This is a genomic window from Actinotalea endophytica, assembly GCF_025717005.1.
Taxonomy (GTDB): domain Bacteria; phylum Actinomycetota; class Actinomycetes; order Actinomycetales; family Cellulomonadaceae; genus Actinotalea.
Window position 1 is genome coordinate 344,550 of sequence record NZ_JAOVZU010000004.1, and the last position, 46,104, is coordinate 390,653.

Sequence of the window (46,104 nt, forward strand, 5' to 3'; positions counted from 1 at the left end):
GCAGGCGTGAACCTGGTCACGCTCGGCGTGTTCTCGTGGGGACACCTCGAGGTCGCGGACGGCGAGTGGGAGCTCGGCTGGCTGGACCGCGTGCTCGACCGGTTGCACGAGAACGAGATCATGGTCGACCTCGCGACCCCGAGCGCCGCACCGCCGATCTGGCTGCACCGGGCGCACCCCGAGATCCTGCCGGTGTCGCGGACCGGCGTGCGGTACGCGCAGGGCGGCCGGCTCGGCTGGTGCCCGAGCAGCCCGGTGTTCCGCCGCTACGCGGTCCGGATGGCATCGGTGCTCGCGGCACGCTACGGCGACCACCCGGCCGTGCGGATGTGGCACGTCGGCAACGAGTTCGGCGGTGGCAACCGGCACTGCTACTGCGACGTCTCGGCCGCCCACTTCCGTTCGTGGCTCACCGACCGCTACGGCGACGTCACCACGCTCAATGCGGCCTGGGGCACCGCGTTCTGGGGTCACCGGTACGGGTCGATCGACGAGGTGCTCCCCCCGCGGGACAGCGAGTCCGCCGCGAACCCGTCCCTCCTGCTGGACTTCGACAGGTTCTCCTCCGACGCCCTGCTCGCCGACTACCAGGCCGAGCGGGACGCGGTGCGCGAGCACGTCCGCGACCGGCCCGTGACCACGAACTTCATGGTGCAGGAGGGGCCCGGGGTCGTCGACCACGCAGCGTGGTCCGAGCATGTCGACATCCGCGCCAACGACCACTACCTGATCGCCGACGACCCGCTGCCCGAGGAGGAGTGGGCGTTCGGCGCCGACCGGATGCGCGGTCTCGACCCGAGCCGGCCGTGGCTGCTCATGGAGCACTCGACGAGCGCCGTGAACTGGCAGCCGCGCAACCGCTCGAAGGCGCCCGGTGAGCTGATGCGCCACTCCCTGACGCACGTCGCCCGCGGGGCCGACGGCGCCCTGTTCTTCCAGTGGCGCCAGTCGGTGCAGGGCGCCGAGCAGTTCCACTCCGCGATGCTGCCGCACGCCGGCACGCGCACGAAGGTCTGGCAGGAGGTGGTCGAGCTCGGGCAGGCGATGCGCGCGCTCGGTGAGGTCGCCGGCTCCACGGTCGCACCCGCACCCGTCGCGTTGCTCTACGACGACGTCGCGGGGTGGGCCTGGCAGCGTGGCCAGAAGCCGCACCACGACCTGTCCGCCGCGCACGCGGCCCGCGACCTGCACCGGGCCCTGTGGCGCCGCGGGGTGACGTGCGACATCGTGCCTCCGCACGCCGACCTCAGCGGCCGTGCCGTGGTGCTCGTGCCCGCGCTGTACCTGACCGACGACGCGACGGCGGCGGCGGTCGCGTCGGCGGCGGCCTCGGGAGCCCGGGTCCTGGTCACGTATCTCTCGGGCACGGTCGACCCGGACGACCGCGTCCGCACCGGCGGGTACGCCGGAGCGTTCGCCGCGCTGTGCGGCGTCTACGTCGAGGAGTTCTTCGTCCTGCAGCACCACGAGACGGTCGCCGTGCGCACGGCCGACGGCCACGCGGGAACCGCGCGCGACTGGACCGAGCGCGTGCACGCCGACGACGCCACGGTGCTCGGCACGTATGCCGAGGGGCACCTGGCGGGCCTCCCGGCGTGGACGCGCCGCGCGGTGGGCGCGGGTGCCGCGTGGTACCTGTCGGCCCGGCTGGCCGAGTCGACCCTGACCCGTGTCGTCGACGACGTGCTGGCCGACGCGGGGCTGACCGCGCCGGCGCAGGCGGCCCCGGGGATCGAGGTCGTCCGCCGGGTCGGCGAGGGTCGCTCGTGGATGTTCCTGATCAACCACACCGACCGGGACGTGCCGGTCGCCGCGACCGGCCACGAGCTGCTCACCCGGCAGGACGTGGCCGGGTCGCTGACGATCCCGGCCGGCGCGGTCCGGGCCGTCCGGGAGGCGGACCGCGCCGGTTGAGCCGGGTCAGACCGGGCGGTGTGCGAGCCGGTCCGCCACCCTCACGACAGGACGCCGCGCAACCACTCGACCTGGCGCTCCCAGTGGAACCACTGGCCACCCTCGTGCCCGTTGTGCGGGTAGACCGCGATCTCGGCCGGCGGTCGGACAGCGGCCCGCTCACCCCACGCGTGGTAGGCCGCGAACACGGTCGACGGGAGCACCTTGCCGTCCATCAGGGCCACCGAGAACAGCGCCGGGACCTGGGCCCTGCGCCCGAGCGCAGCGGCGTCGAAGCCGCTCAGCGTCGCCAGGACGGCGTCGGCCCGGCCGCGGTGGACCGCGAGGTAGCTCGTGATCTCGGTGAACGGAGCTTCCGGGGTCATCTCGACCGATCGGCGGAAGTCGCACAGGAAGGGCACGTCGGGCAGGCACGCGCGCACCGCCGGCCCGGTGAGCCCGGCCACCGCGATCGCGATGCCGCCGCCCTGGCTGCCCCCCGTCACGGCGACGCGCTCCGCGTCGACGAAGGGGAGGTCGCGGACTGCGTCGACCAGGCGCACGCCGTCGGTGTACAGGCGCCGGAAGTAGTAGGTCTCGCGGCTCTCGATGCCGCGGGTCATGAATCCGGGGAAGGACGGACCGGACCCGTGCGGGTCGGGGGTGTCGCCGCCGCCGCCCCATCCACTGCCCTGGCCGCGGTTGTCCATGAAGACGTGCACGAAGCCGGCCGCCGCCCAGAGCATGCGCTCGCCGGGCCGCCCGCGACCCCCGTTGTACCCGTTGTACTCGATCACGGTCGGCAGCGGTTCGTCGGTGCGTGGGCGGGTGACCCACGCCCGGACCGGCTCGCCCCCGAAGCCCGGGAAGGTGAGGTCGAGCACCTCGAGGGCCGTGATCGGGGTCGGCGCCGCCTCGAGGACGATGTCGCCCCCGGCGTCCCGGGCCTGCGCCAGCGTGCTCGCCCAGAAGTCGTCCAGGTCGGACGGCTCGGGCAGGTCGGGCCGGTAGCGGCGCAGCTCCTCGAGGGGCATGTCGGTCAACGGCACGGCGATCCCTGCTTCCCTGTTGACAGTTTGTTGCATAGCGCTACAAACTCTACAAGGCTGCTGGCACTGGCCACTAGCGACACAGGCGTCGAAGGGACTGATCTCGTGGCAGCAAGGACCACCACCCCTCTGGGATGGCGACGGACAACGGCCGCGGTCGCCGCCGCGGCGAGCATCGCCGCACTCGCGGCCTGCGGCTCGACCGGCGACAACACCGCATCCGGCGAGTCCGGTGGTGCGGCCGACGCGGGCTCCGACCCCACCACCGTCGAGTTCTGGGGCTGGGTTCCCGGCCTGGAGGACCTCGTCGCGCAGTGGAACGACGAGAACCCGGACATCCAGGTCAACTTCCACCGGATGACCGGTGACGACGGCCAGAAGGTCGAGGCCGCGGTCGACGCGGGCGCCGGCCCCGACCTCGTCCAGCTCAGCACCCACTCGCTGCCCGACTACGTCATCCAGAAGCGCGTGCAGGACATCACCGAGTACGTCTCGGGCGACGAGGCGAACTACACCCCCGCGGCATGGGCCTCGGTCACGTTCGACGGCCACGTGTACGGCGTCCCGCAGGGCATCGGGCCCACCGGGATGATGTACCGGCAGGACATCCTCGACCAGTACGGCATCCCGGTCCCGACCACCTGGGACGAGTACCTGCAGGCGGCCCGCGACCTGCACGCGGCCAACCCCGACGTCTACATCGCGAACCTCTCCCCCGGTGAGATCGGCCAGTGGATGCAGGAGGTCCAGCAGGCCGAGGGCAGCTGGTACGGCATCGACGGAGACTCCTGGACGGTGGGCGTGAACGACGCGGCGAGCAAGCAGGTCGCCGAGCGCTGGCAGACGCTCCTCGACGAGGGGCTCGTCACGACCGAGCTGATGTGGACCCCGGAGTACTGGTCGCTGGTGAACGCCGGCACCATCGCGACGATCAGCTACGCGGCCTGGTTCCCGAACGCGCTGGTCGAGAACGCCGCCGACACCTCCGGACTGTGGCGGGTCGCCCCGATGCCCACACCGGCCGGGTCGGACAACCAGGGCGACTCGGGTGGCGCGGCGGTGGTCGTGCTGGCCGGCGCCGAGCAGCCCGCCGCGGCTGCGGCGTTCGCGTCCTGGCTGAACGGCTCCGACGAGACCCAGGAGGCGCTGATCGTGGACGGCGGTCTCTTCCCGTCGACGATCAACGGCCTGGCGAACCCCGCCCTGATGGAGGCGAGCGACTTCTTCGGTGGGCAGGTCATCAACGAGGTGTTCGCCGAGTCCGCCGCCAAGACCCCGGCCACGTGGGTGGACGGCCCGGACTACGGCACGGCCCAGACCGCGGTGCTCGACGAGTTCGCCAAGGTCGTCGCGGGTTCGGAGACCTTCGTCGAGGCGCTGGACAACGCCCAGGCAGCGGTCGTGGCCGACCTCGAGGCGCGCGGCCTGTCCGTGAGCGAATGAGCACCATGCCGACGGGCCGGACGGTGCAGGCGTCGCGCGAGCGAGACCGACCTGCACCGTCCGACCAGGCCCCCGCCCTCCCCCGCCGCCGCCGGGTCGGCGGGGGAGGCGCCGCCCCCTACCTCTTCGTCCTGCCGTTCGTCGTGCTGTTCGTCGTCTTCATGGTCGCGCCGATCGTCATCGCGATCGTGAACAGCACGTTCTCGAGCCAGTCGTCCGGGCTCGGCTTCGGCGGCGCGAGCACGGTCTTCGTGGGGGTGCAGAACTACCTGCGGGCGTTCGGTGACCGCGACTTCCTGGCGAGCTTCGGCCGCGTGCTGCTGTACGGCGTGGTCCAGGTGCCGCTCATGATGGTCATCGCAGCCACCCTCGCGCTGCTGTTCGACTCGGCCCTGGTGCGCGCCAAGCGTGCCTTCCAGTTCGCGGTCTTCCTGCCGTACGCGGTCCCCGGCGTGATCGCCGCACTGCTGTGGGGCTTCTTCTACCAACCCTCGGTGAGCCCGCTCGTGCAGGGCCTGCAGTCGCTCGGCATCGATGCGGACCTGCTCGCGCCGGGGACGATCCTCTGGTCGGTCGCGAACGTCGGCATCTGGTCCTACGCGGGGATCAACATGATCATCCTGTTCTCCGCACTGCAGGCCGTGCCGAGCGAGGTGTTCGAGGCCGCCCGGCTGGACGGCGCAGGCGACCTGCGGATCGCCCTGAGCATCAAGCTGCCGATGATCGCCCCGGCGGTGCTCCTCACCACGCTGTCGACCGTGATCGGCACCCTGCAGCTGTTCAACGAGCCGCAGGTGCTGCAGTCCATCACCCCGAACATCTCCAGCGACTGGACGCCCAACATGGCCGTGTACGCGGCGTCGACCCTGGGGCGGGACGCTCACCTCGGGTCGGCGATGGCCGTGATCCTCGGCGTCGTCACGCTCGCGGTGTCGCTGCTGCTGGTCCGCGCGACCAACGTCCGAGAAGGAGGGAACGGCCGATGAGCGTCGTGGACCAGGTGCGCGAGGCCTCGGCGCCGAGCAGCGGCACCCGCCGCCGCACCGTCGGCTCGGGCGTCGACCAGGTGAGCCTCGGCTGGACGATCGCCGCGACGGCCGGCGTGGTCGTCGCGTCGATCTACTTCCTCGCCCCCGTGGTCTGGCTCGCGATCGCCAGCACGAAGTCGGGTTCGCAGCTGTTCACGACCCCCGGCTTCGCGCTGGCCGACTGGAACCTGTGGACCAACCTCGAGAACCTCTCCGCCTACGACGGCGGGATCTTCTGGCGATGGGCGATGAACTCGGTCATCTACTCGGTGGTCGGGTCGATCCTGACCACCCTGGTGTGCGCGGTGACCGGGTACGCGCTCGCGGTCTACCGGTTCCGCGGCCGGAAGGTGCTCATCGCGGTGGTGCTCGCCAGCATGCTCGTGCCGACCACCGTGCTGGCCCAGCCCACGTACGTGCTGCTGGTCAACCTCGGCCTGAACAACACGTACTGGGGCGTGCTGCTCCCGACCCTCACCTACCCGTTCGGGGTGCTGCTCGCCTGGATCTTCGCCCAGGACGCCGTGCCGCTCGAGCTCGTCGAGGCCGCCCGACTGGACGGCGCCGGCGAGGTGCGGATCTTCGCGACGCTCGGTCTGCGCCTGATGAGCAGCGGCCTGGTGACGATCCTGCTGTTCGCCTTCCTGGGCAGCTGGAACAACTACATGCTGCCGCTGCTGGTCCTCACCGACGCCGAACTGATGCCGCTCACGGTGGGCCTCACCGGATGGAACCAGGCGTCGATCACGATCCCGTCCCTGCAGATCCTCACCGTGGTCGGGTCGCTCCTGTCGATCGTCCCGATCGCTATCGTCTTCCTCACCCTCCAGCGCTTCTGGAGGTCCGGCCTGACCGCAGGCGGCCTGCGCGGGTGAGGGCGATCGGTTGAGCACACTCGAGTACGACGGCGCCGCCGAGGAGTGGCTGCAGGCCCTTCCGCTGGGCAACGGCCGCCTCGGCGCGATGTGCTGGGGTGGCTCGCCGGCCCGCTTCGACCTCAACCACGAGGGCGTCTGGTCGGGGTCACCGCGCAGCGAGCGCCGTGGATCCGTGGTGAGCGCCGAACGAGCCCACGACCTGCTGGGCCGGGCGCGCCGGGCCGTCCTCGACCACCGACCGGCCGACGCGGTCGCGCCGCTCCAGGCCATGCAGTCCCGGTGGTCGCAGGCGTTCCTGCCGCTCGCCACGCTCTGGGTCGAGGACGACGGGCCGGACGTCGGCAGCCGGAGCCTCGACCTCGCGACCGGGCTGCACACCTGGGTGGCGAGCACGTCGCGGCACACGACCGCGGTACTCGACACAGCGGTGCTCGACACAGCGGTGCTCGACACAGCGGTGCTCGACACAGCAGCGTTCGACACAGCAGTGCTCGCCACCGGTGAGCACGATCACGGCGTGCTGGACGGCGGCGTGCTCGTCCACCGGGTGTGGGGCCCGGCCCGCGCACCCCGGCTCCACCTGGTGAGCCCACTGGTCGAGCTCGCCCGCCACGACGAGGCCGACGGCACGACGCTCGTGCTACGGGCGCCGAGCGACGTGGCCCCCGGCCACGAGCCGGAGGCGCCGGCCACGGAGCTCGGCGAGGACGCCGTCGTGGCCGCCGTCGTGGTGCGCCGGCGGCCGCTGCCCGACGGGTACGTCGTCGTGCTCGCGGCCGAGACCACGTTCGCCGGCCCGGGGCGCCCGCTCGGCTCCGCGGACGACGCGCGGCGACGCGCCGCCCGGCGCGCCGCGGCAGCCCTGCGCGCCGACCCCGACGACCTGCTCCGCGAGCACGCGTCCCGGCACGCCGACGCGCTCGGCCGCAGCGGGATCGAGATCGGCCCACCGGTCGAGGGCACCGTCCCGGCACGCCTCGACCGCGCCCGGTCGGACGGACGCGGCGTGCCGACCGCCGACCCCGGTCTGGTCGCACTCCTCGTCCAGCACGCGCGCTACCTGCTGTGGTCCTCGTCGAGGGACTGCCTGCTCCCCGCGACCCTCCAGGGCCTGTGGAACGACGACCTCAGACCGCCGTGGAGCTCGGCGTACACGCTGAACATCAACCTCGAGATGGCGTACTGGCCCGCCGAGGTGCTCGGGCTGCCGACGACTCTCGCGCCGCTCGTCGAGCTGGTCCGCGCCCTCGCGGAGCACGGCCGCGACACCGCCCGGCGGCTCTACGACGCGCCCGGCTGGGTGGCGCACCACAACTCCGACGCGTGGGCGATGACCACGCCGGTCGGTGCCGGTCACGGTGATCCGAGCTGGGCGTTCTGGCCGTTCGGTGGCGTGTGGCTGCTGCGCGCGCTCGTGGAGCACGTGCGCTTCGGGTCGGCCGACGAGGACTTCGTCCCGACCGTCCTGTGGCCGTTGCTGAGCGGTGCGGCGGAGTTCGTGCTCGCCTGGCTCGTGCCGCTGCCCGACGGAACCCTCGGCACCGTCCCGTCGACGTCGCCGGAGAACACCTACCGCGCGCCCGACGGCTCGGAGCAGTCCCTCACGGTGTCCTCCGCGCTCGATCTCGCCCTGACCAGGGACGTCCTCGGCTGGGTGGTCGAGCTCGGCGCCGACGACCCGATCACGGAACGAGCGCGCGCAGCGCTCACCCGGCTCCCGGCCCCGGGTCCGACCTCGGACGGTCGGATCCGCGAATGGCTCGAGGACGTCACCGAGGCCGACCCGCACCATCGCCACGTGAGCCACCTCTACCCGCTCTACCCCGGCGACACCGAGGTCGACGAGGACGCCGCGACGCGCACGCTCGAGGCACGCGGTGACGACTCGACCGGCTGGTCGCTCGCCTGGAAGATCGCGCTGTGGGCACGGCTGCACCGTCCGGACCGGGTCGATGCCCTGCTCGATCTCGTCTTCCGCGACGCGACGGCACTCGCGGGGCAGCACGCCGGCGGCCTGTACCCGAACCTCTTCGCGGCACACCCCCCGTTCCAGGTCGACGGCAACCTCGGGGTGGCCGCAGCGCTCGCGGAGTGCCTCGTGCAGAGCCACCGGGGTGAGATCGAGCTGTTGCCGGCGCTGCCGACGGCCCTGCGGGAGCGCGGGCGTGCCTGGGGCCTCGTGGCCCGACCGGGCATCGAGGTGGACCTCGAGTGGGTCGACGGCAGGCCCGCCTCGGTGTCCTTGCGGCCACGCCCCGGCGTCACCGGGCCGGTCAGGGTCCGGTTCGGCGGGACGACGGTCGTCGTGCGGCCCGACGCCGAGCTCCGGGGCCCAGGCCTGACCGTGACGGGACGCTGATCCCGGCTCCGGGTTCGGCGGCGCCGTCGTGCCACGCGCAGCACCTCGCGGGTCGGGCTCGAGGTCAGGTCAGCGAGCCCAGAGCGGCGCGCAGCACCTCGCGTTCGTGCCACACGGGCAGGCGGAGGTGGTCGCGGTAGCCGCCGTAGGTGGAGAACCCCGGCCCCGCGACGAGCTTGATCCCGGCCCGCTTGGCCCGTTCGACCAGCGCCACGGCGTCGCCGCCGATGTCCACCCACAGGCCCGAGCCGCCGGCGATCGGCTCCCAGGTCCAGTCCGGCACCATCTCGCGGAGCGTGGCCGTGGTGCCCGCGAGCGCCTCGGTGAGCAGCGCCCGTCGCTGCGTCCGGGCGACCTCCGTCCGGGCGATCAGGTCGACCGCGAGCACCTGGTCCACCACCGAGGTGGCCAGGTCCACCGGCTTGCGCAGCTCGACCAGGCCGTGGATCCGGTCCGCGCTGGCCCTGATCCAGCCGATCCGGATCCCGCCCCAGAACAGCTTCGAGGCGCTGCCGATCGTGACGAGCAGCTCGGGGTCGACCAGGCGGGCCAGCGTCGGCGCCGCACTCCGGCCGGCGAGCGTCAGGTCGGAGGAGCACGCGTCCTCGATCGTCATCAGGCCGACGTCGTTGATCACCTCGGCCAGCCCGCGGCGCGCGGCCGAGGTCATCGTCCCGCCGGTGGGGTTGTGGATCGAGGTCTGGCAGTAGAGCAGCTCGGGCCCGTGGGTCGCGGCGCGGCGTACCCGGTCGGGGTCGAGGCCCCCGTCGACCATCGGCATCCCCTCGACGCGAGCGCCGGCGCCCCGCAGGGCCTCGAGCGCGCCACGGTACGTCGGCTCCTCGGTGAGCACCAGGTCGCCCGGACCGGCGAGACCGGTGATCGCGAGCCAGGTGGCCTCCTGGGCGCCGGAGGTCACCAGGATCTGGTCGGCCGACGTCGGCGTCCCGTCGGCGGTGAACCGATCGGCGATCGCCTGCCGCAACGCCGGAAGCCCGGCCGGGAAGTACCCGTCGGTGAGGAGGTAGCTGCCCATCCGATCGGTGATCGGGCGGGCCAGCACGTCGTACGTCACCGGCGACGCCGGCAGCGCCCCGGTCGACAGGTCGATCACGCCCGTCGGTGTGTCGGTGAACGAGAAGAACCGCCCGCTCAGCTCCCGGTGCAGCCAGTGATGGGCCGACCTCACCCGTGAGCCGGAGCCGCGGTCGGTGGCCAGGTAGCCCTCGGCGGTCAGCGCCTCGTACGCGGCCGTCACGGTCCCCCGCGAGACGGTGAGCGCCTCGGCGAGGGTGCGCTGCGCGGGCAGCCCGGCACCGGGCGGGATCAGTCCGGCCCGGATCAGCTCGACCAGCGACCCCGACAGGTCACGGGCGAGCGTGCCGTCACCGGTGGCCCACTGCCCCAGGAGTCGGCTCAGCTCGCTCGCCGCGATCGTCGGGGCCGCCACGGCCCCACCTTCGCAGCAACGCCGGGCGAGGAGAAGGGCCACCCTGGCCGGATTGGCCCAGACGCGTCCCGGCGCACGTTCCTAGGGTCGGGGCATCGGGCCCCGATCCGGGGTCCGGCATCGACCGGACAAGGGTGAGGTCAATGGCGACCGTGGTTCTCCTGGGCACACTGGACACCAAGGGGACGGAGTACGGCTGGCTCAAGGAGCGGCTCGTCGAGGACGGCGTCGACGTGCTCGCCGTGGACGTCGGCTCCTTCTCCACGAGCCCGATGGCGGACGTGACCTCCGACGAGGTCATCGCGGCCGCCGGTGCCGACGCCGCGGGCCTGCGCGAGCGCCGCGACCGCGGCGAGATGATGGCCGTGATGGGCGCCGGCGCCGCCGTGGTCGTGCACCGGCTGCTCGACGAGGGTCGGCTGCACGGCCTGCTCGCGGTGGGCGGGTCGGGGGGCTCCTCGGTCGCCGCGCCGGCCATGCAGGCGCTGCCGATCGGCGTGCCGAAGGTGCTCGTGTCCACGATGGCCAGCGGTGACGTGAAGCCGTACGTCGGCGAGGTCGACGCGACGCTGATGTACTCGGTGGTCGACGTCGCGGGCATCAACTCCGTGTCCGCCGTGGTGCTGGGCAACGCCGCAGCCGCGGCCGCCGGGATGGCCAAGGCCTACCAGGACCGGGCCGCCGCTGCCGACGAGGCCGAGCACAAGCCCCTGATCGGCCTGACGATGTTCGGCGTCACGACCCCGGCCGCCAACGAGGCCCGCGAGCGGCTGACCGACCTCGGCTACGAGGTCCTGGTGTTCCACGCCACCGGCACCGGCGGGCGCGCGATGGAGAAGCTCGTGGCCTCCGGGATGCTCGCCGGCGTGTGCGACCTCACCACCACGGAGCTGTGCGACGACCTGGTGGGCGGCGTGCTGTCCGCCGGCCCGGACCGGCTGGAGATCGCCGGGACGCTCGGGCTGCCGCAGGTGGTCAGCCTCGGCGCGCTCGACATGGTCAACTTCGGCCCGCGGGACACCGTGCCGCCGCAGTTCGAGAGCCGGAACCTGTTCGTGCACAACCCCACGGTCACCCTGATGCGCACCACGACCGAGGAGATGGCCGAGCTCGGGCGCCGGATCGCGCGCAAGCTGGCCGCCGCGACCGGCCCGACGGAGCTGTTCGTCCCGCTGCGCGGGGTGAGCGCGATCGACGTCGACGGCGCGCCGTTCCGCGACGCCGACGCGGACGAGGCCCTGTTCGCGGCGCTCCGTGACGGCCTGGCCGGCACCGCCGTCGTGGTGCACGAGCTCGACCAGGCGATCAACGACCCCGGCTTCGGCACGAGCATGGCCGACGCCCTCGACCACCACATCCGCAGTGTGAAGGAGAGCTGAGATGAGCAGGCAAGAGATCCTCGCGCGGTTCCGCGCCCAGGTGGCGGCAGGCAAGCCGATCATCGGCGGCGGGGCCGGCACCGGGATCACGGCGAAGTCCGCGGAGGCCGGAGGCATCGACCTGCTGGTCATCTACAACTCGGGCCGGTTCCGGATGGCCGGGCGCGGGTCGCTGTCCGGCCTGCTCGCCTACGGCGACGCGAACGCGATCGTGATGGAGATGGCCAACGAGGTGCTGCCGGTGGTCAAGCACACCCCTGTGGTCGCCGGCGTGAACGGCACCGACCCGTTCCGGGTGATGCCGGTGTTCCTGCAGCAGGTGAAGGCCGCCGGGTTCGCGGGCGTGCAGAACTTCCCGACCGTCGGTCTCATCGACGGTGTCTTCCGGGCGAACCTCGAGGAGACCGGGATGGGCTTCGGCCTCGAGATCGACATGATCCGGATGGCCCACGAGATGGACCTGCTGACCACGCCGTACGCGTTCGACCCCGAGCAGGGCGCCGAGCTGGCCGCGGCCGGCGCGGACATCCTGGTCCCGCACATGGGCCTGACCACGGCGGGCACCATCGGCGCCCACACGGCGCTGACCCTCGAGCAGGCTGCGGCCAAGGTCCAGGAGATCGCCGACGCGGCGAAGAAGGTCAACCCCGACATCCTGTGCCTGTGCCACGGCGGCCCGATCGCCGAGCCGCCCGACGCCCAGTACATCCTCGACCACACCGAGGGCATCGTCGGGTTCTACGGCGCGTCCTCGATCGAGCGGCTGCCCACCGAGGTCGGCATCCGCAAGCAGACCGAGGACTTCAAGGCCATCACGTTCTGACCGACCGGCGCTGCTGACCGGCCGCCCGTCCCGGGCGACGGTCTCACGGCACGCGGGGGCCTGGCTTCGGACCGCCCCCGCGTGCCGCACCCCACCGAGCCGTACCGCGCCCCACCGAGCCCCGAGAGGCCGCGCGCCTCACCGGGCCGCCCAGCCCTGCCCGCGCGACGACAGGTCGCCCGGGGTCGATCCGCCCCGCTCCGAGGAAGGCACGTCCATGTCCGACACCTCCGTCAAGCCCGACGCCGTGCAGATGAAGGAGACCATCCCGCTCTGGATCGCGATCACGATCACCGTCCTGCTGTCCGTGCCGTTCACGCTCTGGCTCGGCGAGTGGAACATGGCCGTCTGGGTCTCGTTCATCGTCTGGGCGGAGTACTTCGCCCTGGGCGCGAAGCCGTCGGCGGCGAAGACGATCCTGCCGGCGTTCGGCTACTCCGCCCTGCTCACCGGCCTGTCCCTGGCGCTGATCCCCTACCTGGACTTCCTGCCGAGCATCCACACCCCCGGTGACCTCGCGGTCATGGTCGCCCTCGTGATCGGGGTCGGCTTCATGGTCTACTCGATGCGCTGGGCGAAGGTCTTCCAGGACGGCTCGCTGCCGTTCTTCAACGGCATCTCGATGGTGCTCGCCGTCTACTTCACCGGCAGCTACCCGCCGATCGTCGACGGCGCCGCAGCCGCCGTCTGGGCTGCCGTGTGGGTCGTCGTTCTCGGCGCGTTCGGCGTGCTGCTCGCGCTGTTCAACCTCTGGATCACGTTCCCGCGCGCGGTCCCGGCGGACTGACGCACGCGGGCCCGGGCCGCGCCGTCGGCGTGGCCCGGGCCGGTCCGTCCGCGCGTCACACCGTGGTGTCGACCAGCTCCGGGTTCCGGATCCCCGCCGGGGCGGTGTCCGACAGCGGCCGTGCCTGGATGAACAGCGCGAGCACCGCCCCGGCGAGCACGATCGGCACCGCGTACAGGTAGATCGGCGGCAGCGCGCCGGCGAAGGCGTCGGCGATCGCCGACTGCACCGGCGCGGGCAGGCCGGCGAGCACCTCGGGCGTGAGCGAGCTGACCCCGCCGCCCGCGCCGACGGACTGCCCGCCGAGCGGCCCCTCGGCCACCTGGGTGGTGAGCCGGTTGACGAAGATCGAACCGAACACCGCGATGCCGAGCGAGGCGCCGATCTGCCGGAAGTAGTTCTGCGCCGACGTCGCCGCGCCCATCACGGCGTGCGGGACGCTGTTCTGCACGATCAGCGTGAGGTTCTGCATCGCGCCACCGACACCCATGCCGAGCACGAGCATCGCGAGGGCCAGCATCCAGTACGGCGTGCCGACCCCGATCCGGGACAGGAGCGCGAGGCCGGCCGCGGCCACCACCGCGCCGACCACCGGGTAGATGCGGTAGCGGCCGGTGCTGGTGATCAGCCGCCCGGTGATGATCGAGGTGGTCAGCATGCCGACGACCATCGGGATCATCATCAGGCCGGACATCGTCGCGTTCACCTGCTCGACCATCTGCAGGTAGGTGGGCAGGTAGGCGACGGTGGCGAACATACCGATGCCGATCGTCACGCCGGCCGCGGCCGGGAAGACGAAGTTGCGTTCGCGGAACAGCGCCAGCGGGATGATCGGGTGCTCGGCACGGCGCTCGACCTGAACGAAGGCATAGCCCGTCACGACGATCAGGGCGGCGAGCGCGAGGATCTGCGGGCTCGCCCAGTCGTAGGTCGTGCCGGCCCAGCTGGTGAGCAGCACGGCGGCGGAGGAGAACAGGGCGAGCAGGGTCGTGCCCGCGTAGTCCAGCCGCGGGCGGGCGCCGGTCGGCTTGTGCAGGTGCAGGGTCACCAGCACCGTGGCGAACGCGGCGAGGCCGAGCGGCAGGTTGATGTAGAACACCCAGCGCCAGCCGATGTTGTCGGTCAGGTACCCGCCGATCAGCGGCCCGGCGATCGAGGCGAGGCCGAAGACGCTGCCCATCAGGCCGGCGTACCGACCTCGCTGCCGCGGCGGGATGATGTCGCCGACGATGGCCTGGGCGCCGATCATCAGCCCGCCGCCGCCGATGCCCTGCAGGGCGCGGAACGCGATCAGCTCGCCCATCGACTGCGCGGCACCCGACAGGGCCGAGCCGACCAGGAACACCGCGATCGCGAACAGGAAGATCGGCTTGCGGCCGAACAGGTCGCCGATCTTGCCGTAGATGGGCAGGCCGATCGTGCTCGCCAGCAGGTAGGCGGTGACGACCCAGGACAGGTGCTCGAGCCCGTTGAGCTCGCCGACGATGGTCGGCAGCGCGGTCGCGACGATGGTCTGGTCCAGCGCGGCGAGCAGCATCGCGAGCATGAGACCGACGAAGGTCCAGGCGAACTGCCGCTTGTTGCGGGCGACGTCCTCGGGGTCGGGGAACGCGCCCGGGCCCTGGTTGGGCTGACTCATGGATGGGACTCCTCCGGGGGCGGCAACCCGCCTCATCGATTACTTGACTGAGTCTACTATTGACTGAGTGAGGTAATCTACCCGAGTGATGACCGACGAGCGCGCCACAGTGGTGTCCCGACGGCTGGCGCGGACGCTCATCCTGGTGGGCGAGCAGATCAAGGCGTCGTTCGCCGAGTCCGTGGAGTCCCTCGGGATGCCCGTCCCCCTCGCTCGCACCCTGCTGGCGCTCGGCGCGCCGGAACCGATGCGTGACCTCGCGGACCACCTCTCGTGCGATCCGTCGCACATCACCGGGATCGCCGACCGGCTCGAGGAGCGTGGCCTGGCCCGCCGGGTGGCCGGTCAGGACCGCCGGGTCAAGCTGCTCGAGATCACCGACGAGGGCAGGGCCATGCGCGACCGGATCATCGCGGTCGCGACCGCCGGCTCGCCGACCACCCGGCTCGACCCGAAGGACCGGGAGCTGCTGCTCTCGCTGCTCGAACGACTGCTGGACGACGGGGCCGACGAGAGCGCGCGGCCCGTCGAGGTGAGCGCAGGGCGCTGAGCCCGTCGAGGTGAGCGCTGGGCGCTCGGCCGGCGCCGTCGTCGGCTGCCGGTGACTCGCGACGCGCTCTCCGCGACCCCTGGAGGGAGCTCGGCGGCCCGGCCCGCGGCGCCGGCGCGGCCACGCCCCCGCCGCGTGAACCGAGTGTTGTCCCGCTGGTCACGGCGACTCCACGGGCCATTCTCGATCGACCTATAGACAACGGGTGTCCACGAGTTGGAGAGACCCGTTCGCTCGCTCCTCCCGGTGTGTCGACGGGTGTCCCCGAGACGACCAGAGGAGTCGTTGATCATGGTTGGTGGCACCGAACGAGTCGAGCTCGACTCGATGCACGACCTCACTGCCGCTCCCCCACGACCGATGCGACGCGTCGGGACCGTGGCCGCCCTGGCCGCGGCGGGGACCCTGGCGGTCGCGGCCGCCGTCTCGACGATCATGCTCGCCGCGGCCTCGTCCGCCGCGACCGACACCCACGCGCACACCGCCGCCGAGAACGCGGTGGCCATCACGCCTCAGGCCGCCGACGGCGCTCGGGCGCAGGACGTCACCGGCCCCGGCGGCGCGGCCCCGGCCGCCGACCTCGGCTCCCGCTTCACTCTCGCGGTCCTGCCGGACACGCAGTTCTACTCGCGCTACGACGCGGACTTCCAGGGCACGTACTCCGACAACCCGTTCGACGTGCAGACGCGGTTCATCGCCGACCACGCCGACGAGCTGAACATCGCGTTCGTCACACACCTCGGCGACGTCGTCGACCAGGAGCGCCACCCCGAGCAGTGGCAGGCGGCGGACCGCGCGATGTCGATCCTCGAGGCCGCGAACGTGCCGTACTCCATCGCACCCGGCAACCACGACGTGCTGGAGCCCGACGAGGCCGTGGTCGACACCGACTACGACCTGACCGCCGAACCCTTCCTGCAGACCTTCGGCCCGACGCGGGCCGCAGCCGAGAACGCCTCGACCTACCGGGGCAGCGACCCGACCGGCCTGAGCCAGTACCACGTCTTCTCCGCGGAGGGTCAGCAGTTCCTGGTCCTCGCCCTGACCTGGCGGGCGTCGGACGCCACGATCGCCTGGGCGAACGACGTGATCGCCGCGCACCCGACCCTCCCGGTGATCCTGACCACGCACCAGCTGATCGACATCCGCGCCGAGGGCTCCGACTCCCTCGAGACCGACTACGGCCTCAAGCTCTGGGACGAGCTGATCGCGCCGAACGACCAGGTCTTCCTCACCCTCAACGGGCACTTCCACGGCACGGCCAACCAGACCAAGCTCAACGAGGCCGGGCACCCGGTCACCCAGGTCGTCATCGACTGGCAGCTCGCGGACGACGGCGGCGACGGCTACCTGGGCCTGTACGAGTTCGACCTGGGCGAGGACCGCATCCGGGTGCAGACCCCGTCGCCCTGGGTCGCGTGGAAGCAGGCCGAGGGCCTGACCGGCGCCGGACCGGCCTTCCTGACCGGCGCCGACGAGGACTTCACGATCCCGCTCGACTTCGCGGACCGGTTCGCCGGCTTCGACCCCGACTGGGCCGGCCGCACCGTGAGCCCGACCGAACCGGATCTCTACCTCGCGGCGAAGGACGTCGTGGCCGAGATGGCCGGTGCGCAGCTGCGCGAGGGCGGCCGGCTCGTCGTGGTCGGGAGCGCGGTGCGGGAGGGCGCGACGTCGACCGTGTGAGGCCGTCGGGACCTGGGGGCGCCGGTCCACGGAGGCTAACGTGGACAGTGCAGGGAGGGGGCGCCGCGCGCCGCACGAGGTGGCTCGGGGCCGCCGCACCGGGCATGCTCGCCGTCGTCGAGTCGCTGAGCGGGAGGACCAGGCACCACGTCTGGCGCTTCCTGGCCGTCCTCGTCGGCCTGGTGTGCGTGGTCGTCGCCTACATCGCCGGCATGGCGGTCATGACCGTGGTGGCGATGGGCGGAGTCCTGGCGATCGCGTCCGGCGATCCGCTGCCGGACGAGCCTCCCGACCTCGAGACGATCGCGGTGCTCCTGGGCTGCCTCCTGGTCTTCTTCCTGATGTGGCGGCTCGGGGTGCGGCTGCTCCGCGGCCACCGGCACCTGGTGCTCTACCTGCGCAAGTTCGGGTTCACGGGTGCGTCGGCCGCGATGAGCACGGCGATCGGCTCGGGTCTGGGCCGTCGCTGGCGGCTCGTCACGCTCGACGACCACGACACCGCACCCCTGGGGGTCGGCGGCGGACGCCGGTGGCTGATCGGGCTGGTCTGGCTCGCGCTCGTCGTGCTGACGGGCTGGGCGGTGATCGGCGCGGTGCGGTGGCTCTCGAGCGGTCCGGCGGACGAAGCGATGCAGTCAGCGATGGAGTCGGCGTACGACCAGGTGATCGCGGAGGGAGGCGACGAGCTCACGGCCACCTTGTCCATGATCATCGTCGGGCCGGTCGTGGCGCTGATGGTCGGCTTCCTGATCCTGTTCTTCGGTGTGTTCTTCTTCAGCCTCCTCATCTCCGTGGCCGCCACGGGCGGAGCGATGCTCACGATGGTGATCCGGTCGGCGGGCAGCGCGGAGCACGCCAAGGCCCTCGTGATCACCCGGGAGGCCGAGGTCCATCGGACCTGCACCCGGCTGAGGCGACGTACCCGGCGCGTGCTGGCACCCCGGATCACCATCGCGAGGGTCGCCGACCGGCTGTGGCAGCTCACGGTGCTGCAGCTGGCCGCCGTGTGCGACGCCGTGATCGTCGACGTGTCCTACCCCACCGACAACCTGGTGTGGGAGATCAGCTCGATGCTCCGGGCACGCACGCGGGTTCTCCCGGTCGGACGGTACGACCGGCTCAGGGCAGTCGCCGCCGACCCCTCCCCTGCTGCGGTGGAGGTCCGCAGGCTGCTCGGCGACCGCGAGGTCGTCGGCTACGACCCCGCTCGGCTCGACGATTTCAGCGACGGCCTGCGGCACTCGTTCCGGGTGCTCGCGGACCGGCGCCGGAGCCCCCGGTGAGGAGGCACACCCCTCCCCCTCGGCCCGCCGAGCGCCCGGACCGGATGGGACCGCGCCCGCTCGCACGGCGGGCGCCTCACGACGGCTCGGCGACCTCCCACGCGAGGTCGCCGGCGCCGTCCCGCGCCAGGTCCCGCCACGCGGTCACGGCCAGGCGCTCGAGGACGGCGACCCACGCGTCGACCGCGCGCCGGGAGAAGCCGGCCTCGGGCACCTCGTACTCGAAGCCGTGGTAGCCACCGGGCTCGAAGACCACCTCGACCGGGACACCGGCAGCCGCCAGCCGGGTCGCGAAGCGCCAGGCGTCGAGCCGCAACGGGTCGGAGGACGTCGTGAACGCATAGGTCCGCGGCAGACCGGTGAGGTCGTCGCTGCGAGCCGGGGCGAAGGACGCGTCGGGCACGGCGTCACCGAGGTAGGCCGCCCAGAACTCGTCCATCACGGCCCGGGTCAGAGGTCCGGCGTCCTCGTCCGTGCCGCGATCGTCGAGCGCCGGGCAGACCAGGAACTGCGCCGCGGGCAGCGGTCCCCCGGCGTCCCGCAAGCGCAGCGACAGGCCGACGGCCAGGTTCGCGCCCGCGCTCGCGCCCCCGACCAGCACCGGCAGGTCCGCCTGCGCCACCAGGGCGAGGTGGACCGCCTCGGCGTCCTCGAGCGCGGCCGGGAACGGGTGCTCCGGCGCCAAGCGGTAGTCCACGGCCACCACGTCGATGCCGGCCTCGGCGGCGAACCGGGCGAGCATCGCGTCGTCGCCCCTGGCCTCGCCGTAGACCCACCCGCCGCCGTGCAGCCAGACGAGAGTGGCCCGCGGCGAGGTTCGTGCGGCGTAGCGCCGGCACACCACGCCCGCGTACTCCTGCGACGTCACCTCGACCGGTAGCGGCGCGGAGCGCTCGTCGTGCCACGTCCGCCGGCGCCGGCGCTCCACCTCGACCGCGGGCTCGTCCGGTGCCGGTTCGACCGTGAACGGTCGAGCGAGGTACCGAGCGAGCTCGGGGTCCAGCGGCACCGGAACCAGCCCCCCGACGGCATGATCGACCGTCACCGTTCCGCCATCCTGGCGCGGAGCCGGTCGAAGGAGACCGCGAGGATGAGCAACGCACCGGTGGCGACCTGCTGCCACGAGGAGTCGATCCGCATCAGGGTCAGGCCGTTGCCGAGCACCGCCACGATGAGCAGGCCCACGACCGTCCCCCCGACCGAACCCACGCCGCCGGACAGGCTCGTGCCGCCCAGGATCACCGCGGTGATGGCGGCCAGCTCGAGCCCCACCCCGGTGGTGCCCGAGGTCGCACCGAGCTGGGACGCGGAGGTCAGCCCGGCCATCGCCATGCACAACCCGGAGATGAGGAAGGCGACGAACACGTTGCGCCGGGTGGGCAGGCCGACCAGCCGCGCGGCGTCGGGGTTCGCGCCGATCGCGTAGATGCTGCGCCCGTAGATCGTGTTCTGCAGCAGCAGGCCCACGCCGACGAGGACGACCACCACCACGATCACCGGCAGCGGCACGTTCGCCACGGGCCGGATCAGCGCCCAGTCGAACCCGGACACCCCGATGCTCTGCCCCTCGCCGACCGAGATCGTCAGGCCGCGGAAGATCGCCAGCGTGCCCAGCGTGGTGATCAGTGCGTTCACGCCGACCACCGTCACGATCAGCCCGTTGAGCAGCCCGACGCCGAGACCGGCGAGCACCGCCAGGGGCACCGCGAGCGCGGTGCCGATGGTCGGCTGGGTGAGCGCGAAGACCAGCCCGACCCAGGCCACGCCGGAGCCGACCGACAGGTCGACCTGGCCGCTGATCAGCAGGATCGTGGCCCCTGCGGCGACGGTGCCGGTCACGGCGAGCGCCGAGAAGATGTTGACGAAGTTGTCCCAGCTGAAGAAGTACGGCGAGCTCAGCGAGAAGACCAGGACCTCCAGGCCGAGGAACACGACGAGGGCTGCGACGTCGGGGATCCGCAGCCGCCGCTTGGTCGTGGGCGTCGCGGCCGTGGCGGCCGGAGCACCGGAACGGGTCGCGGTGTACTCAGACATGGATGGCGCCTCCTGCGGCCTCGGTCAGAGCGCTGACCGTGATGTCGTGGTGCGGGATGGTGGCCGCGACCCTGCCGCGGACCATGACGATGGCGGTGTCGGCCACCGCGACGATGTCCTCGTAGTCGGAGCTGGCGACGACGAGCGTGGTGCCCTGCGCCGCGAGCTCGCGCAGCACCGCGTAGATCTCCTCGCGGGCGCCGACGTCGACGCCACGGGTGGGCTCGCTGAGCACGAGGATCCGCGAGCCTGCCTCCAGCCAGCGGCCGAGCAGCACCTTCTGCTGGTTGCCGCCGGACAGCGTGCCGAGGAGCTGGGTGGCGTCGCCGGTGGAGCGCACGTGCAGCTCGTCGTGCCAGCGGCGGTAGGCGTTCGTCTCGACCGCGCGGGTGATCCAGCCGCGCCACCTGGCCAGCCGGCGCCAGCTCGGTGCGGCGAGGTTCTCCGCGACCGAACGCAGCACGAACGCGGCCTGCCGCGCGCGATCGGGCGGGAGGAACCCGATCCCGTGGCCGATCGCATCCTGCGGGTCCCGGAGCCGGGCCGGCGTTCCGTCGAGCGCCAGCGAGCCGGCCTCCAGGTGCCGGATCGCGAACAGCGCCTCGGCGACCTCGGCGACGCCGGAACCGACCTTGCCGTACAGCCCGAGGATCTCCCCGCGCCGGGCGGCCAGGTTCACCCCGCCGAAGCCGGGCGCGGACGCGTCGGTGAGCTCGAGCACGACGGGCGCGTCGGCCAGAGACCGCTGCGCACCGCGGGTGCGCTCGACCGAGTGCCCGACCATCGAGGCGACGACCTCGGCGGCCGACGTCCGGGCGACGTCGGTCACCAGGGCGACCTTGCCGTCCCGCAGCACGCACACCCGGTCCGCGATCGCGAACACCTCGTCCAGGCGGTGGGTGATGTAGAGCACCGCGACACCGCGCGTCGTCAGCGACTCGATCACCCCGTACAGCCGCTTGGCCTCGGCGTCGGAGAGCGAGGCGGTCGGTTCGTCGAAGATCACCAGTCGGCTCTCGCCGCGCAGTGCCCGGGCGACCTCGACGATCTGCCGCTCCCCGAGCCGCAGCGAGTCCTGCCGGGCGTCCAGGTCGAGCTCGGTGCCGAGCGCCTGCAAAGCCTCGCTGGCCTCGCGACGCATCGCCGACCGGTCGACCCGCATGCCGCGTTGCGGCCAGGCGCCGAGCACGACGTTCTCGGCGACGGACAGCGTCGGGGCGTCGCTGATCTCCTGGGAGATCAGCCGGATGCCGCGGCGCCGCGCCTGGGCCACCGAGTAGCTGTCGACCACGGTGCCGTCGATCGCGATCTCGCCGCCGTCGCAGTGATGATCCCCGGCGATGATCCGCACCAGGGTCGACTTGCCCGCGCCGTTCTCCCCCAGCAGGGCGGTCACCGTGCCGGGGGCCAGGTCGAGGTCCACGCCGTGCAGGACCTCGACCTGGCCGAACGACTTCCGCAGGCCACGGGCGCGCAGGAAGGTGTCGTTCGTCACGAGCAGCTGTACTCCGGGTAGTAGTCGGTCAGCGTGTCCTTGGTGATGAACTCGTGCGGCACCAGGATCTGGTCCGGCACGTCCTCACCGTTGATCAGGTCGATCACGGCGGGCAGGACGAGCTGGGCGTACTTCTCGGGGAAGTAGGCGGCGCTGCCGATCCAGTGGTCGAAGGTGAGGATCGCGCAGTTGTCGGGGTCGAGGTTCTGCACGCCGATGTAGAGGTCCTCGGTGCGGTCCTGGGCCCGCGCGGCGGCGAGCGCGCCGAGGATGACGTCCTCGTTGATGCCGACGACCACGATCTTGTCCGCACCCGGCAGCGAGGTCAGGGTGTCGGTGAACAGACGCTGCGCGACGTCGGTCTGACCGCCCGCGCCGGTGTCCAGGATGATCTCGTCGTGGATCGGGCCGCAGACGCTCTCGAAGCCCTCCTCGGTGCCGTCCATCCGCATGTCGTTGACCACGCCGACCGCGGTGGACTCGAGCGAGATGTAGGCGTCGTAGTCGCACTGGAAGTTCTCGCCGAAGTACTTTGCGACGTTGTAACCGATCAGCTGACCGGCGTACTCGTTCGCCGCGCCGACGAAGGTCTTCTGGCAGGGCTCCTGGTTGATGTCGATGGCCGCGGCCGGGACGTCGGGCCCCTCGTCGCAGATCGACTCCGAGGCGGCGGCGTCGGCCTGGAAGATCACCAGGCCGTCGACGTCCTGGGTCTTGAACTGACGCGCGCAGTCCAGCGCGGTCGCGGTGTCGAACTTGGAGTCGCAGGTGACGAGGTCGACGCCGGCGGTGGCGGCGGCTTCCTCCATGCCCGACTGCAGGGCCTGCGGGAACGCAGCGGCCAGGGTCAGCTGGGTGAAGCCGATCTTGAGCCCCTCACCCGAGCCCGGCTCGATCGGCTCGAAGGCCGCGACGCCGTCCGGAGGCGTCGGGGCGGGGGCGTCGAGATTCATCGAGCTGCCACCGCCCGAGTCCGAGCCCGTGTCGGTCGCGGTGGCCGCACTGCACCCTGCGAGGGCCAGGGAGAGGGCGGCAAGGACGAGCGTCGCGCGTCCTGGAAGGCTGAGTCGTCGCATAGTGTCGGGACCTCCTTGACCCGTCGGCGATTGCAACGTTACAACGCCAATGCGCCCACAGTAGGAGCCAAGCGGCCCCACGTCAATGGTTCGGGCTGGGCTGCCTAGGACGCCCGCAGGGCCGGGGCGACGGCTCAGTGCCGGACGATGGATGTCGCGCGCACGACGAGCTCGGGCGAGAACAGGGTCTGCTCGTGGGTGTGGTCCCCCGACCCGTCCATCTCGGCCATCAGGAGGGCCGCGCCCCGGGCGCCGATGTCACGCGCCGGCTGGCGCACCGTGGTCAGCGGACGGCGTGCCGCGGCGGCCACCGAGATGTCGTCGTAGCCCACCAGGGCCACGTCCTCGGGCACACCGATCCCGCGGTCGATCAGCGCGGTGAGCGTTCCCATCGCGAGCAGGTCGTTGACCGCGAAGAGCGCGTCGGGCCGGTCGCCCGCGGACCGGCTGGCGATCACCGCCGCAGCCTCCGAGCCCGCCTGGACGAAGTAGGACGAGGTCGTGATGACCTCGAACCGTGCCCCGGCGGCTTCGGCGGCCGCGCGAGCACCACGGGAACGCTCCCGGATCTGGGGCAGGTCCCGGGGGCCGCGCACCAGCGCGATGTGGCTCCGACCCTGTGCGAGCAGGTGCTCGACCGCGATCGCGCCACCCCGGGCGTCGTCGACGGCGACCGAGCAGTGGTCCCGGTCCGGCGCCGGGACGTCGAGGAACACGACCGGCACACCCCGCTTCTCGAACGACGCGAGCCCTGCAGGCACGTCACTGCTCGGCGCGATCAGCAGCCCGCGGACGCGCTGGGACTCGAAGAGCTCGATGAGGCTGCTCTCGACGTCCACGTCCTGCGTGGCGTTGCCGAGGAGGGTGGAGTACCCGCCACCGGCGAGCACGGCGCTGGCCCCCTGCATGACGTCGGCGAAGAACGGGCTGGTCGCCTCGCTGACGATCATGCCCACGGCCCGGCTCTGGCCGAGGCGCAGCGCGCGCGCCGCGTCGTTGCGTACGTAGCCGAGCTCGTTGATCGCGGCCGTCACCCGGGCGAGGGTCTCCGGCGCCACCACCTGCGGGCGGTTGAGCACGTTCGAGACCGTGCTCAGCGCGACGCCGGCGCGAGCGGCGACGTCGCGGACCGTCACGGCCCCGGGGCGTTCGCGCATGCTCGTATCCTGTCACCTCACCGCACCCGGACCGCGCAGCGCGGCGGAACCGGTTTGCGACGTTGCACAGCGATTCGCACGCCCGGGACACCGCCTCCCCCTGGGTGTCGCTCACCCCGGAGGCGCCACCGGCAGCACGAGGCTGCTGGGGTGCGCCGGACCCCAGACCACCGTCTGGCGGGCCGGTACGGCATCCTCGGGCGTCGAGGTCGCCACCGGGACCATCCGGTGCGGGTTGCGGTCGAACCGTGGGAAGTTCGACCCGGCCACCTGGACTCGCACCCGGTGGCCGGCGCGGAACAGGTGGCTCGTCGACCCCACCGTGACCACGAACCGGGTGACCTCGTCCGGCACCAGCGGCGACGCGGCCCCATCCCGGTACCGGGCACGGAGGATCCCGTCGGTCACACCGAGGCTCAGCCCGTCGGCGTCGACGTCGCACAGCCGCACGGTCCAGTCGCAGTCCTCCTGGTCGCACCGCCCCCACAGCTCGGCCTCGACGGTACCGGCGACGTGCAGGTCCTCGACGAGCGGCGGCGACGTCCAGACCAGCACGTCGTCGCGCGCCTCCACCTCGGCCTGGTCCTTGGCGCCGGAGTTGGTCGCCATGAGCAGGCCCGGCAGGAACGACGGACCGCCCACGGTCGGCACGGGGTCGTCGGGATCCGCGACGAAGGAGCACTCGCCGGCGACCCCGGCCTCCTCCCCGAGCACTCCGTCCTGACGGAGGTGCCATCGCTGCGGCGCCACACCCGGCAGCGGCCAGCGGTCGGCGGTCCGCCACACGTCGATGCCGCCGGTGAAGTAGCGGACCTTGGGCAGGTCCGGCTCCCGGCCGTCGAGCACCGCGCGGAACAGCTCGAGCTGCTGGCCCTGGATGTCGATGCCCCACGCGGACGCGTCGTAGCCGAGCCAGCCGTCGCCCTGCCAGTCGCTCATGTTGCCGTGCGACCAGGGCCCGGCCAGCAGGTACTGCCGGTCGGCCGCCGGGGCCCCCGGGTCCACCGCCCGGCGGTAGGCCTGCAGCCCGCCCTCGCAGAAGATGTCGTGCCAGCCGACCACGTGCAGCGCGGGCACCTCGAGCCGGGGCATGAGCTGCGAGACGTCGACGGCGTCCCACTCCGCGTCCTCCTCGGGCCGGGCGAGCCAGCTCGCCGTGTACGGCGCGATGAGGGCGAGGTCCTCGTCGAGCACGGGCCGGCGGGCCAGCGTCGCGGGCGGGTCGTGCTGGAGCCGGGCGAGCACCTCGGTCGCGCGCGCGAGGTCCTCGGGTGCGTCGGCGTGCCGGCGCGGCACGTCGGCGGCGCCCAAGGACTCCAGCACCCACAACACCTCCAGGCCGAGCTGGAGCGCCCCGCCCTGGTAGGTCCAGTCGGCCCGGTAGTGGTCCATGCTCAGCTGAGGCGCGATCGCGACCAGAGCCTCGGGACGGCCGCTCGCGGCCAACCACTGCGTGGCTCCGACGTAGGACGCGCCGTACATGGCGACCCGGCCGTCGCAGAAGTCCTGCGCGGCGAGCCAGTCGACGGTGTCCGCACCGTCGCTCCGCTCGGCCGCGAACGGCCAGAAGCTCCCCTCCGAGCCGTTGCGACCGCGGGTGTCCTGGATCGCCACCGCGAACCCGGCCGCGACCGCGTGGGGCGGCTCGAGGTTGAGGATGAACTGGCTCTGGAAGGCCGACTCCTTGCCGTAGGGCGTCCTGGCCAGCAGCACCGGCCACGGTCCAGGTCCGTCCGGGACGTAGAGGTCCGTCGCGAGCCGGACGCCGTCACGCATCGGCACCGCCACGTCGCGCCGGACGAGGAAGCTCGGTGCCGGCCGGTGGACGCTCATCGCGCAGCTCCTATCGTTGCAACGTTACAACGATGTCAAGGTAGGGCCACGCCGGGTCCGCGTCAAGGCGCCCTCAGCCAACGCTTGTCGAAGATGCCCTTCGGGCGCTGTCCGGTCAGGCCCGTGCGGGGTCGCGGACCGGATGCGCCGTGGCATCAACCCTGGCTCGCGTCAGCCGCGCAGCTCGCGCAGCTCGATCTCCGTTCCGTTCTGGGTTGCCGCGAGCTTGCCCTTCCACGGCCCCTTGGCGGGGTAGATGCCGCTGAAGACCCCCACGAACTCGTCGCCCTGGCTCTGCAGGATCGTCGCGATCGGCAGGAGTGCCGCTGTCGCCGCTCGAAGGACTTCGTCGACCACGGTGGACGTGGGGTTCTTGATCAGAGCCATCAACGTGTCGGTGAGCGACCCGCCCTTGGTCAGGTCCGCGTGCACCTTGGCCATGACCTCACCCACGTGGCGGGTCCCCTGGTCGGCGTCGCAGACGACGAGGTAGACCATCAGGCCGCCCTTGAGCACGTGAGGTGGGTAGACCGGCGAACCGTCGCCAAGCGTGAACGAGATCGTCTCCCCGCGGCGCACGCGGTAGATCGCCTGATCCGGGACCTGCTCGGGCGGCAGGACTATCGGTGCCCGGCCGCTCAGGTCGAACGCCACCGTCATGAAGTAGATCTGGTCGCGCCTGCCGAGCAGCCCCCACAGCCCGTCCCAGTTGCGTGTGACCCGTAGCGAGATCAGAGAGAGCCCGCGTGGCCTTCCGGACGACGGGAACACCGCCTCGGCTGGTGCTTCGTCCTCGGTGACGGCAGTGCGCCTGCGTTCGACGAGCAACTCAGGGCCGCCAACGTGGATCGCCTCGGCGAACATCGAGGTCACGGCTTCACCTCACCGCCCGTAGGAGGAGTGCGCCTAGCTGCGACTCTAGCGCCGGGCGGGACCGCTGAGTACCGTCCAAGCCGGGAGTACTTCCGCAGAGGGCGCGCTGATGGACGCACCGACTCACCAGACGGACGTAGGTGACCCGTCCGAACGGAGCGGCCTGCTCGCGAGCCTGCGCGAGTCGATCGCCCGGCTGTCGCCCGACGAGAGCCCCCGCGGCATGGCGGCGATGGACCTGGGGATCGCGCTCGGCCTCGAGTGGGTGGCCGACCCACACGAGGACCGGTGGGCGGCCGCTCTCGCCGAGCTCGACCGGATCCGGGAGCCGGTGGCGCGCACGAGTCACATGCTGCCGCTCTACGAGCTGGCGCTCGGTCAGCTCTGGTACATCCGGGCGGACGCCACCGAGGACCCCGACGACGAGGCCGCCGCGATCGATCAGCTCGAGGTCGCGCGACGAAGCGTGCGCCCGGGCGCCGGGGTCCACCTGACCGCCTCCACCCATCTGGGGACGTTGCGGCTGCGGATCGCCGACCGCACCGGCGACCCGGTGGCGCTCGCAGGAGCGATCCAGGACTTCGAGGACGTGGTACCGGCTCCTCGCGCACGGGATTGGGAGAGGGCTCGCAGCCTCGAGCTCCTGGCGCGCGCGTTGTGGTCGCGGTACCGACGGGCCCGCGACCGCGAGGACATCGCAGCCGCGATCGGTCTCGCGGTCGCGGCTCTTGAGGCGCCCGTCGAGGGGCTGGACAACGTGCCCCAGCTCCACGCCCTCCTGGGGAGCCTCTTCGGAGAGGCCTACGAGCTCACGAAGGACCCAGCGCACGCCGATCGGTCGGTAGCGGAGTACGAGCAACGTCTCGCCGTGACGTCGGATGACCTCGAGGACGAAGCCGTCGCGCACGACAACGCCAGCAACGCGTATGCCCGGCGCTACGAGGCCCGTCGCGACGTGCGCGACCTCGTGCGAGCAGAGGAGGAGTCCGCGGCTGCCCTCGCCCTCGCTCCGCCGTCGACGGGGAGTCGCGGCCGGATGTGGATCAATCGATCGATCTCGCTGGTCGAGCGAGGCGTGCGTGAACGCGACGGGACAGCGCTCGACGAGGCCGTCCAGGCGGCGCGCACGGGCCTCGCGGACGCCTTCGATGCCCCTGACGTGCGCCCCCGCCTGCACTACCAGCTGGCCAACGCGCTGTTGTGTCGCCAGGCACTCTGGGGCAAGGCCTCCGGTACCGGCGTGCACGACGAAGCGACGTCGCACCTCGAGGAAGCGCTGCGCGAGCTCCTGGCCGACAACGCCTCACTGCCGGTGCGCCAACGACTCGGCACCCGTAGCATCGCCGCTCGCGCGCAGTCGATGCTGGTCGGCCTGCACCTCAGCCGCAGCCGCGAGCTCGGTGGCGCCGACGCGGGTCCTCACCTCGACCTGGCGTTCGCGTCCGCCGAGGCAGGCAAGGCCCCGCTGCTGATCCAGGAGATCCTGCGACGTGGACTCGAACCACCGCCCGAGCTCGACGAAGGAGTCGCTCGGTGGGAGTCACAGCTGCTGGGTGACGCAGCCGCCCTCGACCTGCGCGAACTCCTCGAGGCCACTGACGACCCAGCTCTCGAGCTGCGTCACCTGCACAGGCGCCAGAGCGTGCACCGCGAGCTTGACCGACTGTGGGACGAGATGTCGCGGCACGGGCCGGGGTCGGTACGCCGGTACGCCCGGTTCAGGCGGGACGTCCTGGCAGCGCTCTTGGACTCACTCCCGTCACGCTCACCTGGGTGCGACCTGGTTTCACTGGCAGTGCCGCGGTACGTGGACGCCTCCGGGCAGCAACAAGCCCGGATGTGCTTCCTGCTCCTGCGAGATGGGGCGCAGCACGCCGAGATCATGTGCGAGGTCGCCGAGGAGGTCCTGGCGCAGGCGGTCAACGGCCTGCCGTTGACGGGCGACGACCGAGCCGACGATGGCGCCGCGACCCCGGCGGCCTTGCAGCCCCTGGTGGACGCACTGGCCGCCGCCCCGCACCCGGTCTCGAGGTGCCTGGCGATCTCGCCGACCACGGACACGTTCACCCTCCCGTGGCAGCTGCTCTTCCTGCGCGCCGGTTGGTGCACGGAGCTCGGCCGGCCAACGCCCGTGCTCGTCCTGCCCAACCAGGCTCTCATGATGACCCCGCTGGAGGGGAACAGCTACACCTGGAGTGAGGACCTCAACGTCGCCGAGCGGATGGGCATCGAGGACCCGGACAACGTGGCGCAGTACGTCCGGGTCAGCTTCCCCGACGCGGCCCGGGAGACCTCGGGTGCCGCCGTCCTGGGGGATCCCACCGGCGATCTGCCCAGCGCCGCCGACGAGGCGCGCCACGTCGCCGAGCTCCTTGCCGTTCAGCCCCTGCTCGGCGCAGCAGCGACCCGCGACGCCGTCCTTCGTGCGGTGGAGGGGGCCACCGTCGTGCACGTGGCAGCGCACGCACAGATCGACCCCGACCAGCCGCTGAGCAGCCGAGTCAGGCTCGCCGACGGGTCGCTACCTGCCGGTGCGCTCCTTGGTAGCCGAGGAGGAGCACGGCTGGTCGTGCTCTCGGCCTGCCACAGCGGCTACGGCGAGTCGCTGGGAGGTGGCGAGCTCGCCGGCCTCAGCACCGCCTTGCTGCGGGCCGGCTGCCACGCCGTGGTCGCGAGCTCCTGGGACGTCGATGACGCCGCCACGGACTACCTCATGACCGAGTTCCACGCGCGACGCGTGGCTGGTGCGTCGCTCGCAGCGGCACTCGCGGACGCGTGCGCGGCGGTGGCCGATGAGCCGGGTTGGGACGCCCCGTACTACTGGGCGGCCTTCACGCTCGTCCAGAGCCGCTACGACCCGGCGTGAGCCGCCACGACCCGGCGTGGAGTGTCCCCACTGTCCGGCGGAGCGGCTCTGCCGACTGTCTGCTGGCCACGATCTCCCTGCCGCGACGTCTGAGGTCGCGCGGGACCGGTCAGCGGGCCGTACCGCCTGCCTCGAGGGCAAGGTCGTGCTCGAGCTCCGTCGCGGTGCCGTGCACCGGATGGCTTCGCTCGAGCGCGGCACCCTCGATGTCGACGTCCGGCAGCAGCCGGTCGAGCGATCGCGGCAACCACGAGGCGCCGTCTCCCGTCAGGTGCATCAGGGCGGGCACCAGCGCCGGCCGGACCACGAACGCGTCGAGCGGCACGCTGAACGCGAGTCCGAAGCCCAGCGGCCGGACCGCCGCCAGGTGGGAGAACATGAAGCCACCGAACACGCTGATCATGATGTTCGGCGAAGCTCGGAGTCCGTCGTAGCCCGGCGCCTGTTCTCGACCCCTTCGCCCGCGTCCCTTGCCCCCTGGCGGTCCGGGACGACCTGCCGACGCCCGTTGTCGAACCGCCCATGGCCCGAGTCGAGGCGGGAACCCGGCGCTACCCCGCGTCGACCGGCCTGTGCGAGGACGGCGAGGCGATGTGCACCAGGGCGTCGCCGCGGTTGACGATCGGGGCGTTGGCCCGGCCGATCACCACGCCGTCCCGGTCGGCGCGCACCGTGCGCAGGGTCTTCCCGTACGAGTCGAACACCGACCCGAGCCGCTCCCCGACCACGACCTGCTGGCCGAGCGCCACGTCGAGGTGGGCGATGCCGGTGCGCCGGGACCGGACCCACCCGCTGCCCCGGCACTCGAGCGTCGGCGACTGCTCCTCGGCCACCGGGTCGATCATGCCCAGCGCAGCGAGCACCCGCCGCACCCCGCGGACGCCCGCGTCGACGGCGTACTCGTCGAGCCTCAGGTTCTCCCCACCCTCGTAGAGCAGCACCCGTGCCCCGGACTCCGCGGCCGCAGAACGGATCGAGCCGTCGCGCAACCGGGCGTGCAGCATGACCGGGGCGCCGAACGCCCGGGCGAGCTCGAGGGTGCCCGGGTCGTCGAGGTCGGCGCGGATCTGGGGGAGGTTCGCGCGGCGGTCGGCCCCGGTGTGCAGGTCGATCCCGACGCTGCACTTGCTGACCACCTCGGTCATGAACAGGTGGGCGATCCTGGCGGCCAGCGACCCCCGGGCGGAACCGGGGAAGGAGCGGTTGAGGTCGCGCCGGTCGGGCAGGTAGCGGTCCCCGGTCATGAAGCCGAGCACGTTGACGATCGGGACGGCGATCACGGTGCCGCGCAGCCGCTTCGGCTGCAGCGTGCGCAGCACCTGGCGGATCACCTCGACGCCGACCACCTCGTCACCGTGCACCGCCGCATCGAGCCACACGACGGGCCCGTCCAGCTTCCCGTGCACCACCCGCACGGGCAGCGTGACGTCGCCGCCGGTGACCAGCCGGGTGATCAGCAGACCGACCTCGGCGGCCGTGCCGGCCCGCACCCGGACACTGCCGATCGGCAGGGAGTCGCGAGCCACTCACCGCCCCCAGTTCTTGCGGCGGATGACGCGACGGGGCCGCCCGCCGACGTAGGACCGGGCGGAGTCCACCAGGAAGCCCTGGCTCAGGGCGTCACGGCCGATGAGCAGCCGGAACCCCATCTCGTCCCGGTTGGACAGGGTCATCTCGGTGGCGACCTCGCGCCCGAGCAGCCGGATCACCATCGGCACCACCAGGCGCTCCTCGGTGCCACCGTTGGACGAGCGCACCAGACGCTGGTCGATGACCGGCGCGTCCAGCCGTGCAGCGTCCTCGTCGGAGCGCTGCCAGGGGTGGATGGAGAAGCTCACCCGCGGCTCGCCGTCCACGGTCCGCTCCTCGACGTCGAAGGCGTGGATGGCGCTGGACCGGGCCCCGGTGTCGAGCTTGGCCTTGATCCACCGCACGGGTACCTCGGGCAACCGCACCCACTCACGCCATCCGGCGACCGTTCCTGGCTCACGCGAGCCGTCGACGGTGTTTGAATTGGCGGCCTCTACCACGCCGACATTATTCCGGGATCCTCAGTGAAGCTCGCCATCCTGTCCCGCGCGCCACGCAGCTACTCGACCCAGCGGCTGCGCACCGCGGCCCTCGACCGCGGGCATGTGGTCAAGGTGCTCAACACGATGCGGTTCGCCATCGACCTGTCGGGGGACGAGCCGGACCTGCTCTTCCGCGGCAAGCAGCTCTCGCAGTACGACGCGGTGCTGCCCCGGATCGGCAACTCGATCACCTACTTCGGCACCGCCGTCGTCCGCCAGTTCGAGCAGATGGACGTCTACACCCCGAACACGGCGAACGGCATCACCAACTCCCGGGACAAGCTGCGCGCCACCCAGATCCTCGCGCGGCACCACATCGGCATGCCGCCGACGACGTTCGTGCGGGAGCGGGCCGACGTGCGCCCGGCCATCCAGCGGGTCGGCGGCGCCCCGGTGGTGATCAAGCTGCTCGAGGGCACCCAGGGCATCGGGGTGATCCTCGCCCCCGACCGGGGGGTCGCCGAGGCGATCATCGAGACCCTGCAGAGCACCCGGCAGAACGTGCTGATCCAGAGCTTCGTGAAGGAGAGCAAGGGCCGCGACATCCGCGCCCTGGTCGTCGGGGACCGGGTGGTTGCCGCGATGCGGCGCACCGCTCAGGGCGACGAGTTCCGCTCCAACGTGCACCGCGGCGGCTCGGTCGAGGCGGTGACCCTCGACAGCGCCTACGAGGAGACCGCGGTGCGAGCCGCGCAGATCATGGGTCTGCGGGTGGCGGGCGTGGACATCCTGGAGGGCGAGGACGGACCCCTCGTCATGGAGGTCAACTCCTCCCCCGGCCTGGAGGGCGTGGAGACCGCGACCAAGCTCGACGTGGCCGGGGCGATCATCGACTTCATCGACAACCAGGTGGCCTTCCCGGAGATCGACGTGCGGCAGCGGCTGACCATCTCCACCAAGTACGGCGTCGCCGAGATCGTCGTCCACTCCGCCTCGACCATGGTCGGCAAGCCGATCGGAGAATCGGGGCTGGCGGAGCGGGACATCTCGGTGCTGACCTTGCACCGGGGTACGGGGGTGATCCCCAACCCCGGCGGGCGGCGGGTGCTCGAGGACGGGGACCGGCTGCTGTGCTTCGGCGACCTCGAGCAGATGCGCGACCTGATCCCGAGCAGGCGCCGGCGGTCGCGGCGGGTGCGGAAGCTGCCGAAGACGCCGATCCACGAGTCGTAGGGGGCGGGGGCGGGGCGAGGGCGGGCCTCGGTCAGGCGGTGCAGACGTCGATGGTGGGCAAGAACTCGCCTTCGTGCGCTGCTCGCCGGTTGAGCACGGCTTGGGTGGCGTGGCGGTGACGGCTGACGGTTCAGGCTCCGCCCCCACCGCCTGCCCGCGCTCCCCAGCACGCCCGGAGGACCCTAGGCTGGAATCGCCACCCAGGGCGCCCTGGGGCCATTCGAGGGCTGAGGCGTTGCACTACGACACCACGCTTGCGGAGGCGAAGTCGGCGGCAGGCATCGGGGAGCGGAGCCGCCACGTGATGGCGATAGGGCGCTCGCCCCGATGGTCGACATAGTCGGCCTCTCCCAGGAAGAGATAGGGCGCCCCGGTCCCGAAGGCAGAGACCTTGCGGGGTCGCGCGAAGAGGAGGATGTGACTCCCCCGGGCGCGGTGGTTGAGGTAGCGCTGGCCGGTCTTGGAGGCAACCGACGTTCCAGACTGAGACTCCCAGTGAAAGAGCTCTGGGTTGATCGCGTAGTCCTGGTACATCGTCGTCGGGGAGTACTCGGCCTCGGACTTGTGCAGAGTCACGAGGAACGCGTCAACGTTCGCCTCTGGCGCGAACAGCACACCCTCTCGGAAGCTGTTTGCCTTCCGATCACTGACCGATACGTAGTCAAGTGCGGCGACGATCTCCTCGCGTGTGTACCGAGCATGAACGCGCAACGGCCGCAGGCTCAACTCCCCCGAGAGTCGCGCCGTCACGCGTTCTGCGCGGTCCAGGCCGAGGCGAACAACCGCTCGGAAGTCCTCACGGGCTGCAGCTTCAGTTCGAAGGGCATCCAGCCCGGCGGCATACGACTGGAATCCACCGCCATCTGGCCAGAGGGAGAAGAACAGCATCCGCCCGTACGCCTGCAGGACGCTGTCAGCTTCGTCGTACGCCGGTGCCTCGTCGCCTAGCCACGTGAGATAGGCCGCTGCTCGGTCGAGATCGTCGACGTGACAGAGGGCGCGGACGCGCTTGAGGAGACCCTCTTCCAGAGGCCCTCCATCCTGGACTGCAATACCGGTCTCGCGGCGTAGCCGCGTCCACGACCGGTCGTCCCGCACGACATCGGCCAGCTCTACCCCAGACTCGCCGAGGAATGTCGAGAGGTGGTCGGTGGGATGAGCCTTCAGCTCTGAGGCGATCCCGGACCAGCGAGTGGTGACCTGGCTCCGGATGTTCTGGAGTACGAGATCCTGGCTCCGCCGATCGAGGATGATCTGCGTTCCCGACGGAAGGAAGGGAAAGCCGCGCTCGATGTCGCGCTCGAGTCCAGCGCGGGTGCTGCCCGTCATGGCGCGAAAGCGCCGGTCGAACCGGAACTCCTTGCGGTGGTGCCCAACGAAGTCGAGCGCCGTCAGCACCGCCTTGTCCGGGGCGCGACGCAGCCCTCGACCAAGTTGCTGCAAGAAGACTGTTGAGCTCTCGGTGGGCCTCAGAAACAGCACAGTGTTGATCGCGGGGACGTCCACACCCTCGTTGAAGACGTCCACGGTGAAAACTGTCTGGACAGAACCGTCGATCAGCCCCTTGAGAGCGGCATCCCGGTCCGCAATCGCCGTATCGCCGAGCACCGTTACCGAACTGATTCCGGCATCGTTGAACACGCCCGCCATGTAGTGCGCATGGTCACGCGAGACACAGAAGGCGAGGGCCTTCATCCCGGCCACATCGGCGAGCTTATCTCGCACAGCCTTGAGAATGATCCGCGCGCGAACATGATTGCCCGTCACGAGTTTGGAGAGTTCGCCAGCGTCGTATGCCCCAGCTCGCCAGCCGACGCCGGCCATGTCCAAGCCGTCAGCGACACCGAAGTAGTGGAAGGGCGTGAGCAAGTCGGCCTTGAGCGCATCCCACAACCGCATCTCGGCCGCCGTGCGGCCATCGAAAAGTGCACGAACGTCGAGACCGTCGCCGCGCTCGGGCGTGGCTGTCAGGGCGAGTAGCTCGCGTGGACGAAGATGGTCGACGATCGCCCGGTACGTCTTCGCCTCGGCGTGATGAAACTCGTCGACGACCACAACGTCGTAGGCGTCTGGAGGGACGTTGGCGATGCCGTACGACGTCAGGGACTGCACGGAGGCGAACACGTGGTCCCATCGCTCGGGTCGCGCCCCGTCGACGTAGAGCTCCCCGAAGCCAGCGTCGCCGAGGACCTCACGGTAGGTGCGGAGCGATTGCTGGAGGATCTCCCGCCGGTGTGCGACGAACAGGAGCCTCGCCCGGGACCCGGAGTCGGCGTCTGCGGCCAGCCGCCGGTAGTCCAACGCAGCAACCACCGTCTTGCCGGTTCCGGTCGCGGCGACTACGAGGTTCCGGTGACGATCGTGGACGACGCGCTCGACGTCGAGCTGGTCGAGCATCTCCTGCTGGTACGGATACGGACGCACCTCTAGACCGGACAGCGTGAGCGTCACTCGGTCGCGCGTGCGCCTACCGGACGCTTCGGCGAGCGCGTCATCGAGACGGTCACGGTCGGCGGCCGGCTCGTAGGTCTCGAACGTCGCGTCATTCCAATAACTGTCGAACGTCGCGCGGAACTTCTGGATAAGCGCTGGTGTTGAGACCGATGAGAGACGGACGTTCCACTCCACCCCGTCGAGCATGGCCGCGCGAGAGAGGTTGCTGGAACCCACATATGCAGTGTCAAATCCCGTGTCGCGCCGGAATAGCCACGCTTTCGCGTGCAGGCGTGTTCTCTGTGAATCGAACTGCACCTTCACCTGGGCTCCGAAGTCATGGACTAGCCGGTCCAGCGCCGCCCGCTCGGTTGCGCCCATATAGGTGGTGGTGATCACCCTCAGGGAGACCGCGCGTTCTCGCAGGGCTTCCAGTCGATCCTCGAAGAGCCGAAGCCCATGCCACTTGACGAACGCCATGATGACGTCAACTTGATCGGCGCTCGCCAGCTCGGCTCGAATCTCGTGGCCGACACCGGGCTCTCCGGCGGCGTTTGTCAGGAGAGCAGCTTCCGAGAGCGGTGTGGAAGGGCGGTCTGGAGGTCGATGCCCGACCTGACCCGGCCCGCCCGGGCGGGTGACGGCGAGGAGTTGCCTCGCGCCATCAACCATGTCGGCGGCCTCACCCCAGGCCTCAATGAATCGATTGACGCGTCCGAGGCGGCGGCCAGCGTCACGCTCCTCGCGCAACGCTCGCCGCACAACATCGCGCACGTGCCTGGCGAGGATGTCAGGCGCGTCCGCCGAGTCGATGTCCGCCTGGCGCATGTCGAGGCCATGTGCAAGGGCAAGCTTCTCCTCCAGCGCCCGAGTGATCAGCGACTCGTAGAGACCCTCGACCAGGCTCTCGTCCTCTCGCGACATGCGAAGTAGCTTGCCAGTGACGGCCGCGGGTGACGCGCGAAGTCGCGCGGGCACCGACGCCGTCACTCCGCTGCTCGGGTGGGCGAGCCCTCGCCCTTCGGCGAAGGGCGCTGGCGACGCGCCGGGACTCCTCGAGCAACGCGGAGCCGTCAGCAACCTGGCCAAACCGCTGCTGGCGGCATTCCCGACGGCCCTCGACGTAGCCGTAGTCGCGTCCCTTTCACAGTCCGTCGAGTCGCTGGGCGGCTGGAAGGCCGCCGCTGCGAACGACGCTGGTGCATCTGAGATTGGTGCGCTCACCGGCCAAGAAGCCGGGACAGCCCGAGAATCGCGAGGGTCGCGATGTCGGACGGACGGTTCGACGAAGCGAAGAGTCGCGCATCATCGTCGTCGAGTCCTTGGGCACCCCGCGTGCCGTGAAGTCGGCTGAAGGCTGCCTCGTCGACGAGAGCCTCCGCACCTTGCGGCATCCCCTCGGGCAGCCAGTCATACAAGTCCGGCGTCTGGTGTCTGCCGACAAACGCCGCAGCGCCACCGAAGCCGCCAGCAACGTAGAGGGGCTTGCCCGCGCCGAGAGTCAGGACGGCTTCTTCGACGACGCCGGGGATGGCACCCAGGTAGTCCGAAAGCCGACCACCAACAATGACGCGGCTATCGCAGACTTCCGCGATGAGCGTCCGCGCCGTGGTCAGAGCTGTTGACGGCTCAACCTCCGCCCGCACGAACCCTGGCTGGTTCGCCCCGGATACGGGAGCCGCGACGCCGACGCCGTCGATGAGGTGTACTTCGGAGTGCACGCCGAGTCTCCCGACGTACGCCTGCAGCTCGGCCCGCGAGAGGTTGGCGTGTTCGGTGAACGGAACGTAGTGCTCGAAGACGACGTGGTCGGTCGCATACCGTTCCGCCTCTTCGCGGACGATCTGTGTGAACCCGACGTCGATCTTGCCGCCATAGACGGCGATACCCCCCGCGAGGACGATCGCCCGGGTGAGTTCAGCGACGGTGAGCTCCAGGTGAAGCGGACTCAGGCCGAGTCTCGCCAGGTCAGCGCTCTCGGATACCGAAATCGCGATGCGGCGGCCGCGAAGCGCATCGCGGGGCACCAAATGCGGGTCAACCATCATGCGGCAACACACCACCTCTGGCGGCGAACGTGCGGGGAGTCAGGACGTCGACCTTCGCATCGAATCCCGCAAGCGCGCACAACTCGTCGGCGACTCGTCGTTCGGCGGGACCGAGCGGCGGGTCAGGATGGATGATCCACAGGTGCTTGTCGTCCGCCTGCTCGGCGCGGTGGTCTGCCAGCCAACCAATCGCCGTGACGGGCTCGGGGGCGTGCACGGGTGCCCAGTCGAATCCCTGCTCCAGCATGAACTCGCCCTGTGCGCTCCAGAGAGCGCGCTTCAGCGCTTCGTCGACCAGGCGGTTCAGGCTCGCGTTGATCGAGGTGGCGCGATCGGCACGGTCGAGCGGAACAGTTGGAACGTGGTCCATCAGGAACGACCCGCGAGCCTCGCCCTCGGTCAGCGCGACGAGAGCGACGACGGGAACGTCGTGACGTTTCGCGGCCAGGACCTCCCGCTGCGTCCATTCGCGGCTGGCGTACGCGTCGGTGCGAACCATGAGCAGTGCCGACTCGGCGGCGCTCTGCTCGAGTTCGGCCGCCCAGTCGCTTCCAGGCTGCAGGTCGTGGGCGTCGAAGAACTCGGCAAGCTTCGTGTCCGCGATCACGCCGCGAACGTCCGCGAACACGGCTGCATGGGCGAGTTCATCCTCGCCAGCAGACGAGTGTTTCGCGTGACTGACGAAGACCTTGATCGGCGTCTTCGATCCGGCCGCCAGTTGAGCGATCGTCTGTGCTGCGCTGCGCTCGAGGAGCCCTGGGTGGCCATCGTCGAGAGATTCATCCGGCAACCGCTGGAAGCTGCCGATCGCGCGCAGGAGCGCTGATCCAACTAGATTCACGTTCCGGCCCACAGGTGCGACGACGACACGGTCGCTGCCCGCCGCCCCGATCCCTTCCAGATACAACCGCCACCTGGGCTCGGTCTCGACGGTTTGCCGCAGACCCGGACCGAGCACCGGGATGATGGCCGCGAGCAGCGCCGGCTGGACCGACGCACGTGTGTCACCAGGGAGGACGAGGGGGCGCGGAGCGTCGCCCGCGTCGTGCCAGCTCACGCTCCGGGAGTACACCTCGACGGCTCCGCCTATGAGACCCGAATATGTCGGTGAGTGGAAGTGGCGGTGAAGACGCTCGAACACCCGCGCGCCGTCAGGGTCATCCGAGTGCCACACGACATACACGTCGAGGATCGGCGGGACAGGCATGAGCGCAGCGTAGAGCCGAAGTTCATCCTCTTGCGCGGGTCGTCGTGTCGGTGACTGCTCCTAGCCTTCTGTTGAAGGGAGTTGCGTCATGGCCGAGCAAGCCGAGCACCACAACGTCTTCATCAGTCACCGCCACGAGGACGATGCCCTCGTCGGGAAGCTGAAGGATCTCTTGTCCCGGCACGGCGCCGAAGTTCGAGACTCGTCGGTGACGAGCGATAGCCCGAACAACGCCCACTCCGAGGACTACATCAAGTCCATCCTCGCCGACCGGATCAGGTGGGCCGGCAAGATCCTCGTGATCATCACGCCGGAAACCAAGAACCACGAGTGGGTGAGCTGGGAGATCGAGAACGCGGCGCGCTACGGCGACAAGCGCATCATCGGCGTCTGGGCGCCGGGCGCGGAAGGCGTCGACATGCCCGCAGAACTCAACGACTACGCGGACGCCGTTGTCCGCTGGGATGGAGACACAATCATCGACGCGCTCAACGGCGACGACGTCGGCCCGTGGCAAGGCCCCGATGGGGCACCCGTCACACCGCGGTCGATCAAGCGGCTGAACTGCTGAACCCGCGAATGAGGATCTTCAGTTACGTCGTGCTCCACGACTTCGGATTCGCGCCGAACCCGTTCGGCGGCACATGCACGCTCGCGACGTGCAAGCCGCAGATCAGGCGCACGGGGCACGTCGGCGACTGGATCGTCGGAACTGGGTCGGCCCAGAAGTCGTTGGCCGGCCGACTCGTCTACGCCATGCGGGTCAGCGAAACGCTGACGTTCAACGACTACTGGCGCGACCCCCGTTTCGCGGGCAAGGTGCCGCGAACGGACGGCGCACTCAAGCACGTCTACGGCGACAACATCTACCACCAGGACGAGTCGGGGCGCTGGCAACAGGCGGACTCCCGGCACAGTCTGGCCGACGGCAGTGCGAACCCCGGTCACGTCAGGATCGACACATCAACGGACCGCGTCCTCATCGGCGCGGAGTTCAGCTACTTCGGCGCCGACGGCCCTCAGATTCCTGCTGAACTCCGTTCCGGCTACGACGTCGACCTGGTTCTCTCCGGGCGCGGGCATCGGTGTCTACTTCCCGCGGATCTGGTCACGGCGACACTCGCGTGGCTCGGGTCGCTCGAGCGGGGCCTACTCGGCCGCCCGGCGGGCTGGCCCGCAAGGTAGTCCCACGCCTGCGACGGGAGTGCTGGTCGGTCCAACACGCCCCCGTCGAACCCCGTCGTTGGCTCCAGCGCAATAGTGTCGGGGTGCGGTCGCGCCCCGGGCTCTGCCAGGGTGAGCGGCCGAAGGCGCAGTCGTTCGCTGCGCGGCGCGCCGGATGGTTGACCAACGAGAGCGCAAAGGTTGGGGAACACCATGAGGTCGATCGCGATCAACGGCCACACGGTCATCGCGACCGACGTACTACAGAGCTACTGGTTCGTCGCTGCTGAACGTCAGCGCATGTACCACCAGCGACTGCGAGCTCAGCCGTACCCGTGGACGCGCGATCCGATCCTGTCGGCCTACCGCTTCACGAACGCCTATCGAGCGGCAGATCGAGTCTCTCAGGACCTAATCCGGGTGCAGTACGCCGGCTCGCAGGAGCCCGATGACTTGCTGCTTCGCACGTTGATCTACCGCTTCTTCAACAAGCCGAGCACCTGGGCGGTCGTGGAGGGTGCCGTCGGTTCGCTCACCACGGCGGCGTTCGACGTCGAGCGCATCAGCCTCGAGATGGACCGGCGACTTGCCCTGGGGCAGCGGATCTACTCGCCTGCCTACATCATCCCACCGCCGCCGTTCGGCGCGGCCCGAAAGCACCTGAACCACTTACGCCTGGCCAAGCAGATGATCGCTTCGGATGCGGCCAGCGCGATCGAAGCCGCGTCGAGCTTGCGCGAGGTGTTCAACATCATCTCGTCCTACCCGTCGCTTGGACCTTTCCTTGCGTTCCAGTTGACTATCGACCTGAACTACTCCGCGTTGATCGACTTCGACGAGAACGAGTTCGTGGTCGCTGGCCCCGGGGCACGCAGCGGCATCGCGAAGTGTTTCGTGGACACCGACGGGCTACGCCCTGAGGACCTAATACGGTGGGCCGTCGACCATCAGCAAGAGGAATTCGAACGGTACGGGCTGGACTTTGAGGATCTCTTCGGTCGCCCCCTGGCACTGATCGACTGCCAGAACCTCTTCTGCGAGACCGACAAGTACGCGCGAGTCGCGCACCCGGACGCGCCCGGCATCGGGCAGCGCACCCGCATCAAGCAGCGCTTCGCGCCGCAGACGCCGCCGTCGATGCCGCAGCCGTTCTTCCCACCGAAATGGGGCCTAAACGAACGCGCTCAGGCGGCGGACCAGACGGTCAGTGGTCGCGCGCATTCGGCCGGTTGACGAACTCCCGTGCGACGGCGCCAACATCGCTGTCGCCGAGCAGGCCGAGCCGCTCCTCAAGCGCCGCCGGAGGTACCCGCCGTCTGAACGACCAGTACACGTCGATCGCGCGCAGGTACTCCGTTAGCAGCGGATCGTCGAAGGGGACCGCGAGCGCGTTAAGGTCCGTCCCCGCGCGCACGCTCTCCTCAAGGTCCATCCACCGAGCCAACACCCCGGGGGCGTCCTCCCACGCGGTGTCGTACCGCCTCCTCGACTGCCCCACGTAGGGCGCGTTGACGTCCGCACGGGCCAGCACCGCGCGCGCCCGGCCGTGGTGCCGCTCGTACAGGTGCAACGATGAGGTGAAGAAGGTCAGCACGCCCGGCTCGAGGCCGAGCCAGCGCGCCATCATCTCCATCGCGACGGACCACTCGAAGGCGTTCACTCCCGAGAAGCCCCACCAGATGTCCGTGCTGCGCGCCGCGACGTTCAGGTCGAGGCGTCCGCCGCGGGCCAAAAAGTGCAGCCAGTTGTTGCAGGGGATGTCGTTGCTGTCCTGGAAGTCCTCGGACGGGTCGAACAGGGACGCCACGGCCCGACGGGAGTTCGGAGAGTCGCGCAACACGCTCCGCACAGCCGCCAACTGGTCAGTGCCGTGCCAGGCACGCAAGCGAGGGCCGTAGCCAGCGCGCCAGGTCTTGCCACCGTCGTCCGAGAAGTCCGGTGCACGCTTGAGGTAGGGCGTGAGGTACGCCAGATCATTCCGCCCCGCGAGGACCCAGAGGCTCTCTGCGATCGTGGCGAACGGATTGTTGTTGCGGCCCGGCGCGAACACGAACCGCTCGAGGGGACGTTCGATCACGATCGTCTGCGAGACCAGCTCGATCGTCGGACCGACCCGACTCTCCGTCTTCGCGCCCTTGGTCAGCACTCGATCAAGCATCCCCAAGAAGGCGGCGTTGACATTGCTGAAGGTCGGCATCGGGACGCTATCTCCCGCGATCCGTGAGCAGGCCGCGATGGTCGAGCTCGCCCAGGATGAAGTCCGTCACTGAGTCCGCCACGCCAGGCCTGACTGCCACCGTGACGTCGCCTTGCTCGCGGGCCAGCTCCTGGTAGCCCGCGCGGATCGGCTGTGTGTTGTTGGCATCGTCTTCGTGGGGCTGGTCGAACAGGAACACCACCGATGCCGTGAGCGGCGCCCAGATCTCGGTCACAAGGCCGAAGTAGGTCTCGCGACGTATCCCTGCGGCCGGGACCTCGCCGCCATACCAGCCGTAGGCCAATGCGGACCACCACCACCGGTCCAGCACGACCGCGCGCTCAGTCAAGATGTCGGCGATGCGGCCCACGCTCTCGGCATGGCATGCAAGGTGCGCCAACTGCTTGGCTACGCCTGACTCCGGGCGAAGATCCTCCGACTCAAGCATCTTGTAGATCTTCTTCGTGAAGTGCGTCAGGCCGCGCGGCATGTGTACATGGGCGGTCGTCTGGGAACCGAGCGCCGCCAAGAGAGCCCTGGCCTGCGTCGACTTGCCGGTCTTGTCGAGACCCTCGAGCACGACGAGGGCTCCCTGGTTCAGCCCTCGCTTCGCCATGGTCTTGACCCCCGCCCCTGAGTCGCCGCAGGCCCCGCGGGCCTGGAGACAGGCTGGCACGTCCCGCGTGCGCGGCTTGGGCGGCGCGCGGCATGCGCGCACGCCGACTTCGTTCCCCTCCGGCCCATGGTCGCGCTCCAAGCCCCTCCTCTTCTGAATCGGGGCGCCGCCGGTCGAAGCTCGAGGAGCGCGGCAACGCGGCTGACACGGCGACCACGGCGGCCCATTCTCGGGCGCTCGTGAGCACAGTCGTCCAGGACCGTCCAGGGCCATCCTGTGGGCCTGCCTGCATACCATCTGCATACCGAAACGCCAGAGGCCCTTTCGATCCGAAGATCGAAAGGGCCTCTGACCTGCACCTTCACAAGTAGCGGGGGCAGGATTTGAACCTGCGACCTCTGGGTTATGAGCCCAGCGAGCTACCGAGCTGCTCCACCCCGCGTCGGGACACTCAACAATACGTGGTCGTCCCACGATCGGCCAAATCGAGGCTGACTCACCCAGCCTTCCGCCGCATCCACCCCCGCCGCCCGAAGTGGTCCGCCGCGTAGTCGATCGCGTCCGCCACCCCCAGCTCACGCGTCGAGTTGCCCAGCCGCGCGTAGAACACCACCTGCTCGCCCTTGCCCCGCGCGAACACCGGCCGCGGCGACGGCGTCGCGTCCACCCGGCAGATCGCCCGCCCGTGCACCACCGGGAATGTGACCCGCAGCAGCGCCACCGCGGGCGCGCCGAGCGCACGCGTGAGGTGGTCGTGCAGCCACAGCTCGTACCGGTCCAGGTCGGGCGCCTTCATGTACTGGAGGTCGTCGTCCAGGCCGAGCGCGTGCCCCTCGTCGTCCACGCCGATCAGCAGCGTCCCGCCGCGCGCGTTGAGGAACCCGGCGAGGGTCTTGGTGATGACGGCCTCCATGCGCTCGTCGCGCTTGCCGGAGTGCAGGTTGTGCCGCGCGGTGGACTTGAACTCGACGGTCGCGGACTCCCCCGCCTCGACCAGGGCGGTCGCGTCCGGCGCCTTGCCGCCCACCAGGCGCTCCGTGACCACGAGCACCAGCACGGTCCCGAGCACGGAGAACAGCGCGAGGAACCCGACGTGCGGGGTGCTCGGGTTGCCCATCGCGACCTGGGTCACGGCCCCGCCGAGCACGGCGCCGACCACGCCGGCGAGCACCGCTCCGGACGCGCTGAGGCTCGATCTCCCGCGCAGCAGCCAGCGGCTGCCGAGGCCCAGCGCCGCACCGACCAGAAGCATGCTGATGCCGGCCACGACCAGGGCGGTCGTGATCGGCGCACTCGTCGAGTCCACGTCCGGCAACCTATCGTCCGCCGGGGCCGCCGCGACGGTCCACCGCCCGGCTCGGCACCGGCCCGCGAGCCCGCACCGGCCTGGCTCCGCCCCCGCCGACTCGCCGGCGTCGGCCGCGCTACTCCTCCACCCGCGCCCGCTCGTACGGCGCCGTCATCACGCCGTCCGGGTCAAGCCGCGTCAGGATCGCCCCGGCGATCGCCGAGAGCTGGTCCACCTGCTCGTCGGTCAACGCGTCCAGCACCGTCTCGCGCACGTTCTCCACGTGCCCCGGCGCCGCCGCGACCACCGTCGCCCACCCCGCCTCGGTGAGCACCGCGTTCGTCGCCCGCTTGTCCCCCGGGCAGGGCACCCGCTCCACGAACCCGCGCCCCTCCAACCGGGTCACCACGTGCGACAGCCGGGACAGCGTCGCGTTGGCGCGCGCGGCGAGCGTGGTCATCCGCAGCGTGCGCTCGGGCGCCTCGGAGAGCATCGCCATCACGTAGTACTCGAAGTGCGAGAGGTCGGAGTCGCGCTTCAGCTGCTGCTCGAGCGCGCCGGGCAGCAGCTCGGTCATCGCGATCAGGCGCACCCACGCCTGCAGCTCGCGGTCGCCCAGCCAACGCGTCATGCTGCCCACTCTACCGGAAAGGTTGACGCTTCAAGCAAACACGTCTATCGTCGTGGTTGTCGCTTCAACTAAACCAGTCGGCGCACCGCCGAGAAGGAGCATCAGACATGACGCACGTGAGCATCATCGGGACCGGCAACATGGGTGGCGCGCTGGACGCGGTGCTGACGCGCGGCGGCGTGGCGCACACCCTCGTCGCCAAGGGCGCGGCCCTGCCTGCCGACACCGACATCGTCGTCCTCGCGGTCCCCTACGGCGCCGTCGCGGACGTGCTCGCCACCTACGGCGACGCGCTGACCGGCAAGGTCGTCGTGGACCTCACCAACCCGGTGGACTTCGAGACCTTCGACTCCCTGGTCGTCCCGGCCGACTCGTCGGCCGCCGCCGAGATCGCCGCCGCCCTCCCGGGCGCGAGCGTCCTCAAGGCCTTCAACACCACGTTCGCGGGCGCGCTCGCCGGCGGCACCGTGCTGGAGAACCCGACCACCGTGCTCGTCGCGGGCGACGACGCCGACGCCAAGGCCCTTCTTGCCGACGCGGTCTCGGCCGGCGGCCTGACCGTGGTCGACGCGGGCAGCCTCAAGCGGGCGCGCGAGCTCGAGGCGCTCGGCTTCCTGCAGATCACCCTCGCGGCCGCGGAGAAGACCTCCTGGGCCACCGGCTTCCAGCTGGCCTGACGATGTCCCACCCGTACGCAGACTTCCTGCGGCGGGCGTCCACGATCGACGCAGCGACACCGCGTCGGGCGTGGACGCCCGCGGACGGCCCGCTGCCCGCCCTGTACGTGTCGCACGGCGCTCCGCCGCTGCTCGAGGACTCCGGCTGGATGGACGACCTGCACGCGTGGGCGCGCCGCCTGCCCGTCCCGCGAGCAGTGCTGATCGTCTCGGCGCACTGGGAGTCCGCGCCGCTCGCGCTGTCCACCACCGACGGCCACGCCGACCTGGTCTACGACTTCGGCGGCTTCGACCCGATGTACTACCGCCTGCGGTACGACACCCCCGACGCCACCGACCTCGCCGCCCTGGTCCGCACCGTCCTGCCGGACTCCGAGCCGCTGCACGAGCACACCTCGCGCGGCCTGGACCACGGCGCCTGGGTGCCGCTGCTCGCGATGTTCCCGGACGCGTCCGTCCCGGTGCTCCAGCTCAGCATGCCCACGCACGACCCTGCCCGTCTGCTCGAGCTGGGCAGCCGGCTGCGCACGCTGCGCGAGCACGGGGTGCTCGTGATCGGCTCGGGGTTCATGACCCACGGCCTGCCGTTCATGAACTGGGCGGACCTGACCGCCGTCCCGACCTGGTCGGCGGAGTTCGACGCCTGGGCCGCCGAGGCCCTGTCCCGTGGCGACGTCGACGAGCTCTCGGGCTACCGGCACCGCGCCCCGGGCATGCCGTACGCGCACCCGACGGTCGAGCACTTCACGCCGCTGTTCCTCACGCTCGGCGCAGCGACCGACCCCACCGCCGCCCCCACCACGGCCCTCGACGGCTTCTGGTGGGGCCTGGCCAGGCGGTCCCTCCAGGTCGCCTGACCGGCACAGCAGCCGACCGCGCTGCCCCCGGGCGACACCGCCTGACGGCTCGCGCCCGACCCCGGCGACAACCACCCCTGAACCCCGCGAGCCGGGGAGCCGCCCCTCCGGGGGGGCGGGGGCCCCCCCGCCCGGGGGGGGGGGGGGGGCGGCGGGGGGG

37 protein-coding genes, 1 tRNA gene and 1 pseudogene (1 of these 39 cut by a window edge) are annotated in these 46,104 nt (G+C 70.9%); 18 read left to right on the top strand and 21 right to left on the bottom strand.

Annotation, left to right across the window (positions count from 1 at the left end; translation table 11 throughout):
- Positions 1–1,914, top strand: partial view of a beta-galactosidase gene (locus OEB99_RS09120; protein WP_263509734.1) — the 3' portion only. 141 nt of this gene lie to the left of the window's left edge; 1,914 of the gene's 2,055 nt are visible here — the last part of the coding sequence; its start codon lies off the left edge, out of view; its stop codon occupies positions 1,912–1,914.
- Positions 1,915–1,955: 41 nt separating this feature from the next.
- Here the strand turns inward: OEB99_RS09120 and OEB99_RS09125 are convergent, their stop codons facing one another.
- Positions 1,956–2,942 carry an acetylxylan esterase gene (locus OEB99_RS09125; protein WP_263509735.1) on the bottom strand — a complete coding sequence of 329 codons (987 nt, stop codon included), beginning with the start codon at positions 2,940–2,942 and terminating at the stop codon, positions 1,956–1,958.
- A gap of 105 nt (positions 2,943–3,047) precedes the next feature.
- On the opposite strand from OEB99_RS09125, the gene OEB99_RS09130 reads away from it, so the two are divergent.
- Genes OEB99_RS09130 through OEB99_RS09145 form a run of 4 tightly spaced genes read left to right on the top strand, consistent with a single transcriptional unit; the run spans position 3,048 to position 8,650 of the window.
- Entirely contained in the window at positions 3,048–4,385 is a 1,338-nt protein-coding gene (locus tag OEB99_RS09130; protein WP_263509736.1) for an ABC transporter substrate-binding protein, read from the top strand.
- Positions 4,382–5,371, top strand: coding sequence for a carbohydrate ABC transporter permease (locus OEB99_RS09135; RefSeq protein WP_263509737.1), 990 nt, complete (start codon positions 4,382–4,384; stop codon positions 5,369–5,371). Before OEB99_RS09130 ends, OEB99_RS09135 begins: the two co-directional genes overlap by 4 nt.
- On the top strand, positions 5,368–6,288 hold the full coding sequence (locus OEB99_RS09140; protein ID WP_263509738.1) for a carbohydrate ABC transporter permease: 921 nt from the start codon (positions 5,368–5,370) through the stop codon (positions 6,286–6,288). The genes OEB99_RS09135 and OEB99_RS09140 overlap by 4 nt, the downstream gene beginning before the upstream one ends.
- A 10-nt stretch (positions 6,289–6,298) precedes the next feature.
- Complete coding sequence (locus tag OEB99_RS09145) at positions 6,299–8,650, top strand: glycosyl hydrolase family 95 catalytic domain-containing protein (protein ID WP_263509739.1); 2,352 nt, start codon at positions 6,299–6,301, stop codon at positions 8,648–8,650.
- Positions 8,651–8,714: 64 nt separating this feature from the next.
- Here the strand turns inward: OEB99_RS09145 and OEB99_RS09150 are convergent, their stop codons facing one another.
- Entirely contained in the window at positions 8,715–10,100 is a 1,386-nt protein-coding gene (locus tag OEB99_RS09150) for an aminotransferase-like domain-containing protein (protein WP_263509740.1), read from the bottom strand.
- A gap of 143 nt (positions 10,101–10,243) precedes the next feature.
- Between OEB99_RS09150 and OEB99_RS09155 the strand changes: the two genes are divergently transcribed.
- The 3 genes from OEB99_RS09155 (at position 10,244) to OEB99_RS09165 (ending at position 13,089) form a co-directional block, all read left to right on the top strand.
- Positions 10,244–11,479, top strand: coding sequence for a Tm-1-like ATP-binding domain-containing protein (locus tag OEB99_RS09155; RefSeq protein ID WP_263509741.1), 1,236 nt, complete (start codon positions 10,244–10,246; stop codon positions 11,477–11,479).
- Between the two features lies 1 nt (position 11,480).
- The gene (locus OEB99_RS09160) at positions 11,481–12,302 is read left to right on the top strand and encodes a phosphoenolpyruvate hydrolase family protein (protein WP_263509742.1); all 822 of its coding nucleotides are present in this window, start codon (positions 11,481–11,483) and stop codon (positions 12,300–12,302) included.
- Between the two features lie 217 nt (positions 12,303–12,519).
- A complete protein-coding gene (locus tag OEB99_RS09165; RefSeq protein ID WP_263509743.1) occupies positions 12,520–13,089 on the top strand; it encodes a DUF1097 family protein in 570 nt (189 codons plus the stop codon).
- Between the two features lie 55 nt (positions 13,090–13,144).
- Here the strand turns inward: OEB99_RS09165 and OEB99_RS09170 are convergent, their stop codons facing one another.
- A complete protein-coding gene (locus OEB99_RS09170; protein ID WP_263509744.1) occupies positions 13,145–14,728 on the bottom strand; it encodes an MDR family MFS transporter in 1,584 nt (527 codons plus the stop codon).
- An 88-nt stretch (positions 14,729–14,816) separates the two neighbouring features.
- Here OEB99_RS09170 and OEB99_RS09175 point away from each other — a divergent pair, with 88 nt between their 5' ends.
- The 3 genes from OEB99_RS09175 (at position 14,817) to OEB99_RS09185 (ending at position 18,247) form a co-directional block, all read left to right on the top strand.
- Positions 14,817–15,278 carry a MarR family winged helix-turn-helix transcriptional regulator gene (locus tag OEB99_RS09175; protein WP_263509745.1) on the top strand — a complete coding sequence of 154 codons (462 nt, stop codon included), beginning with the start codon at positions 14,817–14,819 and terminating at the stop codon, positions 15,276–15,278.
- A gap of 291 nt (positions 15,279–15,569) precedes the next feature.
- Positions 15,570–16,964: a metallophosphoesterase gene (locus tag OEB99_RS09180; protein ID WP_263509746.1), complete on the top strand. Its 1,395-nt coding sequence runs from the start codon at positions 15,570–15,572 to the stop codon at positions 16,962–16,964.
- A 47-nt stretch (positions 16,965–17,011) separates the two neighbouring features.
- Positions 17,012–18,247, top strand: a complete 1,236-nt coding sequence (locus OEB99_RS09185; RefSeq protein ID WP_263509747.1) for a hypothetical protein — start codon at positions 17,012–17,014, stop codon at positions 18,245–18,247.
- Positions 18,248–18,323: 76 nt separating this feature from the next.
- On the opposite strand, the gene OEB99_RS09190 is transcribed toward OEB99_RS09185, so the two are convergent.
- The 7 genes from OEB99_RS09190 to OEB99_RS09220 form a co-directional block, all read right to left on the bottom strand.
- Entirely contained in the window at positions 18,324–19,292 is a 969-nt protein-coding gene (locus tag OEB99_RS09190; protein ID WP_263509748.1) for an alpha/beta hydrolase, read from the bottom strand.
- Complete coding sequence (locus OEB99_RS09195; protein ID WP_263509749.1) at positions 19,289–20,281, bottom strand: ABC transporter permease; 993 nt, start codon at positions 20,279–20,281, stop codon at positions 19,289–19,291. The genes OEB99_RS09190 and OEB99_RS09195 overlap by 4 nt, the downstream gene beginning before the upstream one ends.
- Positions 20,274–21,776 (bottom strand): sugar ABC transporter ATP-binding protein, encoded by a 1,503-nt coding sequence (locus OEB99_RS09200; RefSeq protein ID WP_263509750.1) that lies wholly within the window; start codon positions 21,774–21,776, stop codon positions 20,274–20,276. Before OEB99_RS09200 ends, OEB99_RS09195 begins: the two co-directional genes overlap by 8 nt.
- Positions 21,773–22,852, bottom strand: coding sequence for a sugar ABC transporter substrate-binding protein (locus OEB99_RS09205; protein WP_263509751.1), 1,080 nt, complete (start codon positions 22,850–22,852; stop codon positions 21,773–21,775). Before OEB99_RS09205 ends, OEB99_RS09200 begins: the two co-directional genes overlap by 4 nt.
- Before the next feature lie 134 nt (positions 22,853–22,986).
- Complete coding sequence (locus OEB99_RS09210) at positions 22,987–24,009, bottom strand: LacI family DNA-binding transcriptional regulator (RefSeq protein WP_263509752.1); 1,023 nt, start codon at positions 24,007–24,009, stop codon at positions 22,987–22,989.
- A 111-nt stretch (positions 24,010–24,120) separates the two neighbouring features.
- The gene (locus OEB99_RS09215) at positions 24,121–25,842 is read right to left on the bottom strand and encodes a CocE/NonD family hydrolase (protein ID WP_263509753.1); all 1,722 of its coding nucleotides are present in this window, start codon (positions 25,840–25,842) and stop codon (positions 24,121–24,123) included.
- A 171-nt stretch (positions 25,843–26,013) separates the two neighbouring features.
- On the bottom strand, positions 26,014–26,706 hold the full coding sequence (locus tag OEB99_RS09220) for a hypothetical protein (protein WP_263509754.1): 693 nt from the start codon (positions 26,704–26,706) through the stop codon (positions 26,014–26,016).
- 118 nt (positions 26,707–26,824) lie between these two features.
- Here OEB99_RS09220 and OEB99_RS09225 point away from each other — a divergent pair, with 118 nt between their 5' ends.
- A complete protein-coding gene (locus OEB99_RS09225; RefSeq protein WP_263509755.1) occupies positions 26,825–29,581 on the top strand; it encodes a CHAT domain-containing protein in 2,757 nt (918 codons plus the stop codon).
- 109 nt (positions 29,582–29,690) lie between these two features.
- Here the strand turns inward: OEB99_RS09225 and OEB99_RS09230 are convergent.
- The 3 genes and pseudogenes from OEB99_RS09230 to OEB99_RS09240 form a co-directional block, all read right to left on the bottom strand.
- A pseudogene (locus tag OEB99_RS09230) lies at positions 29,691–29,999 on the bottom strand (MMPL family transporter); the annotation flags it as partial.
- 133 nt (positions 30,000–30,132) lie between these two features.
- Positions 30,133–31,107, bottom strand: a complete 975-nt coding sequence (locus OEB99_RS09235) for a succinylglutamate desuccinylase/aspartoacylase family protein (RefSeq protein ID WP_263509756.1) — start codon at positions 31,105–31,107, stop codon at positions 30,133–30,135.
- Positions 31,108–31,611, bottom strand: coding sequence for an ATP-dependent zinc protease family protein (locus OEB99_RS09240; protein ID WP_263509757.1), 504 nt, complete (start codon positions 31,609–31,611; stop codon positions 31,108–31,110).
- 24 nt (positions 31,612–31,635) lie between these two features.
- Here OEB99_RS09240 and OEB99_RS09245 point away from each other — a divergent pair, with 24 nt between their 5' ends.
- Positions 31,636–32,826, top strand: a complete 1,191-nt coding sequence (locus OEB99_RS09245; RefSeq protein WP_263509758.1) for a RimK family alpha-L-glutamate ligase — start codon at positions 31,636–31,638, stop codon at positions 32,824–32,826.
- Positions 32,827–33,066: 240 nt separating this feature from the next.
- Here OEB99_RS09245 and OEB99_RS09250 read toward each other — a convergent pair whose 3' ends face one another.
- The 3 genes from OEB99_RS09250 to OEB99_RS09260 form a co-directional block, all read right to left on the bottom strand.
- Positions 33,067–36,183, bottom strand: a complete 3,117-nt coding sequence (locus OEB99_RS09250; protein WP_263509759.1) for a DEAD/DEAH box helicase — start codon at positions 36,181–36,183, stop codon at positions 33,067–33,069.
- A 296-nt stretch (positions 36,184–36,479) separates the two neighbouring features.
- Positions 36,480–37,307: a hypothetical protein gene (locus tag OEB99_RS09255; protein WP_263509760.1), complete on the bottom strand. Its 828-nt coding sequence runs from the start codon at positions 37,305–37,307 to the stop codon at positions 36,480–36,482.
- The gene (locus OEB99_RS09260) at positions 37,297–38,514 is read right to left on the bottom strand and encodes a TIR domain-containing protein (RefSeq protein ID WP_263509761.1); all 1,218 of its coding nucleotides are present in this window, start codon (positions 38,512–38,514) and stop codon (positions 37,297–37,299) included. The genes OEB99_RS09255 and OEB99_RS09260 overlap by 11 nt, the downstream gene beginning before the upstream one ends.
- 88 nt (positions 38,515–38,602) lie before the next feature.
- On the opposite strand from OEB99_RS09260, the gene OEB99_RS09265 reads away from it, so the two are divergent.
- From OEB99_RS09265 to OEB99_RS09275, 3 genes are all read left to right on the top strand, one after another.
- A complete protein-coding gene (locus tag OEB99_RS09265) occupies positions 38,603–39,085 on the top strand; it encodes a TIR domain-containing protein (protein ID WP_263509762.1) in 483 nt (160 codons plus the stop codon).
- Positions 39,086–39,093: 8 nt separating this feature from the next.
- Complete coding sequence (locus OEB99_RS09270; protein WP_263509763.1) at positions 39,094–39,699, top strand: Nmad2 family putative nucleotide modification protein; 606 nt, start codon at positions 39,094–39,096, stop codon at positions 39,697–39,699.
- Positions 39,700–39,891: 192 nt separating this feature from the next.
- The gene (locus OEB99_RS09275; RefSeq protein WP_263509764.1) at positions 39,892–40,911 is read left to right on the top strand and encodes a nucleotide kinase domain-containing protein; all 1,020 of its coding nucleotides are present in this window, start codon (positions 39,892–39,894) and stop codon (positions 40,909–40,911) included.
- On the opposite strand, the gene OEB99_RS09280 is transcribed toward OEB99_RS09275, so the two are convergent.
- The 5 genes from OEB99_RS09280 to OEB99_RS09300 form a co-directional block, all read right to left on the bottom strand.
- Positions 40,883–41,875 (bottom strand): thymidylate synthase, encoded by a 993-nt coding sequence (locus OEB99_RS09280; RefSeq protein ID WP_263509765.1) that lies wholly within the window; start codon positions 41,873–41,875, stop codon positions 40,883–40,885. The genes OEB99_RS09275 and OEB99_RS09280 overlap by 29 nt on opposite strands.
- 7 nt (positions 41,876–41,882) lie before the next feature.
- On the bottom strand, positions 41,883–42,632 hold the full coding sequence (locus OEB99_RS09285) for a dTMP kinase (protein WP_263509766.1): 750 nt from the start codon (positions 42,630–42,632) through the stop codon (positions 41,883–41,885).
- Between the two features lie 227 nt (positions 42,633–42,859).
- Positions 42,860–42,933 (bottom strand) — tRNA-Met (locus OEB99_RS09290).
- A gap of 54 nt (positions 42,934–42,987) precedes the next feature.
- On the bottom strand, positions 42,988–43,797 hold the full coding sequence (locus OEB99_RS09295) for an ATP-binding protein (RefSeq protein ID WP_263509767.1): 810 nt from the start codon (positions 43,795–43,797) through the stop codon (positions 42,988–42,990).
- Between the two features lie 118 nt (positions 43,798–43,915).
- Positions 43,916–44,410, bottom strand: coding sequence for a MarR family winged helix-turn-helix transcriptional regulator (locus tag OEB99_RS09300; protein WP_263509768.1), 495 nt, complete (start codon positions 44,408–44,410; stop codon positions 43,916–43,918).
- Positions 44,411–44,517: 107 nt separating this feature from the next.
- Between OEB99_RS09300 and OEB99_RS09305 the strand changes: the two genes are divergently transcribed.
- The gene (locus OEB99_RS09305) at positions 44,518–45,087 is read left to right on the top strand and encodes an NADPH-dependent F420 reductase (RefSeq protein WP_263509769.1); all 570 of its coding nucleotides are present in this window, start codon (positions 44,518–44,520) and stop codon (positions 45,085–45,087) included.
- Between the two features lie 2 nt (positions 45,088–45,089).
- Positions 45,090–45,944, top strand: coding sequence for a dioxygenase family protein (locus OEB99_RS09310; protein WP_263509770.1), 855 nt, complete (start codon positions 45,090–45,092; stop codon positions 45,942–45,944).
- Positions 45,945–46,104: the final 160 nt, after the last annotated feature.

Bases quoted from the DNA above. Each gene is read 5' to 3' on its own strand.
- OEB99_RS09160 (WP_263509742.1), top strand. From the start codon at position 11,481: ATGAGCAGGCAAGAGATCCTCGCGCGGTTCCGCGCCCAGGTGGCGGCA.
- OEB99_RS09220 (WP_263509754.1), bottom strand. From the start codon at position 26,706: ATGTTCGCCGAGGCGATCCACGTTGGCGGCCCTGAGTTGCTCGTCGAA.
- OEB99_RS09205 (WP_263509751.1), bottom strand. From the start codon at position 22,852: ATGCGACGACTCAGCCTTCCAGGACGCGCGACGCTCGTCCTTGCCGCC.
- OEB99_RS09180 (WP_263509746.1), top strand. From the start codon at position 15,570: ATGGTTGGTGGCACCGAACGAGTCGAGCTCGACTCGATGCACGACCTC.
- OEB99_RS09250 (WP_263509759.1), bottom strand. From the start codon at position 36,183: ATGTCGCGAGAGGACGAGAGCCTGGTCGAGGGTCTCTACGAGTCGCTG.
- OEB99_RS09135 (WP_263509737.1), top strand. From the start codon at position 4,382: ATGAGCACCATGCCGACGGGCCGGACGGTGCAGGCGTCGCGCGAGCGA.
- OEB99_RS09155 (WP_263509741.1), top strand. From the start codon at position 10,244: ATGGCGACCGTGGTTCTCCTGGGCACACTGGACACCAAGGGGACGGAG.
- OEB99_RS09195 (WP_263509749.1), bottom strand. From the start codon at position 20,281: ATGTCTGAGTACACCGCGACCCGTTCCGGTGCTCCGGCCGCCACGGCC.
- OEB99_RS09225 (WP_263509755.1), top strand. From the start codon at position 26,825: ATGGACGCACCGACTCACCAGACGGACGTAGGTGACCCGTCCGAACGG.
- OEB99_RS09310 (WP_263509770.1), top strand. From the start codon at position 45,090: ATGTCCCACCCGTACGCAGACTTCCTGCGGCGGGCGTCCACGATCGAC.
- OEB99_RS09210 (WP_263509752.1), bottom strand. From the start codon at position 24,009: ATGCGCGAACGCCCCGGGGCCGTGACGGTCCGCGACGTCGCCGCTCGC.
- OEB99_RS09165 (WP_263509743.1), top strand. From the start codon at position 12,520: ATGTCCGACACCTCCGTCAAGCCCGACGCCGTGCAGATGAAGGAGACC.
- OEB99_RS09260 (WP_263509761.1), bottom strand. From the start codon at position 38,514: ATGCCTGTCCCGCCGATCCTCGACGTGTATGTCGTGTGGCACTCGGAT.
- OEB99_RS09170 (WP_263509744.1), bottom strand. From the start codon at position 14,728: ATGAGTCAGCCCAACCAGGGCCCGGGCGCGTTCCCCGACCCCGAGGAC.
- OEB99_RS09175 (WP_263509745.1), top strand. From the start codon at position 14,817: ATGACCGACGAGCGCGCCACAGTGGTGTCCCGACGGCTGGCGCGGACG.
- OEB99_RS09270 (WP_263509763.1), top strand. From the start codon at position 39,094: ATGAGGATCTTCAGTTACGTCGTGCTCCACGACTTCGGATTCGCGCCG.
- OEB99_RS09265 (WP_263509762.1), top strand. From the start codon at position 38,603: ATGGCCGAGCAAGCCGAGCACCACAACGTCTTCATCAGTCACCGCCAC.
- OEB99_RS09305 (WP_263509769.1), top strand. From the start codon at position 44,518: ATGACGCACGTGAGCATCATCGGGACCGGCAACATGGGTGGCGCGCTG.
- OEB99_RS09140 (WP_263509738.1), top strand. From the start codon at position 5,368: ATGAGCGTCGTGGACCAGGTGCGCGAGGCCTCGGCGCCGAGCAGCGGC.
- OEB99_RS09275 (WP_263509764.1), top strand. From the start codon at position 39,892: ATGAGGTCGATCGCGATCAACGGCCACACGGTCATCGCGACCGACGTA.
- OEB99_RS09280 (WP_263509765.1), bottom strand. From the start codon at position 41,875: ATGCCGACCTTCAGCAATGTCAACGCCGCCTTCTTGGGGATGCTTGAT.
- OEB99_RS09300 (WP_263509768.1), bottom strand. From the start codon at position 44,410: ATGACGCGTTGGCTGGGCGACCGCGAGCTGCAGGCGTGGGTGCGCCTG.
- OEB99_RS09255 (WP_263509760.1), bottom strand. From the start codon at position 37,307: ATGATGGTTGACCCGCATTTGGTGCCCCGCGATGCGCTTCGCGGCCGC.
- OEB99_RS09215 (WP_263509753.1), bottom strand. From the start codon at position 25,842: ATGAGCGTCCACCGGCCGGCACCGAGCTTCCTCGTCCGGCGCGACGTG.